This is a genomic window from Streptomyces sp. NPDC016851 (assembly GCF_055562795.1).
This window is the reverse complement of the sequence record NZ_JBVHEP010000002.1, coordinates 170777-228035: the sequence shown is the minus strand read 5'-3', so window position 1 is coordinate 228035 and position 57259 is coordinate 170777. Positions and strand designations below refer to the sequence as shown.

General features: G+C 70.9%; 55 protein-coding genes (2 of these 55 cut by a window edge). 43 read left to right on the top strand and 12 right to left on the bottom strand.

From position 1 onward, the window contains the following. From rsmH to ACZ3I3_RS03675, 16 genes are all read left to right on the top strand, one after another. Positions 1-286: the 3' portion of a 16S rRNA (cytosine(1402)-N(4))-methyltransferase RsmH gene (gene rsmH, locus ACZ3I3_RS03750; protein WP_467362250.1), read on the top strand. The gene continues 671 nt to the left of window position 1, outside the view; 286 of the gene's 957 nt are visible here — the last part of the coding sequence; its start codon lies off the left edge, out of view; its stop codon occupies positions 284-286. Positions 287-317: 31 nt separating this feature from the next. Continuing rightward, positions 318-767: a cell division protein FtsL gene (gene ftsL / locus ACZ3I3_RS03745; RefSeq protein WP_467362248.1), complete on the top strand. Its 450-nt coding sequence runs from the start codon at positions 318-320 to the stop codon at positions 765-767. A gap of 5 nt (positions 768-772) precedes the next feature. Continuing rightward, complete coding sequence (locus ACZ3I3_RS03740; protein WP_467362246.1) at positions 773-2731, top strand: peptidoglycan D,D-transpeptidase FtsI family protein; 1959 nt, start codon at positions 773-775, stop codon at positions 2729-2731. Between the two features lie 244 nt (positions 2732-2975). Further along, on the top strand, positions 2976-4496 hold the full coding sequence (locus ACZ3I3_RS03735) for a UDP-N-acetylmuramoyl-L-alanyl-D-glutamate--2,6-diaminopimelate ligase (protein ID WP_467362244.1): 1521 nt from the start codon (positions 2976-2978) through the stop codon (positions 4494-4496). 28 nt (positions 4497-4524) lie between these two features. Further along, positions 4525-5940 (top strand): UDP-N-acetylmuramoyl-tripeptide--D-alanyl-D-alanine ligase, encoded by a 1416-nt coding sequence (locus ACZ3I3_RS03730; protein WP_467362243.1) that lies wholly within the window; start codon positions 4525-4527, stop codon positions 5938-5940. Next, complete coding sequence (gene mraY, locus ACZ3I3_RS03725) at positions 5940-7031, top strand: phospho-N-acetylmuramoyl-pentapeptide-transferase (RefSeq protein ID WP_399410576.1); 1092 nt, start codon at positions 5940-5942, stop codon at positions 7029-7031. The genes ACZ3I3_RS03730 and mraY overlap by 1 nt, the downstream gene beginning before the upstream one ends. Next, positions 7013-8455: a UDP-N-acetylmuramoyl-L-alanine--D-glutamate ligase gene (gene murD, locus ACZ3I3_RS03720; RefSeq protein WP_467362242.1), complete on the top strand. Its 1443-nt coding sequence runs from the start codon at positions 7013-7015 to the stop codon at positions 8453-8455. The genes mraY and murD overlap by 19 nt, the downstream gene beginning before the upstream one ends. Before the next feature lie 156 nt (positions 8456-8611). Beyond that, a complete protein-coding gene (gene ftsW, locus ACZ3I3_RS03715) occupies positions 8612-9976 on the top strand; it encodes a putative lipid II flippase FtsW (RefSeq protein WP_467362240.1) in 1365 nt (454 codons plus the stop codon). Positions 9977-9982: 6 nt separating this feature from the next. Then, positions 9983-11080 (top strand): undecaprenyldiphospho-muramoylpentapeptide beta-N-acetylglucosaminyltransferase, encoded by a 1098-nt coding sequence (gene murG, locus ACZ3I3_RS03710; protein WP_467362239.1) that lies wholly within the window; start codon positions 9983-9985, stop codon positions 11078-11080. Between the two features lie 26 nt (positions 11081-11106). After that, positions 11107-11901 (top strand): cell division protein FtsQ/DivIB, encoded by a 795-nt coding sequence (locus ACZ3I3_RS03705; RefSeq protein ID WP_467362237.1) that lies wholly within the window; start codon positions 11107-11109, stop codon positions 11899-11901. A 288-nt stretch (positions 11902-12189) separates the two neighbouring features. After that, a complete protein-coding gene (gene ftsZ / locus ACZ3I3_RS03700; protein ID WP_150480351.1) occupies positions 12190-13383 on the top strand; it encodes a cell division protein FtsZ in 1194 nt (397 codons plus the stop codon). 10 nt (positions 13384-13393) lie between these two features. Then, positions 13394-14125 (top strand): peptidoglycan editing factor PgeF, encoded by a 732-nt coding sequence (pgeF, locus tag ACZ3I3_RS03695; RefSeq protein WP_467362236.1) that lies wholly within the window; start codon positions 13394-13396, stop codon positions 14123-14125. Positions 14126-14131: 6 nt separating this feature from the next. Beyond that, positions 14132-14851 (top strand): YggS family pyridoxal phosphate-dependent enzyme, encoded by a 720-nt coding sequence (locus ACZ3I3_RS03690; RefSeq protein ID WP_397620054.1) that lies wholly within the window; start codon positions 14132-14134, stop codon positions 14849-14851. A 129-nt stretch (positions 14852-14980) separates the two neighbouring features. Then, on the top strand, positions 14981-15622 hold the full coding sequence (locus tag ACZ3I3_RS03685; RefSeq protein WP_059416514.1) for a cell division protein SepF: 642 nt from the start codon (positions 14981-14983) through the stop codon (positions 15620-15622). Between the two features lie 59 nt (positions 15623-15681). Beyond that, entirely contained in the window at positions 15682-15966 is a 285-nt protein-coding gene (locus ACZ3I3_RS03680; protein ID WP_037674328.1) for a YggT family protein, read from the top strand. Between the two features lie 53 nt (positions 15967-16019). Continuing rightward, on the top strand, positions 16020-17156 hold the full coding sequence (locus tag ACZ3I3_RS03675) for a DivIVA domain-containing protein (protein WP_086852445.1): 1137 nt from the start codon (positions 16020-16022) through the stop codon (positions 17154-17156). A gap of 216 nt (positions 17157-17372) precedes the next feature. Here ACZ3I3_RS03675 and ileS read toward each other — a convergent pair whose 3' ends face one another. Further along, the gene (gene ileS / locus ACZ3I3_RS03670; RefSeq protein ID WP_467362232.1) at positions 17373-20531 is read right to left on the bottom strand and encodes an isoleucine--tRNA ligase; all 3159 of its coding nucleotides are present in this window, start codon (positions 20529-20531) and stop codon (positions 17373-17375) included. A gap of 624 nt (positions 20532-21155) precedes the next feature. Here ileS and ACZ3I3_RS03665 point away from each other — a divergent pair. From ACZ3I3_RS03665 to ACZ3I3_RS03645, 5 genes are all read left to right on the top strand, one after another. Continuing rightward, complete coding sequence (locus ACZ3I3_RS03665) at positions 21156-22592, top strand: TraR/DksA family transcriptional regulator (protein WP_467362231.1); 1437 nt, start codon at positions 21156-21158, stop codon at positions 22590-22592. 87 nt (positions 22593-22679) lie between these two features. Beyond that, the gene (gene lspA, locus ACZ3I3_RS03660) at positions 22680-23300 is read left to right on the top strand and encodes a signal peptidase II (RefSeq protein ID WP_467362229.1); all 621 of its coding nucleotides are present in this window, start codon (positions 22680-22682) and stop codon (positions 23298-23300) included. A gap of 64 nt (positions 23301-23364) precedes the next feature. Then, positions 23365-24309: an RluA family pseudouridine synthase gene (locus ACZ3I3_RS03655; protein ID WP_467362227.1), complete on the top strand. Its 945-nt coding sequence runs from the start codon at positions 23365-23367 to the stop codon at positions 24307-24309. Continuing rightward, entirely contained in the window at positions 24306-24794 is a 489-nt protein-coding gene (locus ACZ3I3_RS03650) for a GNAT family N-acetyltransferase (RefSeq protein WP_467362225.1), read from the top strand. Before ACZ3I3_RS03655 ends, ACZ3I3_RS03650 begins: the two co-directional genes overlap by 4 nt. A gap of 118 nt (positions 24795-24912) precedes the next feature. Next, positions 24913-26499 carry a Na+/H+ antiporter gene (locus ACZ3I3_RS03645; RefSeq protein WP_467362223.1) on the top strand — a complete coding sequence of 529 codons (1587 nt, stop codon included), beginning with the start codon at positions 24913-24915 and terminating at the stop codon, positions 26497-26499. A 155-nt stretch (positions 26500-26654) separates the two neighbouring features. Here the strand turns inward: ACZ3I3_RS03645 and ACZ3I3_RS03640 are convergent, their stop codons facing one another. Next, positions 26655-27779: a mechanosensitive ion channel family protein gene (locus ACZ3I3_RS03640; protein WP_467362221.1), complete on the bottom strand. Its 1125-nt coding sequence runs from the start codon at positions 27777-27779 to the stop codon at positions 26655-26657. Between the two features lie 107 nt (positions 27780-27886). On the opposite strand from ACZ3I3_RS03640, the gene ACZ3I3_RS03635 reads away from it, so the two are divergent. Beyond that, positions 27887-28456: a dienelactone hydrolase family protein gene (locus tag ACZ3I3_RS03635; protein WP_356923019.1), complete on the top strand. Its 570-nt coding sequence runs from the start codon at positions 27887-27889 to the stop codon at positions 28454-28456. Between the two features lie 18 nt (positions 28457-28474). Here the strand turns inward: ACZ3I3_RS03635 and ACZ3I3_RS03630 are convergent, their stop codons facing one another. The 4 genes from ACZ3I3_RS03630 to ACZ3I3_RS03615 all read right to left on the bottom strand — a co-directional run bounded on the left by ACZ3I3_RS03630 (position 28475) and on the right by ACZ3I3_RS03615 (position 33263). Then, the gene (locus ACZ3I3_RS03630; RefSeq protein ID WP_467362220.1) at positions 28475-30145 is read right to left on the bottom strand and encodes an alkaline phosphatase D family protein; all 1671 of its coding nucleotides are present in this window, start codon (positions 30143-30145) and stop codon (positions 28475-28477) included. A 92-nt stretch (positions 30146-30237) separates the two neighbouring features. Further along, entirely contained in the window at positions 30238-31047 is an 810-nt protein-coding gene (locus ACZ3I3_RS03625) for a thioredoxin domain-containing protein (protein WP_467362218.1), read from the bottom strand. Positions 31048-31125: 78 nt separating this feature from the next. Further along, complete coding sequence (locus tag ACZ3I3_RS03620) at positions 31126-31821, bottom strand: hypothetical protein (protein ID WP_467362216.1); 696 nt, start codon at positions 31819-31821, stop codon at positions 31126-31128. Between the two features lie 92 nt (positions 31822-31913). Further along, entirely contained in the window at positions 31914-33263 is a 1350-nt protein-coding gene (locus ACZ3I3_RS03615) for a DUF2252 domain-containing protein (protein WP_467362214.1), read from the bottom strand. A 215-nt stretch (positions 33264-33478) separates the two neighbouring features. Here ACZ3I3_RS03615 and dnaE point away from each other — a divergent pair, with 215 nt between their 5' ends. Next, positions 33479-37018 (top strand): DNA polymerase III subunit alpha, encoded by a 3540-nt coding sequence (dnaE, locus tag ACZ3I3_RS03610; protein ID WP_467362211.1) that lies wholly within the window; start codon positions 33479-33481, stop codon positions 37016-37018. A gap of 100 nt (positions 37019-37118) precedes the next feature. Here the strand turns inward: dnaE and ACZ3I3_RS03605 are convergent, their stop codons facing one another. Continuing rightward, complete coding sequence (locus ACZ3I3_RS03605) at positions 37119-37283, bottom strand: hypothetical protein (RefSeq protein WP_356020618.1); 165 nt, start codon at positions 37281-37283, stop codon at positions 37119-37121. 221 nt (positions 37284-37504) lie between these two features. Here ACZ3I3_RS03605 and ACZ3I3_RS03600 point away from each other — a divergent pair, with 221 nt between their 5' ends. The 4 genes from ACZ3I3_RS03600 (at position 37505) to ACZ3I3_RS03585 (ending at position 41524) form a co-directional block, all read left to right on the top strand. Next, a complete protein-coding gene (locus ACZ3I3_RS03600) occupies positions 37505-38716 on the top strand; it encodes an NYN domain-containing protein (RefSeq protein ID WP_467362209.1) in 1212 nt (403 codons plus the stop codon). Positions 38717-38839: 123 nt separating this feature from the next. After that, positions 38840-39814 carry an ABC transporter ATP-binding protein gene (locus tag ACZ3I3_RS03595; RefSeq protein ID WP_467362719.1) on the top strand — a complete coding sequence of 325 codons (975 nt, stop codon included), beginning with the start codon at positions 38840-38842 and terminating at the stop codon, positions 39812-39814. A 100-nt stretch (positions 39815-39914) separates the two neighbouring features. Next, entirely contained in the window at positions 39915-40736 is an 822-nt protein-coding gene (locus tag ACZ3I3_RS03590) for an ABC transporter permease (protein WP_467362207.1), read from the top strand. A gap of 56 nt (positions 40737-40792) precedes the next feature. Continuing rightward, on the top strand, positions 40793-41524 hold the full coding sequence (locus tag ACZ3I3_RS03585; RefSeq protein WP_467362206.1) for an AAA family ATPase: 732 nt from the start codon (positions 40793-40795) through the stop codon (positions 41522-41524). A 102-nt stretch (positions 41525-41626) separates the two neighbouring features. Here the strand turns inward: ACZ3I3_RS03585 and ybaK are convergent, their stop codons facing one another. From ybaK to ACZ3I3_RS03565, 4 genes are all read right to left on the bottom strand, one after another. After that, the gene (gene ybaK, locus ACZ3I3_RS03580; RefSeq protein WP_467362205.1) at positions 41627-42133 is read right to left on the bottom strand and encodes a Cys-tRNA(Pro) deacylase; all 507 of its coding nucleotides are present in this window, start codon (positions 42131-42133) and stop codon (positions 41627-41629) included. Positions 42134-42144: 11 nt separating this feature from the next. Further along, positions 42145-42885 (bottom strand): LON peptidase substrate-binding domain-containing protein, encoded by a 741-nt coding sequence (locus ACZ3I3_RS03575; RefSeq protein ID WP_467362203.1) that lies wholly within the window; start codon positions 42883-42885, stop codon positions 42145-42147. Between the two features lie 11 nt (positions 42886-42896). Next, a complete protein-coding gene (locus ACZ3I3_RS03570) occupies positions 42897-43928 on the bottom strand; it encodes a hypothetical protein (protein WP_467362717.1) in 1032 nt (343 codons plus the stop codon). 121 nt (positions 43929-44049) lie between these two features. Further along, positions 44050-45627, bottom strand: a complete 1578-nt coding sequence (locus ACZ3I3_RS03565) for an oxidoreductase (protein WP_467362202.1) — start codon at positions 45625-45627, stop codon at positions 44050-44052. A 178-nt stretch (positions 45628-45805) separates the two neighbouring features. Between ACZ3I3_RS03565 and hisD the strand changes: the two genes are divergently transcribed. The 8 genes from hisD to hisF are packed head-to-tail and all read left to right on the top strand — an operon-like array spanning position 45806 to position 51567. Beyond that, positions 45806-47173, top strand: a complete 1368-nt coding sequence (hisD, locus tag ACZ3I3_RS03560; RefSeq protein ID WP_467362201.1) for a histidinol dehydrogenase — start codon at positions 45806-45808, stop codon at positions 47171-47173. Continuing rightward, a complete protein-coding gene (locus ACZ3I3_RS03555) occupies positions 47170-48282 on the top strand; it encodes a histidinol-phosphate transaminase (protein WP_467362199.1) in 1113 nt (370 codons plus the stop codon). Before hisD ends, ACZ3I3_RS03555 begins: the two co-directional genes overlap by 4 nt. Continuing rightward, positions 48279-48872, top strand: coding sequence for an imidazoleglycerol-phosphate dehydratase HisB (hisB, locus tag ACZ3I3_RS03550; protein WP_003989586.1), 594 nt, complete (start codon positions 48279-48281; stop codon positions 48870-48872). The genes ACZ3I3_RS03555 and hisB overlap by 4 nt, the downstream gene beginning before the upstream one ends. Continuing rightward, positions 48869-49033, top strand: coding sequence for a hypothetical protein (locus ACZ3I3_RS03545; protein WP_010039417.1), 165 nt, complete (start codon positions 48869-48871; stop codon positions 49031-49033). Before hisB ends, ACZ3I3_RS03545 begins: the two co-directional genes overlap by 4 nt. Continuing rightward, complete coding sequence (gene hisH, locus ACZ3I3_RS03540; protein WP_467362198.1) at positions 49024-49695, top strand: imidazole glycerol phosphate synthase subunit HisH; 672 nt, start codon at positions 49024-49026, stop codon at positions 49693-49695. The genes ACZ3I3_RS03545 and hisH overlap by 10 nt, the downstream gene beginning before the upstream one ends. Further along, a complete protein-coding gene (priA, locus tag ACZ3I3_RS03535; protein ID WP_467362196.1) occupies positions 49692-50417 on the top strand; it encodes a bifunctional 1-(5-phosphoribosyl)-5-((5-phosphoribosylamino)methylideneamino)imidazole-4-carboxamide isomerase/phosphoribosylanthranilate isomerase PriA in 726 nt (241 codons plus the stop codon). The genes hisH and priA overlap by 4 nt, the downstream gene beginning before the upstream one ends. Further along, a complete protein-coding gene (locus ACZ3I3_RS03530) occupies positions 50414-50815 on the top strand; it encodes a RidA family protein (protein WP_307174630.1) in 402 nt (133 codons plus the stop codon). Before priA ends, ACZ3I3_RS03530 begins: the two co-directional genes overlap by 4 nt. Further along, complete coding sequence (gene hisF / locus ACZ3I3_RS03525) at positions 50812-51567, top strand: imidazole glycerol phosphate synthase subunit HisF (protein ID WP_467362194.1); 756 nt, start codon at positions 50812-50814, stop codon at positions 51565-51567. The genes ACZ3I3_RS03530 and hisF overlap by 4 nt, the downstream gene beginning before the upstream one ends. 65 nt (positions 51568-51632) lie before the next feature. On the opposite strand, the gene ACZ3I3_RS03520 is transcribed toward hisF, so the two are convergent. Then, positions 51633-52268: a TIGR03085 family metal-binding protein gene (locus ACZ3I3_RS03520; RefSeq protein ID WP_467362193.1), complete on the bottom strand. Its 636-nt coding sequence runs from the start codon at positions 52266-52268 to the stop codon at positions 51633-51635. 83 nt (positions 52269-52351) lie between these two features. Here ACZ3I3_RS03520 and hisI point away from each other — a divergent pair, with 83 nt between their 5' ends. The 8 genes from hisI to trpB form a co-directional block, all read left to right on the top strand. Next, positions 52352-52747, top strand: a complete 396-nt coding sequence (gene hisI / locus ACZ3I3_RS03515) for a phosphoribosyl-AMP cyclohydrolase (RefSeq protein WP_467362191.1) — start codon at positions 52352-52354, stop codon at positions 52745-52747. 11 nt (positions 52748-52758) lie between these two features. After that, complete coding sequence (locus tag ACZ3I3_RS03510) at positions 52759-54240, top strand: anthranilate synthase component I (RefSeq protein ID WP_467362189.1); 1482 nt, start codon at positions 52759-52761, stop codon at positions 54238-54240. Between the two features lie 41 nt (positions 54241-54281). Continuing rightward, positions 54282-54923 carry a TIGR02234 family membrane protein gene (locus ACZ3I3_RS03505; RefSeq protein WP_467362188.1) on the top strand — a complete coding sequence of 214 codons (642 nt, stop codon included), beginning with the start codon at positions 54282-54284 and terminating at the stop codon, positions 54921-54923. A gap of 108 nt (positions 54924-55031) precedes the next feature. After that, complete coding sequence (locus tag ACZ3I3_RS03500; RefSeq protein ID WP_467362187.1) at positions 55032-55283, top strand: HGxxPAAW family protein; 252 nt, start codon at positions 55032-55034, stop codon at positions 55281-55283. A gap of 83 nt (positions 55284-55366) precedes the next feature. After that, on the top strand, positions 55367-55801 hold the full coding sequence (locus ACZ3I3_RS03495) for a DUF2752 domain-containing protein (protein ID WP_467362185.1): 435 nt from the start codon (positions 55367-55369) through the stop codon (positions 55799-55801). Positions 55802-55940: 139 nt separating this feature from the next. Beyond that, positions 55941-56750 (top strand): indole-3-glycerol phosphate synthase TrpC, encoded by an 810-nt coding sequence (gene trpC, locus ACZ3I3_RS03490; protein ID WP_037668094.1) that lies wholly within the window; start codon positions 55941-55943, stop codon positions 56748-56750. Positions 56751-56772: 22 nt separating this feature from the next. After that, positions 56773-56967, top strand: coding sequence for a tryptophan biosynthesis modulator TrpM (trpM, locus tag ACZ3I3_RS03485; RefSeq protein ID WP_355850884.1), 195 nt, complete (start codon positions 56773-56775; stop codon positions 56965-56967). Positions 56968-57044: 77 nt separating this feature from the next. Then, on the top strand, positions 57045-57259 hold the start of the coding sequence (gene trpB / locus ACZ3I3_RS03480; protein WP_467362183.1) for a tryptophan synthase subunit beta. 1072 nt of this gene lie beyond the right edge of the window; only the first 215 of its 1287 coding nucleotides appear in the window; it begins with the start codon at positions 57045-57047; its stop codon lies beyond the right edge, outside the window.

Here is a 57259-nt window from a genome sequence, read left to right as displayed (position 1 = left end):
GGAGCGGGCGATCCCGGCGGCCGTGAAGACGCTGGACGTGGGCGGGCGGATCGCCGTGCTGTCGTACCACTCGCTGGAGGACCGGCTGGTCAAGCAGGTGTTCGCGGCGGGTGCCGCGAACACGGCGCCGCCGGGGCTGCCCGTCGTGCCCGAGCGCTACCAGCCGCGGCTCAAGCTGCTCACGCGTGGTGCCGAACTCCCCACCGAGGAGGAGATCGCCGAGAACCGGCGGGCGGCACCGGCGCGGCTGCGCGGCGCCCAGCGCATCAGGGAGGACATCGAGTGAGGCGTTTGCACGCTGGACCGAGGGAGCGTGAGTGAGCAGTAAACCGGAACTGAAGGGGAGGGCGGCCCGTCTCGCGCAACTCTTCCCGACCGGCCCCGGGCAGGCGGCCCGCACCCCCTTCGTCCTCCTCGTGGTCCTCCTCCTCGGCGGTGGTCTCATCGGCCTCCTGGTGCTGAACTCGGCCCTCAGCGAAGGCGCGTTCAAGCTCGACGATCTCCAGCGCGAGACCAAGAGCCTCACCGACGAGGAACAGGCCCTCCAGCGGGACATCGACGCCTACTCCGCTCCCGAGGCCCTCCAGCGCCGCGCCCGCGAGCTCGGCATGGTCCCCGGCGGCGACCCCGCCTTCCTCGCCCCCGACGGCACCGTCAAGGGCGTCCCCAGCCCCGCCCCGGGCGTCCGGCAGGGCTCCGCCCACATCCCCCTGGTCCTGGCCCCCGAGGCCATGCCCAACGGCTCCACCCCGACCCCCGGCAGGTGACGGAAGTGACCGACAGGGAACCCCCGCGCCGCCGTGTGCCCGGCCCCGCCAGGCCCGCTCGTCCCGACGCCCGGCGTCGTCCCGGGCCCGGTGCCCGTCCGGCCCGGCGTCCGGGCCCGGCCCGTCAGGCGGCGCCCAAGCCCCTCCGGCTGGGCAGCCCCCGGCCCCGGCTGCGTCTGGTCGGGCTCGCGCTGACGCTCGTCCTGATCGCGTTCGTCGTACGGCTGTTCCAGGTGCAGGCCGTCGACGCGAGCACGTACGCCGCCAAGGCCGAGCAGAACAGGTACGTCGGGCAGGTGCTGGCCGCCGACCGGGGCGAGATCACCGACCGGTCCGGTGTGGCCCTGGCGACCAGTGAGGACGCCTACGACATCACGGCCGACCCCACGATGTTCGCCCCCGACCAGCTGAAGATCGGGGACGGCCCCGAGCAGGCCGCCGCGCTGCTCGCGCCGATCCTGGGCCAGGAGCAGGAGACCCTGGTCCAGAAACTGCGGCCCAAGAACAAGGCGCTGCGGTACGTCAAGCTCGCCTCCCGCCAGACCCCGCAGGTCTGGAAGCAGATCAAGGACCTGAAGTCCGCGCTCGCCAAGAAGGAGCAGACCGACAAGTCCGCGCACAACGTCCTGGGCGGTGTCTTCTCCGTCGCCACCAGCAAGCGCGTGTACCCGGGCGGCGACCTCGCCGCCGGGATACTGGGCTGGGTCAACGGCGAGGGCAAGCCCGGCGGCGGCATCGAGCTCCAGCTGAACAAGCAACTGGCCGGCAAGGACGGCAAGATCCGCTACGCCCAGTCCGGCGGCCGGCTCGTCCCCACCGCGGGTTCCACCGAGACACCCGCGGTGCCCGGCAGCGACGTCGAGCTCACCATCGACCGCGACATCCAGTGGGCCGCCCAGAAGGCCATCAGCGACCAGGTGAAGGAGTCCGCGGCCGACCGCGGCTACGTCATCGTCCAGGACACCCGCACCGGCCAGATCCTGGCCATGGCCAATTCGCCCGGTTTTGATCCCAACGACTTGTCGGACGCGGATTCCGCAGCGCTCGGCAACGCGGCCCTCCAGGACGCCTTCGAGCCCGGCTCCACCGCCAAGGTCATGTCGATGGCGGCCGTCCTCCAGGAGGGCGCCGCCACGCCGATGACCCACGTCGTCGTGCCCAACCGGCTGCACCGCGGCGACCGGCTCTTCAAGGACGACATCGACCACCCCACCTGGTACCTGACGCTCAACGGCGTCCTCGCCAAGTCCAGCAACATCGGCACCATCCTCGCCACCGGGCAGCTCGGCAGGACCCAGGCCCAGTCCAACAAGGTCCTCTACGACTACCTGCGCAAGTTCGGCCTCGGCAGCTACACCGGCCTCGGCTTCCCCGGCGAGACCAAGGGCATCCTCGCCCCGCCCGACAAGTGGTCGACCTCGCAGCAGTACACGATCCCTTTCGGCCAGGGCGTCTCCATCAACGCCATGCAGGCGGCGTCGGTGTACTCGACCATCGCCAACGGCGGCGTCCGGGTCGAACCCACGCTCGTGCGCGGCACCAAGGGCCCCGACGGCCGCTTCACCCCGGCCCCCAAGCCCGAGAAGACCCGGGTCGTCAGCGCCAAGACGGCGAAGACCCTCGCCCAGATGCTGGAGTCGGTCGTGGACGACGAGGAGGGCACGGGCACCAAGGCGCGCATCCCCGGCTACCGCGTCGCGGGCAAGACGGGCACCGCCAACCGCGTGGATCCGGCCACCGGCAAGTACAAGGGCTATACGTCGTCGTTCGCCGGATTCGCGCCCGCCGACAAGCCGCGCATCACCGTCTACTGCGCCATCCAGAACGCCACCAAGGGCAACTACTTCGGCGGCCAGATCTGCGGCCCCGTGTACAAGCAGGTCATGGAGTTCGCACTGAAGTCCCTGCAGGTCCCGCCGACCGGGGCCAAGCCCGCGAGACTGCCCGTCACGTTCAAGAACTGAACCGGCCCCGAGAACCGAACCGACCGGCCCCGAGAACCGGACCGACCGACCCCGCACCGCCAAGCCCCTGATCAGCACCGAGTACCACCGAGCCACCAGGACCGCCCCCGTGACAACGATCACCCCCGATCCCGGGAACCAGAGCGCCCCCCGCCCCTCACTTCGCCCGGAGGCGGGTACGCCCGGTACGCTCACCGCCGTGCCACACGCTGATCAGTCCCAAACCACCCAGAAGGGCCATCCCGTGACATACCCCGGGCCGCCCAGGCCGGCGCAGGTCTCCGCCACACCCCTCGCGGAACTGGCCGACCAGCTGGGTGCCCCCGCGCCGGCGCGCGCCGCCGACGTCACGGGCATCACCCACGACTCACGCGCCGTGCGCCCCGGAGACCTGTACGCCGCCCTCCCGGGCGCCCGCGTGCACGGCGCCGACTTCGTCGAGCAGGCCGCGAGCCTCGGCGCGGCCGCCGTGCTGACCGACCCCACCGGCGCCGAGCGCGCCGCCGCTTCCGGGCTGCCGGTCCTGGTCGTCGACGAGCCCCGCGCGCGGATGGGCCAGCTGGCCGCCACGATCTACGGCCACCCCGGCCGGGACCTGCTCCAGATCGGCATCACCGGCACCTCCGGCAAGACCACCACCGCCTACCTCGTCGAGGGCGGCCTGAAGACGGTCAGGTCCACCGGCCTGATCGGCACGGTCGAGATGCGCATCGGCGACGAGCGCATCAAGTCCGAGCGCACCACGCCCGAAGCCACCGACCTCCAGGCCCTGTTCGCCGTCATGCGCGAACGCGGTGTCGAGGCGGTCGCCATGGAGGTCTCCAGCCACGCCCTGGTCCTCGGCCGCGTCGACGGCTGCGTCTTCGACATCGGCGTCTTCACCAACCTCAGCCCGGAACACATGGAGTTCCACTCCGGCATGGAGGACTACTTCCAGGCGAAGGCGCAGCTGTTCACGCCGGAGCGCGGCAAACTCGGCGTGGTCAACGTCGACGACGAGTACGGCCGCAGGCTGGCGAACGAGGCCACCGTCCCGGTCGTCACCTACTCCGCCGAGGGCCACCCCGATGCCGACTGGCGCGCCGAGGACGTCGAGGTGGGCCGTCTCGACTCGACGTTCACCGTCGTCGGGCCCAAGGGCGAGCGGATCAACGCCAAGTCGCCGCTGCCCGGTCCCTTCAACGTGGCCAACACCCTCGCCGCGATCGTCGCCCTCGCCGTCGCCGGCCTCGACCCGCAGGCCGCCGCCGACGGCGTCGCCGCCGTCCCCGGCGTACCGGGCCGCCTGGAGCGCGTGGACGCCGGACAGCCCTACCTCGCGGTCGTCGACTACGCCCACAAGACCGACGCCGTCGAGTCCGTGCTGCGCGCCCTGCGCAAGGTCACCGAGGGCAAGCTGCACATCGTCCTCGGCTGCGGCGGCGACCGGGACAGGACCAAGCGCGAGCCGATGGGCGCCGCCGCGGCCCGGCTCGCCGACACCGCCGTACTGACCTCAGACAACCCCCGTGGTGAGGACCCCCTCGCGATCCTCGCCACGATGCTCCAGGGCGCGGCTTCCGTGCCGGCGCACGAGCGCGGCGAGGTGCAGGTCTTCGAGGACCGGGCCGCCGCGATCGCCGCCGCCGTCGCCCGCGCCGAGCCGGGTGACACCGTGCTGGTCGCGGGCAAGGGCCACGAGCAGGGCCAGGACATCGCCGGGGTGGTCCGTCCCTTCGACGACCGCCAGGTGCTTCGCGAAGCCATTCAGAAGACCCAGGGATGAATTCCCGCATGATCCAGGGGATGAACTTGTGATCGCCCTCTCCCTCGCCGAGATCGCAGAAGTCGTCGGCGGGCAGACGTACGACATACCGGATCCGGCCGTCCAGGTCACCGGCCCGGTCGTCCGGGACTCCCGTGAGGCGGGGCCGGGCAGCCTGTTCGTGGCCTTCGCCGGTGAGCGCGTGGACGGCCACGACTTCGCGGCGGCGGTCGTCGAGGCGGGAGCGGTGGCCGTGCTCGGCACCCGGCCCGTCGGCGTGCCCGCGATCGTCGTGGACGACGTCCAGACCGCCCTCGGCGCCCTCGCCCGGCACGTCGTACAGCGCCTCGGTGCCACGCTCGTCGCCCTCACCGGCTCGGCGGGCAAGACCAGCACCAAGGACCTCATCGCACAGGTGCTCCAGCGCAAGGCGCCGACGGTGTTCACGCCCGGCTCGCTCAACAACGAGATCGGACTGCCGCTGACGGCGCTCAGCGCCACCGAGGAGACCCGGTTCCTGGTCCTGGAGATGGGCGCCCGCGGCATCGGGCACATCTCCTACCTCGCGGATCTGACGCCCCCGAAGATCGGCCTCGTCCTGAACGTCGGCAGCGCCCACATCGGCGAGTTCGGCGGCCGGGAGCAGATCGCGCAGGCCAAGGGCGAACTCGTCGAGTCCCTCCCGTCCGAGGCCGATGGCGGCACGGCCGTCCTCAACGCGGACGACCCCTACGTACGGGCCATGGCCACCCGAACGAAGGCGAAGGTGCTCCTTTTCGGAGAGTCCGGCGAAGCGGACGTTCGCGCCGAGAACGTGCGACTCACGGACACCGGACAGCCCGCGTTCAGGCTTCACACACCCTCCGGTGCAAGCGATGTGACCATGCGCCTGTACGGTGAGCACCACGTGTCGAACGCGCTCGCCGCGGCCGCCGTCGCCCACGAGTTGGGCATGTCCGCAGACGAGATCGCCGTCGCGCTCTCCGAGGCGGGCTCCCTCTCCCGCTGGCGGATGGAGGTCACCGAGCGCCCGGACGGCGTGACGGTCGTCAACGACGCCTACAACGCGAACCCCGAGTCCATGAAGGCCGCGCTGCGTGCGCTCGTGGCCATCGGCAAGGGGCGTAGAACGTGGGCGGTGCTCGGCCAGATGGCCGAGCTCGGGGACGAGGCTCTCGCCGAGCACGACGCGGTCGGACGGCTCGCCGTCCGGCTCAACGTCAGCAAGCTCGTCGCGGTCGGTGGCAGGGAAGCCGCCTGGCTGCAACTGGGCGCATATAACGAGGGTTCGTGGGGTGAGGAGTCGGTGCACGTGTCCGACGCACAGGCGGCGATCGACCTGTTGCGCAGCGAGTTGCGCCCGGGGGACGTCGTACTCGTGAAGGCGTCCCGTTCGGTCGGGCTCGAGCGCGTTGCCCAGGCGCTGCTCGAGACCGGTGCCGAGGGTGAGGTTTCCGCCCGATGATGAAGCAGATCCTGTTCGCAGGAGTCATTGGCCTCTTCCTGACGCTGGTCGGCACCCCGCTGCTGATCAAGCTCCTCGCGCGCAAGGGCTACGGCCAGTACATCCGCGACGACGGCCCGCGCGAGCACGCCAGCAAGCGCGGAACGCCGACCATGGGCGGTATCGCCTTCATCCTGGCGACGGTCGCCGCGTACTTCCTGGCCAAGGTGATCACGGGCTATCTCGACCCGGACGTCGACGCGGCGCCGACCTTCTCCGGTCTGCTGGTGCTCGGCCTGATGGTCGGCATGGGCCTGGTCGGCTTCCTCGACGACTACATCAAGATCGTCAAGCGGCGTTCGCTGGGTCTGCGGGCCAAGGCGAAGATGGCCGGCCAGCTGATCGTCGGCATCGGCTTCGCGGTGCTCTCGCTGCAGTTCGCGGACAACCGCGGCAACACCCCCGCGTCCACGAGGCTGTCGTTCATCACGGACTTCGGCTGGACGATCGGACCCGTGCTGTTCGTGGTCTGGGCGCTGTTCATGATCCTTGCGATGTCGAACGGCGTGAACCTGACCGACGGTCTGGACGGTCTGGCCACCGGCGCCTCCGTGCTGGTCTTCGGCGCCTACACCTTCATCGGTGTCTGGCAGTTCCAGGAGTCCTGCGCCAACGCGCAGACGCTGACCAACCCGGGCGCGTGCTACGAGGTGCGCGACCCCCTCGACCTCGCGGTGGTCGCCTCCGCGCTGATGGGCGCCTGTCTGGGCTTCCTGTGGTGGAACACCTCGCCGGCCAAGATCTTCATGGGTGACACCGGTTCGCTCGCGCTCGGCGGTGTGCTCGCCGGCCTCGCGATCTGCTCGCGCACCGAGCTGCTGATGGCCATCCTCGGCGGCCTGTTCGTCCTGATCACCATGTCCGTGGTGATCCAGGTCGGCTCCTTCCGCCTCACCGGGAAGCGCGTCTTCCGGATGGCGCCACTCCAGCACCACTTCGAACTCAAGGGCTGGTCCGAAGTGCTCGTCGTGGTCCGCTTCTGGATCATTCAGGGTATTTGTGTGATCGTCGGACTGGGCCTCTTCTATGCAGGATGGGCAGCGGACAAGTGACCTCCCCGGAGCCCTTCGACTTCCAGGGCAAGCACGTCACCGTCGCCGGGCTCGGCGTCTCCGGCGTCCCGGCGGCCAAGGTGCTGCACGGCCTCGGCGCGATCGTCACGGCCGTCAACGACGGCGCCGACGAGCGCGCGCGGGCGCAGGCCGCCGAGCTGGAGGCGCTCGGCATCACCGTGCGCCTCGGTGACGGCGACACCCTGCCCGAGGGCACCGAGCTCATCGTCACCGCGCCCGGCTGGAAGCCCGACAAGCCGCTGTTCGCGGCGGCCGAGCGGGCGGGCGTCCCCGTCTGGGGCGACGTCGAGCTGGCCTGGCGCCTGCGCGGGCCCGACGCGGCCCCGTGGCTCGCCGTCACGGGCACCAACGGCAAGACCACCACCGTCCAGATGCTCGCCTCGATCCTGAAGGCGGCCGGCCTGCGCACGGCCGCCGTCGGCAACATCGGCGTCTCCCTGCTGGACGCGGTGCTCGGCGAGGAGCAGTACGACGTGCTGGCCGTGGAGCTGTCCAGCTACCAGCTCCACTGGGCGCCGTCGCTGCGCGCCCACTCGGCCGCCGTGCTCAATCTCGCCCCCGACCACCTCGACTGGCACGGCTCCATGGAGGCGTACGCCGCCGACAAGGGCCGTATCTACGAGGGCAATCGCGTCGCCTGCGTCTACAACGCGGCCGACAAGGCCACCGAGGACCTGGTCCGCGAGGCCGACGTCGAGGAGGGCTGCCGGGCCGTCGGCTTCACCCTCGGCACACCCGCGCCCTCCCAACTCGGCGTCGTCGAGGGCATCCTGGTCGACCGCGCCTTCGTCGAGAACCGGCAGAAGAACGCCCAGGAGCTCGCCGAGGTCGCCGACGTCAACCCGCCGGCCCCGCACAACATCGCCAACGCCCTCGCGGCGGCGGCCCTCGCACGGGCCTACGGCGTGCCCGCCAAGGCCGTACGGGACGGCCTGCGGGCCTTCACCCCGGACGCCCACCGCATCGCGCACGTGGCCGACGTGGACGGCGTCGCGTACGTCGACGACTCCAAGGCCACCAACACCCACGCGGCGGAAGCCTCGTTGGCGGCTTACGAGTCGATCGTGTGGATCGCGGGCGGACTCGCGAAGGGCGCCACCTTCGACGAGCTCGTCACCAAGTCCGCGCCCCGGCTGCGCGGGGCCGTGCTGATCGGCGCGGACCGCGCGCTGATCCGCGAAGCCCTGGCGCGACACGCCCCCGAAGTACCCGTCGTCGACCTCGACCGGACCGACACTGGGGCGATGCGCGCGGCGGTCCAGGAGGCGCGGCGGCTCGCCCGGGCCGGTGACACGGTGCTGCTGGCTCCGGCCTGCGCCTCCATGGACATGTTCGCCAACTACAACAAGCGCGGGGACGCTTTCGCGGACGCCGTTCGCGAACTCGGCTCCGCCGACGGCTGACCCGGGTCCGCCTCGCCCGGCGGCGGCGCCGGGCGTATCTGGGAGGGACACGTGACACGGATGCGGCTGGTGCACGAGTGGCCAGGGAGTGTTGGGTCCTTCAAAACGCCCCCTGGTCGCGGAACGTTCCCCTCCGGCAAGGCGGGGTGAGCGGCGATGCCCACCAGCCGCACCGGACGGCCTCCCGTCTCCCGCGCTCCCAAGCGCCCCGCCGCGCCCCGGCTCGCCCGTGAGAACCGCGTCCTGGCCTTCTACACGCGTGCCCGCCGGGGCTGGGACCGGCCGCTGACCGCCTACTACCTCATCTTCGGCGGCAGTCTGCTGATCACCGTGCTGGGCCTGGTGATGGTCTACTCGGCCTCCCAGATCACCGCGCTCCAGATGTCGCTGCCCGGCTCGTACTTCTTCCGCAAGCAGCTGCTGGCCGCCGTGATCGGCGCCGGACTGCTGTTCGCCGCCTCCCGGATGCCGGTGAAGCTGCACCGGGCTCTCGCCTACCCGATCCTCGCCGGTGCCGTCTTCCTCATGGCCCTGGTGCAGATCCCCGGGATAGGAGTGTCGGTCAACGGCAACCAGAACTGGATCGCGGTCGGCGGCTCCTTCCAGATCCAGCCCAGCGAGTTCGGCAAGCTCGCGCTTGTGCTGTGGGGCGCCGACCTGCTCGCCCGCAAGCAGGACAAGAGGCTGCTGACCCAGTGGAAGCACATGCTGGTGCCGCTGGTCCCGGCCGCCTTCATGCTGCTCGGACTGATCATGATCGGTGGCGACATGGGCACCGCGATCATCCTCACGGCCATCCTGTTCGGCCTGCTCTGGCTGGCCGGCGCGCCCACGCGCCTGTTCGCCGGAGTGCTGTCGATCGCCGCCGTACTCGGCCTGATCCTCATCAAGACCAGCGCGAACCGCATGGCGCGCCTGCAGTGCCTCGGCGCCACCGAACCACAGTCGGGACCGGTCGACTGCTGGCAGGCCGTGCACGGCATCTACGCCCTCGCCTCCGGCGGAATCTTCGGCTCCGGGCTGGGTGCGAGTGTGGAGAAATGGGGCCAACTCCCCGAAGCCCACACCGACTTCATCTTCGCCGTCACCGGTGAGGAACTGGGTCTGGCGGGGACGCTGTCGGTACTCGCCCTCTTCGCGGCTCTAGGCTATGCGGGTATCCGCGTGGCCGGACGCACGGAGGACCCCTTCGTGAGGTATGCCGCGGGAGGCGTGACCACCTGGATCACGGCCCAGGCCGTGATCAACATCGGTGCGGTGCTCGGTCTGCTGCCGATCGCCGGCGTCCCCCTCCCGCTGTTCTCCTACGGGGGTTCCGCCCTGCTGCCGACCATGTTCGCCATCGGGCTCCTGATCGCCTTCGCGCGCGACGAGCCCGCTGCGCGGGCGGCGCTTGCGATGCGGCAACCCCGCTTTGGTAGAAAGCGGGGGGCTGGGGGAACCGGTTCCGGCCGGAGTCCCCGGAGATGGAACACGATGCGACGGCGCGCCTCGGCGGCGCGTTCGTCCGGAGAGCGGTGAATTTCGGTGCATGTCGTACTCGCCGGCGGAGGAACCGCGGGCCACATCGAGCCCGCGCTCGCCCTCGCGGACGCCCTGCGCAGGCAGGACCCGTCCGTGGGCATCACGGCCCTGGGCACGGAGCGAGGCCTGGAGACCCGTCTCGTACCCGAGCGCGGGTACGAACTCGCGCTGATCCCCGCCGTGCCGCTGCCACGCAAGCCCACCCCCGAGCTGATCACCGTCCCGGGCCGGCTGCGCGGGACGATCAAGGCGACCGAGCAGATCCTGGAGCGCACCAAGGCGGACGCCGTGGTCGGCTTCGGCGGCTACGTCGCCCTGCCCGGCTACCTGGCGGCCAAGCGCCTGGGCGTGCCGATCGTCATCCACGAGGCCAACGCCCGCCCGGGCCTGGCCAACAAGATCGGTTCGCGGTACGCCAGCCAGGTCGCCGTCTCCACCCCGGACAGCAAGCTGCGCAACTCCCGCTACATCGGCATCCCGCTGCGCCGCTCCATCGCCACCCTGGACCGGGCCGCCGTACGCCCCGAGGCCCGCGCCGCGTTCGGCCTGGACCCGAACCTGCCCACGTTGCTGGTCACCGGAGGCTCCCAGGGCGCCCGGCGTCTCAACGAGGTCGTCCAGCAGGTCGCGCCCTGGCTCCAGCAGGCCGGAATCCAGATCCTGCACGCGGTCGGACCGAAGAACGAACTGCCGCACGTCCAGCAGATGCCGGGAATGCCCCCCTATGTCCCGGTAAGTTACCTGGACCGGATGGACCTCGCGTACGCCGCGGCCGACATGATGCTGTGCCGTGCGGGCGCGATGACCGTCGCCGAGCTCTCCGCCGTCGGGCTCCCCGCCGCCTACGTCCCGCTGCCCATCGGCAACGGCGAACAGCGGCTCAACGCCCAGCCGGTGGTCAAGGCAGGCGGCGGCCTGCTGGTCGACGACGCGGAGCTGACCCCCGAGTGGGTCCAGCAGAACGTCCTGCCCGTGCTCGCCGACCCGCACCGGCTGTACCAGATGTCCCGCGCCGCCGCCGAGTTCGGCCGCCGGGACGCCGACGACCTGCTCGTCGGCATGGTGTACGAGGCGATCGCCGCCAGTCGTGCACACCGCTAGGGCTGTATGACGGAAGGCAGGGGAGCGTGGCCGGATCGACCACCGCCGAGCGCGGTGAACGCCAGCAGGAGTCGTCCGGCCCGCCGCCCGTCAGGCGTCTGAGGCGACGTCACCTTCGTGTGATCGTCATCCTGGGCCTCGTCCTGGTCTTCCTCGGCATCCCGACGGTCTGGCTGTTCTACGGCTCCGACTGGCTGCGCGCCGAGCAGGTCTCCGTGTCGGGGACCCGGGTCCTGACTCCGGAGCAGGTCGAGGCGGCCGCCGACGTGCCCCTCGGGAAGCCGCTGATTTCCGTCGACACCGATGCGATCGAGACGCGACTGGGGCAAAAATTGCCCCGAATTGACTCGGTTGACGTGGTCCGTTCCTGGCCCCATGGAATCGACCTGAAAGTGGTTGAGCGGACTCCGGTTCTGATTGTCCAAAAGGCCGGAAAGTTCGTCGAAGTGGACGATGAAGGTGTCCGTTTCGCTACGGTTTCCGAGGCGCCGAAAGGCGTCCCCGCACTGGAATTGACGCTCTCCCGGTCCAGCTCCGCCGCCGCGAGCCTGCGCCGCTTCGGCGAGGCCCGGCTGGTGCGCGAGGCGGTGGGCGTCGCCCGTGCCGTTCCGGCCGCCGTCGCCCGCGACACACGGACCGTCAAGGTCCGTTCCTACGACGACATCTCGCTGGAGTTGAGGGACGGCCGCACGGTCGCCTGGGGGAGCAGCGAGAAGGGTGCCGCGAAGGCCCGTACGCTCACGGCTCTGATGAAAGCCTCCCCCGGTGCGCGGTACTTCGACGTGAGTGTTCCCACCGCGCCCGCGTCATCAGGGAGTTGACGCACATCTGCGCAGGCCAGCACCCTGGTTGGGCAGTGCTACGGCTGATCACATAGGGTGAAAAGAAAAACGGGAGGTTCGGCGTGTTCGTTGAAGGAGCGCCACTTGTCGACTTAGTGTCCTGTTCAGAAGACTCCAAGGAACAGACACACTGGTAACCCTAAACTTCAGGGTTAGGGTTCGGGTCGGCGATACGGACCGTCCCATTCGGCATCAGTCGTCGGGTCGCGGGGCGCAGCGCGCCACGGTGATTCGGCGACACGTAACTCGAGGCGAGAGGCCTTCGACGTGGCAGCACCGCAGAACTACCTCGCAGTCATCAAAGTCATCGGTGTCGGCGGCGGTGGTGTCAATGCCATCAACCGGATGATCGAGGTCGGTCTCAAGGGCGTCGAGTTCATCGCCATCAACACCGACGCGCAAGCTCTGTTGATGAGCGACGCCGACGTCAAGCTGGACGTCGGCCGTGAACTCACCCGCGGACTCGGCGCCGGAGCCAACCCGGCCGTCGGCCGCAAGGCCGCCGAGGACCACCGCGAGGAGATCGAGGAGGTCCTCAAGGGGGCCGACATGGTCTTCGTGACAGCCGGTGAAGGCGGCGGCACCGGCACCGGCGGCGCGCCCGTCGTGGCCAACATCGCCCGCTCGCTCGGTGCCCTCACCATCGGTGTGGTCACGCGCCCGTTCACCTTCGAGGGACGGCGCCGCGCGAACCAGGCCGAGGACGGCATCGCCGAGCTCCGCGAAGAGGTCGACACCCTCATCGTCATCCCGAACGACCGGCTGCTGTCCATCTCGGACCGCCAGGTCTCGGTGCTGGACGCCTTCAAGTCGGCCGACCAGGTCCTGCTCTCCGGTGTCCAGGGCATCACCGACCTGATCACCACCCCGGGCCTGATCAACCTCGACTTCGCCGACGTCAAGTCGGTCATGTCCGAGGCCGGCTCGGCCCTGATGGGCATCGGCTCCGCCCGAGGCGACGACCGCGCGGTGGCCGCCGCCGAGATGGCGATCTCCTCACCGCTGCTGGAGGCGTCCATCGACGGCGCCCGCGGTGTGCTGCTCTCCATCTCCGGTGGCTCGGACCTCGGTCTGTTCGAGATCAACGAGGCCGCCCAGCTGGTGAGCGAGGCCGCCCACCCCGAGGCCAACATCATCTTCGGCGCGGTGATCGACGACGCCCTGGGCGACGAGGTCCGGGTCACCGTGATCGCGGCCGGCTTCGACGGCGGCCAGCCGCCCTCCAAGCGGGACAACGTCCTCGGCTCGTCCTCGGTCAAGCGCGAGGAGCCGGCCCCGGCACGGCAGACCGAGAGCCGCCCGTCCTTCGGTTCGCTCGGCAGCGTGACGCCGAAGGAGGACCCGGAGCCCGCTCCGAAGCCGGTCGAGGACATCCCGGTCGCCCCGCCGGTCCCGCCGGCGCCGAGGACCTACTCGGACAGCGCGGCCGAGGAACTGGACGTACCGGACTTCCTCAAGTGATCCTTCTGACGTGATAGGACAGCGCGAAAGCGTGAGCGGCGCCCACTTCGCCTTCACCGACCGGTGGGGCGGGGTGAGCGCCGCTCCGTATGAGGAGCTCAATCTCGGCGGAGCGGTCGGTGACGACCCGGACGCCGTACGCACCAACCGTGAACTGGCCGCCAAGTCCCTGGGCGTCGAGCCGGACCGGGTGGTCTGGATGAACCAGGTGCACGGGGCCGACGTGGCGGTGGTGGACGGGCCGTGGGGATCTTCACCCGGGATCCCGTCGGTCGACGCGATCGTCACGACGCGGCGGGGGCTCCCCCTCGCCGTGCTCACCGCCGACTGCGTGCCGGTACTGCTCGCCGACCCCGTCGCCGGGATCGCCGCCGCGGCCCACGCGGGCCGGCCCGGCATGATCGCCGGAGTCGTCCCGGCCGCGCTACGCGCGATGACGGAGCTGGGTGCCGAGCCCTCCCGGATCGTCGCCCGCACCGGGCCCACCGTCTGCGGCCGGTGTTACGAAGTGCCCGAGGCGATGCGCGCCGAGGTGTCCGCCATCGAGCCGGCGGCGTACGCCGAGACGAGCTGGGGCACACCGGCGGTCGACGTGAGCGCCGGAGTGCACGCACAGCTGGAGCGGCTCGGAGTGCGCGACCGGGCGCAATCGCCGGTGTGCACGCTGGAGTCGGACGATCACTTCTCGTACCGCCGCGACCGCGTCACCGGTCGGCTCGCGGGCTATGTGTGGCTGGACTGATAGGGCATGACGGACCGTAAGGACGAACTCGCCGCGAATCTGGCGAAAGTGGAGCGACGCATCGCCGACGCCTGCGCGGCCGCGGGTCGGGGGCGCGACGAGGTGACCCTGATCGTGGTCACCAAGACCTACCCCGCGACCGATGTGCGGATCCTCTCGGAACTCGGCGTGCGGCACGTCGCCGAGAACCGCGACCAGGACGCGGCCCCGAAGGCCGCCGCGTGTATGGATCTGCCCCTTACTTGGCATTTTGTCGGTCAACTCCAGACCAACAAGGTGCGATCCGTGGTCGGGTACGCGGACTTCGTGCAGTCCGTTGATCGTTCCAAGCTCGTCACAGCTCTGTCGAAGGAGGCCGTCCGCGCCGGACGGGAGCTGGGGTGTCTCATCCAGGTCGCACTCGACGCCGGCGAGAGTGCGCGGGGCGAGCGGGGAGGCGTCGCGCCCGCCGGAATCGAAGAGTTGGCCGACCTCGTCGCGCGGTCGCCGGGACTGCGGCTCGGCGGACTGATGACCGTCGCACCGCTCACCGGGGAGTACGCGGGACGCGAACAGGCGGCGTTCGGGCGGTTGATGGATTTGTCGACTGACCTGCGCCGGAGTCATCCGGCTGCCACCATGGTCTCGGCAGGGATGAGTGCGGACCTCGAGCAGGCCGTGGCGGCCGGAGCGACACATGTGCGCGTCGGCAGCGCGGTACTCGGAGTCCGCCCCAGGCTCGGGTAACGTCGCCAAGAAGTCGGACCACAGCAGAAAATATGGTCATTGCCGCCGAAAGGCGGATTCAAGGACCACGTGGATCGCGGGCACTTGGCAGTCGTCAGCCGATCCACCACAGAGCGGAGGACTCAGAGAATGGCCGGCGCGATGCGCAAGATGGCGGTCTACCTCGGCCTCGTGGAGGACGATGGGTACGACGGCCGCGGATTTGACCCCGACGACGACTTCGAACCCGAACTGGACCCGGAGCCCGAACGGGACCATCGACGGCACGAGCCGTCCCACCAGCCGCACGGCTCACATCAGCCCCAAAGGGACGAAGAGGTACGAGTCGTACAACCGCCCGCACCTCGTGAGCCGGCTGCCCGTTCCGCTTCGCTACCCGCGGAATCCGGCCGCCCGGCGCGTATCGCGCCCGTGGCATCCATCACACAAGAACGCGCAAGTCTGGAGAAGAACGCACCGGTGATCATGCCCAAGGTCGTGTCCGAACGAGAGCCTTACCGGATCACCACGCTCCACCCACGGACCTACAACGAGGCCCGTACCATCGGGGAACACTTCCGTGAAGGCACCCCGGTGATCATGAATCTGACTGAGATGGATGACACAGACGCGAAGCGACTTGTCGACTTTGCGGCCGGTTTGGTGTTTGGTCTTCACGGCAGTATCGAGCGGGTGACGCAGAAGGTGTTCCTGTTGTCGCCTGCTAACGTCGATGTCACGGCGGAGGACAAGGCCCGCATCGCAGAGGGCGGGTTCTTCAACCAGAGCTGAGACGTAACACCGGAAGCAGCAGTAACAGCAGGGCACAGGGGAGAGGGAAGCAACAGGTCATGAGCGTGGTTCTGGATGTCGCCTACATCGCGCTGATGTGCTTCCTCATCGTGCTCATCTTCCGGTTGGTCATGGACTACGTCTTCCAGTTCGCCCGCTCATGGCAACCAGGCAAGGCGATGGTGGTCGTTCTTGAGGCCACCTACACTGTCACGGATCCACCGCTCAAGCTTCTGCGGCGGTTCATTCCGCCGCTGCGTCTCGGGGGCGTGGCGCTCGACCTGTCCTTCTTCGTGCTGATGATCATCGTCTACATCCTGATCTCGATCGTGAGCCGGCTGTGAGCGATGTGAACTACGGTCTTGCCGAATGCCGACGACTACGTTGAGGTGAAGAGATGCCGTTGACCCCCGAGGACGTGCGGAACAAGCAGTTCACGACCGTCCGCCTCCGAGAAGGCTATGACGAGGACGAGGTCGATGCCTTCCTCGACGAGGTCGAAGCCGAACTGACCCGCCTGCTCCGCGAGAACGAGGATCTGCGCGCCAAGCTGGCCGCGGCGACGCGTGCTGCTGCCCAGAATCAGCAGAACATGCGCAAGCCTCCGGAGCAGCAGCAGGATCAGCAGCAACAACAGCAGCAACAGCAGCAGGGCATGCGTGGTCCAGGTGGTCCCGTACCCGCCGGCATATCGGGCCCGCCGCAGCAGCAGATGGGTGGCCCCATGGGTGGTCCGCCCCAGCTGCCGAGCGGTGCCCCGCAGCTGCCCGCCGGTCCCGGCGGTCAGGGTGGCCCGCAGGGTCCCGGTCCGATGGGCCAGGGTCCGGGCGGTCACGGCCCGATGGGCCAGCCCCCCATGCAGCAGCAGATGGGTGGTCCGATGGGCGGCCCCATGGGCGGTCCGATGGGCGGCCCCGGTCAAGGAGGCCCCGGTGGCGACAGCGCCGCCCGTGTCCTCTCGCTGGCCCAGCAGACCGCCGACCAGGCGATCGCCGAGGCCCGTTCCGAAGCCAACAAGATCGTCGGCGAGGCGCGTTCGCGTGCCGAGGGTCTGGAGCGTGACGCCCGTGCCAAGGCCGATGCCCTGGAGCGGGATGCGCAGGAGAAGCACCGCGTCGCGATGGGCTCCCTGGAGTCCGCCCGCGCCACGCTGGAGCGCAAGGTCGAGGACCTGCGCGGCTTCGAGCGCGAGTACCGCACGCGCCTGAAGTCGTACCTGGAGTCGCAGCTGCGTCAGCTGGAGACCCAGGCCGACGACTCGCTGGCCCCGCCGCGTACTCCCGCGACCGCGTCCCTCCCGCCGTCCCCGGCGCCTTCCATGGCACCGGCCGGCGCGAGCGCCCCGTCGTACGGCGGTGGCAACCAGACGATGGGCGGCGGTCCCTCGCCGTCCGGTCCGTCCTACGGCGGTCAGCAGCAGATGTCTCCGGCGATGACCCAGCCGATGGCGCCGGTGCGTCCGCAGGGCCCGTCGCCGATGGGTCAGGCGCCCTCGCCCATGCGGGGCTTCCTGATCGACGAGGACGACAACTGACGGCCTGATGGCCAGTAGTACGGCATAGACGTCGGCAGCGTTCAGGGCGGGGCCCCGGGTTTGAACCCGGGGCCCCGCCCTTTTGCCGCACGCGTCTCTTCGCCGGACACGTCGCCCCTGTGCCACACGCGTTCGTGCGCACACAACGCCGAAGGCCCGGTCCCGCCAAGATCTTTGGCGGGACCGGGCCTTCGGCCGGCGCTTACCCCCTGTGGGTTACGCCTTGCGCAGGCGGAACGTCAGCGTCAGTCCCTCGTCCGTGAACGGGTTCCCGTAGCCGTCGTCCGCGTCGCCCTCGGCGCTGTTCTCGTTCAAGAAGGCCGTCGCCAGGACCTCGTCGGCGATCAGGCCGGCGTGGTCGGTGAGGGCCGCGACCGTCGCCGGGTCCGTGGCGGTCCAGCGCAGTGCGATGCGGTCGGCCACGTCGAGGCCGCTGTTCTTGCGGGCCTCCTGGATCAGGCGGATCGCGTCACGGGCCAGGCCCGCGCGGCGGAGCTCCTCCGTGATCTCCAGGTCCAGGGCGACCGTCGCGCCCGCGTCGGACGCCACGGACCAGCCCTCGCGGGGCGTCTCCGTGATGATCACCTCGTCGGGAGCCAGCGTGATGGTCTCGCCGTCGACCTCCACCGTCGCCGTGCCCTCGCGCAGGGCCAGGGACAGCGCGGCCGCGTCCGCGTTCGCGACGGCCTTGGCCACGTCCTGGACGCGCTTGCCGAACCGCTTGCCCAGCGCGCGGAAGTTGGCCTTCGCCGTGGTGTCCACCAGGGAGCCGCCGACCTCGCTGAGCGTCGCCAGGGACTCGACGTTCAGCTCCTCCGTGATCTGCGTGCGCAGTTCGGAGTCCAGCGTCTCGAAGCCCGTCGCCGCGATCAGGGCGCGGGACAGCGGCTGCCGGGTCTTGACGCCCGACTCCGCGCGCGTGGCGCGGCCCAGCTCCACGAGCCGGCGCACCAGCACCATCTGCTTCGACAGCTCCGGGTCGATGGCGGTGAGGTCCGCCTCGGGCCAGGACGACAGGTGGACCGACTCCGGGGCACCCGGGGTGACCGGAACGATCAGGTCCTGCCACACCCGCTCGGTGATGAACGGGGTCAGCGGGGCCATCAGCTGCGTCACCGTCTCGACGACCTCGTGCAGCGTGCGCAGCGCGGCCTTGTCGCCCTGCCAGAAGCGGCGGCGGGAGCGGCGCACGTACCAGTTCGACAGGTCGTCGACGAACGCGGACAGCAGCCTGCCGGCGCGCTGGGTGTCGTAGGTGTCGAGGGCCTGGGTGACCTGGTCGGTGAGCGCGTGCAGTTCGGACAGCAGCCAGCGGTCCAGGACCGGGCGGTCCGCCGGGGCCGGGTCGGCCTCGGACGGGGCCCAGCCCGACGTGCGGGCGTACAGGGCCTGGAAGGCGACCGTGTTCCAGTACGTGAGGAGCGTCTTGCGGACGACCTCCTGGATCGTGCCGTGGCCCACGCGGCGGGCCGCCCACGGGGAGCCGCCGGCCGCCATGAACCAGCGGACCGCGTCCGCGCCGTGCCGGTCCATGAGCGGGATCGGCTCCAGGGTGTTGCCCAGGTGCTTGGACATCTTGCGGCCGTCCTCGGCGAGGATGTGGCCGAGGCAGACCACGTTCTCGTACGACGACTTGTCGAAGACGAGCGTGCCGACCGCCATCAGCGTGTAGAACCAGCCGCGGGTCTGGTCGATGGCCTCGCAGATGAACTGGGCCGGGTAACGGGCCTCGAACAGCTCCTTGTTCTTGTACGGGTAGCCCCACTGCGCGAACGGCATCGAACCCGAGTCGTACCAGGCGTCGATGACCTCGGGTACGCGCGTGGCCGTCTTGCCGCAGCCGCCCTGCGGGCAGGCGAAGGTGACCTCGTCGATGAACGGGCGGTGCGGGTCCAGGCCCGACTGGTCGGTGCCGGTCAGCTCGGTCAGCTCGGTGAGGGAGCCGACGCAGGTGAGGTGGTCGTCCTCGCAGCGCCAGATCGGCAGCGGGGTGCCCCAGTAGCGGTTGCGGGACAGGGCCCAGTCGATGTTGTTGTTCAGCCAGTCGCCGTACCGGCCGTTCTTGACCGTGTCCGGGAACCAGTTGGTGTTCTCGTTCTCCGCGAGGAGGCGGTCCTTGACCTCCGTGGTGCGGATGTACCAGGAGGGCTGCGCGTAGTAGAGCAGCGCGGTGTGGCAGCGCCAGCAGTGCGGGTAGCTGTGCTCGTACGGGATGTGCTTGAAGAGCAGGCCGCGCTGCTGGAGGTCCTCGGTGAGCTTTTCGTCCGCCTTCTTGAAGAAGACGCCGCCGACGAGGGGGACGTCCTCCTCGAAGGTGCCGTCCGGGCGGACCGGGTTCACGACCGGCAGGCCGTACGCGCGGCAGACCTTGAGGTCGTCCTCACCGAACGCGGGGGACTGGTGGACCAGACCCGTACCGTCCTCGGTGGTGACGTACTCGGCGTTGACCACGAAGTGCGCCGGCTCCGGGAACTCGACGAGCTCGAACGGGCGCTGGTAGGTCCAGCGCTCCATCTCGGCGCCCGTGAAGGTCCGGCCGGTGGTCTCCCAGCCCTCGCCGAGGGCCTTGGCGAGGAGCGGCTCGGCGACGACCAGCTTCTCCTCGCCGTTCGTCGCGACGACGTAGGTGACCTCGGGGTGCGCGGCGACCGCGGTGTTGGAGACCAGCGTCCAGGGCGTGGTCGTCCACACCAGGAGCGCGGCCTCGCCGGCCAGCGGGCCGGAGGTGAGCGGGAAGCGGACGAAGACCGACGGGTCGACGACCGTCTCGTAGCCCTGCGCCAGCTCGTGGTCCGACAGGCCCGTGCCGCAGCGGGGGCACCAGGGGGCGACGCGGTGGTCCTGGGCCAGCAGGCCCTTGTTGAAGATCTCCTTGAGCGACCACCAGACCGACTCGATGTACTCGGGGTCCATCGTGCGGTAGGGCTCGGTGAGGTCGGTCCAGTAGCCCATGCGGGTCGTGAGCTCTTCGAAGGCGTCCGTGTGCCGGGTCACCGACTCGCGGCACTTCGCGTTGAACTCGGCGATGCCGTACGCCTCGATGTCCTGCTTGCCGGAGAAGCCGAGCTCCTTCTCCACGGCGAGCTCCACCGGGAGGCCGTGGCAGTCCCAGCCGGCCTTGCGGGCCACGTGGTAGCCGCGCATGGTGCGGAAGCGGGGGAAGACGTCCTTGAAGACGCGGGCCTCGATGTGGTGGGCACCGGGCATGCCGTTGGCGGTGGGCGGGCCCTCGTAGAACACCCATTCGGGGCGGCCCTCGGACTGCTCCAGGCTCTTGGCGAAGATCTTCTGCTCGCGCCAGAAGTCGAGCACGGCGTGCTCGAGGGCGGGCAGGTCGACCTGGGCGGGCACCTGGCGGTACGTCGGCGATGTCATCAGCGGGCTTCCTCCGGCGGACTTGCTGCCTTCCGTCCGGAGGGACGAGAGCTACGTCTGCCTGCGCCGCCTTCGGCGCGCTCCCGCGGTACCACCCTCCTTGGCCCTCCGGCGCGGGGTGTGCGTCGGTGAGCCCCCTCATTGGGGTCGCGATGCCGGTTCTACTGGCCGCCGCGCTCGGCGGCGGTTTTCTTCCGGCGGCTCCGGGGTGATCTTCGCGTCGCGCTCGCCCCCGGGCTTCCACCGTCCCCGGGTCGCTCTGGGCTGCGTACGCCGCTACTCGTCCCCATCCACGCTTTTCGCTCCGCCCAGTGTACGGCGCCGCGCGGACAGCGGCCGACCGCTTTTCGGGGCGGTCGGGGGCGGAGGGCCGTGAGGGGCGCCGTTGTGGGTGACGTATGGGTTTGATGACCTGAATGGAGTGGTATGGGTGTTCGGATCCTGGGACGTCCGGCTCGGCGGATTACCCGGCGGGGAGCTGGGCACAACGGATGCAGGTTCGCCGCGCGGCGTGCGCGAGGCGGGCGAATCGGGCGGTGTGCCCCGTTGCCGCGGGACTGAAGTCGATTTATCGTCCCAGAACGATTCGCGTGCAAGATCACAATATGTGAAGGGGCCGCGGCCATGGTGGCGAAGAAGACCGCCGTACAGCAGCCGGCGTCCGGCAGGTCCGCGGAGGCCTCCGGCGGTGCGGCCAAGGACGTGGACGGGAAGAAGACCACGCAGGGGGGCCCGGCGGGGCGGGCGGCGAAGGGGGCGGCAGGGAAGGCGGCCGAGGGGACGAAGTCGGCGGTCGGGAAGACGAAGTCGGCCGTCAAGAAGGTGACGGCCAAAAAGGCCGTTGCCGAGGAAGCGGTGGCCAAGGCCGGGAAGGCCGTGACCAGGAAGTCCGCGGCGAGGCCTCCGGCTGAGAAGGCGACGGCTGGGAAGGCTCCGGCAAGGAAAGCGGCTGCCAAGGAGGCGGCGGCCCGGAAGACGGCAGGCAAGACGGCGGCAGGCGAGAAGGCGGCAGGCAAGGTCGCGGCCGGGACAAGCTCGGCCAAGGATGAGGCTGCCAAGGAGACGGCTGCCAAGGAGACGGTGGCTGAGAAGACGGCAGGCAAGGCTGCGGCCGGGAAGGCCCCGGCCAGGAAAGCGGCGGTCAAGCAGACTGCCCCCAAGGGGGCGGCCGGGAAGGCCCCGGCCAAGGCGGCGGCCGAGGAGACGGTGGCCAAGAAGGCCCCGGCCAAGAAGGCGGCGGCCGAGAAGGCGGTGGCCGCGGAGGCGGTGGGGAAGAAAGCCGTGGGCAAGAAGGCCGTGGGCAAGAAGACTGAGGTCGAGGAGGCCCCGGCCAAGAAGGCGGCGGGGGAGGAGGCGGCGGTGAAGAAGGCCGCTGTCAAGAGGGCGAAGGCCGCCAAGGCCGGTGCCGCGAAGAAGGGCGTCGAGGCCGAGGGCGTTCGCGCCGGAGGCGAGAGCACCACCACGAAGGGCGCTGTCGGGAAGGGCTCTGCCCGGACCGGCGCGGTCACACAGGACACGGCCGGGAGCAGCACGGCCAAGAAGGCGGGTGCGGCCGAGGCCGCGCAGCAGACGGGAGCGACGACCGTGGGTGCGAAGAAGACTCCTGGCACGGCGACGGCGGCCAAGACCGCTGTCCCGAAGGCACGGGCGGCAGCGGCGGAGCCCGGTGAGCTCGCGGTTCGCCCGGGCGAGGACCCCTGGACGGAGGCGGAGGTCGAGGAGGCGCGTGCCGAGCTGACGTCCGAGGAGACCCGGCTGCGTGAGGAGCTCGAGTCGTCGGAGCGGTCGCTCGCCGGTCTGATGCGGGACTCCGGGGACGGCGCCGGGCACGACGAGGCGGACACCGGCAGCAAGAACATCACGCGCGAGCACGAGCTGGCGCTGGCCGCCAACGCGCGCGAGATGCTCGTCCAGACCGAGCGCGCCCTGGAGCGCCTCGACGCCGGTACCTACGGCCTGTGCGAGAACTGCGGCAACGCCATCGGCAAGGCCCGCATGCAGGCCTTCCCGCGGGCCACCCTGTGCGTGGAGTGCAAGCAGAAGCAGGAGCGCCGATACTGACCGCCGCCGAATGCCTCCTGAGCACGTGGGACGCCCGGGGTTGACGTACCCTCGTCCTCAGTCAGGCACCTAGGTTGAGGGACTCACGTGGCAGAGGCGGAGCGCATCATCGGTACGCCGGACACACCGGACGCGGCCGGTAACGGGGGGGAGCGGCCCGACGAGGCGGCGGCCGCCGGGGCGTCCGGTGCGGATGAGCCGGCGGCGGCCGGGCGGCCCCGGGGCAAGCGCAGGATCGCGGTCCTGTTCGCGGTCGCCACGTTCGCCTACGCCCTCGACCTGATCAGCAAGATGATCGTGGTGGCCAAGCTGGAGCACCACCCGCCCATCGAGATCATCGGGGACTGGCTGAGGTTCGAGGCGATCCGCAACGCGGGCGCGGCCTTCGGCTTCGGCGAGGCCTTCACGGTGATCTTCACCATGATCGCGGCGGCGGTGATCGTGGTGATCGCCCGGCTCGCCCGCAAGCTCTACAGCCTGCCCTGGGCGATCGCGCTCGGCCTGCTGCTCGGCGGCGCGCTGGGCAACCTCACCGACCGGATCTTCCGGGCGCCGGGCGTCTTCGAGGGCGCGGTCGTGGACTTCATCGCGCCCAAGCACTTCGCCGTCTTCAACCTGGCCGACTCGGCGATCGTGTGCGGCGGCATCCTGATCGTGCTGCTGTCGTTCAAGGGGCTCGACCCCGACGGGACCGTCCACAAGGACTGAGTCCGCGAGGGGTTGTCCACAGGCTCGGTACGGGGCTGTCGGACCCGTCCGGCATACTCGACGGGTGAGCACGATTCCCGAGATCCGTACCCTGCCCGTGCCCGACGGCCTGGAGGGCGAGCGCGTCGACGCCGCCATCTCCCGCATGTTCGGCTTCTCCCGGACCAAGGCGGCCGAGCTCGCCGCCGCGGGGAAGGTCACGGTCGACGGATCGGTGGTCGGCAAGTCGGAGCGCGTGCACGGCGGCGCCTGGCTGGAGGTCGAGATGCCACAGGCGCCCGCGCCGGTGCAGGTGGTGGCCGAGCCGGTCGAGGGCATGGAGATCGTGCATGACGACGATGACGTGGTCGTGATCGTCAAGCCGGTGGGCGTGGCCGCGCACCCGTCGCCGGGCTGGACCGGCCCGACCGTCATCGGGGGCCTCGCCGCCGCCGGGTACCGCATCTCGACCTCGGGGGCCGCCGAGCGCCAGGGCATCGTGCACCGGCTCGACGTCGGCACGTCCGGGCTGATGGTGGTCGCCAAGTCGGAGTACGCGTACACCTCGCTCAAGCGCCAGTTCAAGGAGCGCACGGTCGACAAGCGGTACCACACGCTCGTCCAGGGCCACCCCGACCCGACCAGCGGCACCATCGACGCGCCCATCGGCCGCCACCCGCAGCACGACTACAAGTGGGCGGTCACCGCCGAGGGCAAGCCGTCCGTCACGCACTACGACCTGATCGAGGCCTTCCGCGCGGCGTCCCTGCTCGACGTGAAGCTGGAGACCGGCCGCACGCACCAGATCCGCGTCCACATGGCCGCCCACCGGCACCCCTGCGTGGGCGACCTGACGTACGGGGCCGACCCGACGCTCGCCAAGCGGCTCCATCTGACCCGCCAGTGGCTGCACGCGGTCCGGCTCGGCTTCGAGCACCCCGGGGACGGGCAGTGGGTGGAGTTCGCCTGCGACTACCCCGAGGACCTGCAGAACGCCCTGGACCAGGTCCGGGAGGAGACGTACGCATGAGCGGGAGGCCGGCGCCGTCGTACGTGGTGCGGGTCGCCGAGGACCCGGCCGACCGCGAGGCGTGCTTCGCGGTGCGCAAGGAGGTGTTCGTCGGCGAACAGGGCGTGCCGGAGGACATCGAGTACGACGCGTACGACGCGTACGACGCGGAGGCCGTCCATGTGCTGGCGGTCCGGGAGGACGGCGTGCCGCTCGGGACGGGGCGGCTCCTGCTCGGGGAGGCGGCCGTGGCGAAGACCGGAGCCGACCCGTCCGTGGGCTCCCTCGGCCGGCTCGCCGTGTCCGCCCACGCGCGCGGACTCGGTGTCGGCGTCGCCCTCGTACGGGCCATCGAGGACGCGGCACGCGCGCGGGGTCTCACGGCCGTGGACCTGCACGCGCAGACGCACGCGCTGGGCTTCTACGAGCGGCTCGGCTACGAGCCGTACGGGCCGGAGTACTTGGAGGCGGGCATTCCGCACCAGGCGATGCGGCGTTCGGTCTAGCGCGGATACGGCGTTCGCTTCGGCCCGCCATGAAGGGTGCCGAAACGGTTTGTCCCGGGAGTTGCGTGGCAGGCTTGAGGTCAGTCGTGTGAACGTTTGACCTTCCGGAGCGCTGACCGTGGATCAGTTGGCCCTGCTGTTCGTGCTGCTGCTCGGGGCCGTGATCAGCGTCCCGGTCGGGGACCGGTTCAGCGTGCCCGCGCCGGTGCTGATGACGTTGCTGGGCATAGTCCTCGCACTGCTCGACTTCGTGCCGAACGTCGAGATCCCGCCGGACCTGATCCTGCCGCTGCTGTTGCCGCCGCTGCTCTACGCCGCGGTGCGGCGCACGTCCTGGCGGCAGTTCGCGGCGAACAAGAGGCCGATCTTCCTGCTGGCCGTGGCGCTGGTGTTCGTCACCATGGCCTGTGTGGCCGCCGCGGCCAACGCGATCGTGCCGGGCCTGCCGCTGGCGGCGGCGTTCGCGCTCGGCGCGCTGGTCGCGCCGCCGGACCCGGTCGCCGCGACCGCCGTCGCCGGGCAACTGGGACTGCCGCGCCGGCTCGTGTCGATCCTGGAGGGCGAGGGGCTGTTCAACGATGTGACGGCCATCGTCCTCTACCACGTGGCGATCGCCGCCGCCGTCAGCGGGACGTTCTCGCCCTGGAAGGCCGGACTCGATCTCGTGGTGTCGGCCGTGGTGGCGGTGGCCGTGGGCCTCGGGCTGGGCTGGGGCGCGAACAAGCTGATGGAACTGCTCGGGGACGCGACCCTCCAGATCGGGCTGACCCTGCTGGTGCCGTACGCCTCGTACGTCCTGGCCGAGGAGATGCACGGGTCCGGAGTGCTCGCCGTGCTCACCACCGCGCTGTTCCTCGCGGAGTACGGCTCCGACGCCGACGACGTCATGACGCGGCTGGCCGGGCACACGTTCTGGAACATCGTCGACACGCTCGTCACCGGTGTGGCGTTCGGGCTGGTCGGGCTGGAGCTGCACAACGCGATCCACACGGCGTCCGGCCGGTGGGGCGAGCTGCTCGGCTGGGCGGCGGTGGTCGTCTGTGTGGTCGTGTTCGTGCGGCTGTTGTGGCTGCTGCCGGCGACCTGGCTGACGAAGCGGCTGCACGCGCGGCGGGACTACGACGAGGACATCCCGGTGAGCTGGCGCGAGACCGTGGTGATGTGGTGGTCGGGGATGCGGGGGGTGGCCTCGGTCGCGCTGGTGCTGGCCATTCCGCTGGAGACCGACGCGGGAGCCCCTTTCCCCAGCCGGGACGAGATCATCTTCATCGCGTTCGGGGTGATCGTGGTGACGCTGGTGGTGCAGGGGCTGACCTTGCCGTGGCTGGTGCGGCGGCTGGGGGTACGGGCCGACACGGACGTCGAGAAGGAGTTCGCGAAGACGCTGGCGATCCGGGCGTCCAAGGCGGCCAAGCGCAGGCTCCAGGAGATCGAGGAAGTCGAGGAGCTGCCGGAGGAGCTGTCCGAGCAGATGGTGCGGCGGGCGTTCGACATCGCGGTGCGGATCAGTCCCGCGGTGGCCGAGGACGAGCGGCGGGAGGCCTATCGGGAGCGGGCCCGGAGGCTGAAGCGGGTGCGGCGGATCCAGCAGGAGATGCTGAGCGCTGCGCGGCATGAGGTGCTGGCGGCGCGGAGTGAGCCGGGGGCGGATCCCGAGGTGGTGGACCGGGTGCTGCGGCATCTTGATGTGCGGTCCATGCGGTGACTTTTCGGCTTTCGCTGGGTGGGGGTTGCTGTGTGGGGTGTTCCCCGCCCGCGCGCCGCCCGTAGCTGTCGGGCGAGGGGCCCTGGTTTCCCGTGGGGGGATTTCGCCGTTGGCGGCTGACGGGCTTTCAGGACCCCCTCTGCCTCAACTCACTCTCAGCGCTCCGGCCTCGGAGAGCCGTGGTAGCGGCGTTGCTGGTGCGGGACGCCGTCGTGGGACGGGCGGTGGCCGTTGCGGGACGGGGGCGGGAACGCGTCCGCCGTGTTGACCCGGGGCAGGGCGTAGGGGTGCTCCTCGGTCAGCCAGCGGACCATCTGCTCGCGGACCGTGACCCGCGCCGTCCAGATGTCGTCCGCGTCCTTGGCGGTCACCAGGGCCCGCACCTGCAGGGTGTTCGGGGTGGTGTCCGTGACGGACAGGTCGTAGGCGCGGCCGTCCCAGGCCGGGCACTCGCGCAGGATGTCGCGGAGCTTCTCGCGCATCGCCTCCACGGGGGCCGTGTGGTCGACGTGCCAGAACACGGTGCCGGTCATCTGCGGCGTGCCGCGCGACCAGTTCTCGAACGGCTTGGACGTGAAGTACGACACCGGCATGGTGATCCGGCGCTCGTCCCAGGTGCGCACGGTCAGGAACGTCAGGGTGATCTCCTCGACCGTGCCCCACTCGCCGTCCACGACGACGGTGTCCCCGATGCGCACCATGTCGCCGAAGGCGATCTGGAACCCCGCGAACATGTTGCTCAGCGTGGACTGCGCGGCGACACCGGCGACGATGCCGAGGATGCCGGCCGAGGCCAGCAGCGAGGCACCCGCCGCGCGGAACGCCGGGAACGTCAGCAGCATGCTGGCCGTGGCGACCACACCGACGATCGCCGACACCACCCGCATGATCAGCGTCACCTGGGTGCGCACCCGGCGGACCCTGGCCGGGTCCCGCTGGGCCCGGGAATGGGCGTACCGGCTGTACGACGTCTCGACGATCGCCGACGCGATACGGATCACCAGCCAGGCGGTCGACCCGATCAGCACCAGGGTCAGCGCCTGGCCGATGCCCTCCCTGCGGCTCTCCAGCAGCTGTGCCTCGTCGTACAACCCTCTCAGCAGGGCCGCGAGGAGCACGAGCTGGTAGGGGATGCGGCCGCGGCGGAGCAGCCCCCACAGCGGGGTCTCGTGGTGCCGTTCGTCGGCCTTGCGCAGCAGGAAGTCGGTGGCCCAGCCGATCACCAGCGTGAGCACGACCGAGCCACCGACCACGAGCAGCGGTCGCAGCAGGTTTTCCATGCCCCCGAACCTAACCGGCTCACGGGGCTCATGAACATGTGACTTCGGCGGCGTCCTGGGTAGTGCCGTGATCCTTGCCTGTCACACCCGGCTGGCACCATGGCCTCATGAACATCATGCTCTTTCACTCGACCCATGGGCTGCGGCCCGCGGTGCTCCAGGCCGCCGACCGGCTGCGCGCGGCCGGACACGAGGTGTGGACGCCCGACCTCTTCGAGGGACGCACGTTCGACTCGGTCGAGGAGGGCATGGAGCACAAGGAGAAGATCGGCAAGGACGAGCTGCTGAAGCGGGCCGTGCTGGCCGCCGCGCCCTACTCGGAGCGCGGGCTGGTGTACGCCGGGTTCTCGCTCGGCGCCTCCATCGCCCAGACCCTCGCCCTCGGCGACGACAAGGCGCGCGGGCTGCTGCTCCTGCACGGCACGTCGGACATCGCGCCGGGCGTCACGGTGGACGAGCTGCCGGTCCAGCTGCACGTGGCGGAGCCCGACCCGTTCGAGACGGACGACTGGCTCAGCGCCTGGTACCTCCAGATGGGCCGGACGGGCGCGGACGTCGAGGTGTACCGGTACGCGGGCGCGGGTCACCTCTACACCGACCCCGACCTGCCGGACTACGACGAGGAGGCCGCCGAGGCCACCTGGCGGGTGGCGCTCGGCTTCCTCGACAGCCTGTAGCCGGCGGCTACCCGCGGCTCACACGGCGTCGTAGACGCGCTCGATCTTCTGCGTGCCGCTGCGCGTGCGGTACGAGCGGGACCACGTGGCGCTCGCGTCGCGCCGCGCGCGGTCGGAGATCACGTAGTAGTCCATCTGCGCGCGCTCGGCCGTGATGTCCAGGACGCCGAAGCCGTGGCGGTCGGTGTCGACCCAGTGGACGTGCCGGTTGGCGGCGCGGATGACGGGTGCGGCGACCGCGGAGACCGTGCCCTGAGGGACCTTGACGAGGTCGTCGAGATTGTCGGACGTGACCGAGGTGACGACGAACTCCGTGGCGGCCGACGGGGACAGCGGGTACGTACCGGCGTCCACGGGCACGTCGTTGGCCCAGGCCATGTGGATGTCACCGGTGAGGAAGACGGTGTTGCGGATGGCGTTGGACCGCAGGTGCGCCAGGATCTCGCGCCGGTCGTCGGTGTAGCCGTCCCACTGGTCGGTGTTGAGGGCGAGGCCCTCCTGCGGCAGGCCCAGCAGCTTGGCCAGCGGCTTCAGCAGGTCGGCGGAGAGCGAGCCGATGGCGAACGGCGAGACCATCACCGAGTTGCCGACCAGCCGCCAGGTGGTGTCGGACGCCTTCAGGCCCGCCTTGAGCCAGTCGAGCTGGGCGCGGCCGGTGAGCGTGCGGTCCGGGTCGTCGACCTCGCCGTTGCCGACCTTGGCCTGCTGCGAGCGGAAGGAGCGCAGGTCCAGCAGCGAGAGGTCGGCCAGCCTGCCGAAGCGCAAGCGGCGGTAGGTGGTGCCCGCGATCGCCGGGCGCACCGGCATCCACTCGAAGTAGGCCTGCTTGGCGGCGGCCTGGCGGGCGGACCAGGCGCCCTCGGCGCCCTCCGTGTGGTTCTCGGCGCCGCCCGACCAGGCGTCGTTGGCGAACTCGTGGTCGTCCCAGATCGCCACGACCGGGGCCGCCGCGTGCAGGGCCTGGAGGTCGGGGTCCGTCTTGTAACGGCCGTGCCGGACGCGGTAGTCGGCGAGGGTGACGATCTCGTGGGCCGGGGCGTGCGGGCGGACGACCGTGCCGCGGGTGCCGTACTCGCCGGTGCCGTACTCGTAGATGTAGTCGCCGAGGTGCAGCCAGGCGTCCAGGTCGCCGCGGGCGGCGAGGTGGCGGTACGGGGAGAAGTAGCCGGCTTCCCAGTTGGCGCAGGAGACCACGCCGAAGCGCAGGTTGGTGACGGCCGCGTCGGGCGCCGGGGCGGTGCGGGTGCGGGCGGCGGGGGAGTCGGTGCCCCCGGCGGAGAAGCGGAACCAGTAGTCCGAGCCCGGTTCCAGGCCGCGGATGTCGGCCTTCACGGTGTGGTCGGAGGCGGCGGTCGCGGTGGTGGAGCCCTTGGCGACGACGGTGCTGAACGCCTTGTCCCTGGCGACGACCCAGCTCACCTCGGTGTCCGGGCCGAGCCCGGAGCCGGGTATCGCCTCCGGGACCGGCGTCACGCGGGTCCACAGCAGGATGCCGTCCGGCAGGGGGTCACCGGAGGCGACGCCGTGCAGGAAGGCGGGGGCCTGCTCGACGGCGCGCGCGGGCAGGGTCCCTGCCAGCGGCCCGGCCAGGACAGCGGTCGCCGCCGCGGCCTTGACGACCGTACGGCGGCGCGGGGTGAGGGAGTTGAGGCCCTCGGACGTGTTCGATGATCTGTATCGACTGGTCACGAGCGATCAGGTTACTGGTCGGTATGCACCGGAGCGGGCGAACTCCCGAAGTTCGCCCGCTCTTCACATGCCGGCCGGTCCCCGACCTGCCGTCACTTCTTGAGGGCCTCGCCCACGACCCGGTTGAAGTCGTCCACCGTCATCAGCGGCTTGCCGTCGTTCAGCTGCTTACCGTCCATGACGAAGGCCGGGGTGCCCTGCACGCCTTCCTTGTTGTCGTCGAAGGTCTTGGACATGGCCATCGCCCAGGCGTCGAAAGTGCCCTTCTCGACCGCGTCCTGGAACTTCTTGTTGCCCTTCAGCTCCGGGACGGTGTTCGCGACCTTGATGAGGTAGCTGTCGTCCTTGAACTCGTCGGTCGTCTCCTCCGGGTGGTACTTCGCCGAGTACAGCGCGGCCTTGTAGTCGAGGAACGCCTGGTCGCTGACGTTCAGCGCGGCACCCATCGCGCTCAGCGCGTTCTTGGAGCCCTCGCCGTTGTCCTTGTTGTCGATGAACGTGGCGCCGACGAACTGCATCTTGTACTTGCCGTCGTCGATGTCCTTCTTCACGGTCGGACCGACGGTCTGCTCGAACTGGGCGCAGATGGGGCAGCGCGGGTCCTCGTAGATCTTCAGGGTCTTCTTGGCCGAGTCCTTGCCGATGACGACCGTGGTGCCCTTGGCTCCCGTGGTGTTGGCCGGGGCGACGACCTTGGCGTCCTTCTGGGCCTCCCAGTGGCTGGGCTTGTTGGCCTGGACGACCGCGTAGCCGATGCCGCCGGCTATCGCGAGGACGCCGACTATGGAGGCGGCGACGATGATCTGCCGCTTCGCCTTCGCCCGCTTGGCCTCGCGCTCGCGCTCGATGCGCAGCCGCTCACGGGCCGCCGTCTTCGCCGCCTGGCTGTTCCGCTTGCTCATGGTGATGTTCTCCGTCGGGGACGCGCACAGTTCGTGTGCGCAATACGTAAGGGGGACTGGCGGTGCTCGAAAGGTGCCTCACGCGAAGGCGGGCGAGCACGGCGGTCCACGTCGTCCCAGACAGCGGGCGAGGATCCGGTCGCGGGCGGTGGGCGTGCGGTCGGCGGACCGCGACGGCAGCCGGGGCCCGGCCGGGGCCCGGGTCACCGTCACCGCGGCGACCGCCAGCAGCAGCGGCCGGAAGGTGGTCGCCCCCACGGCGCGCAGCAGCTGGGCCAGGGCCCGCTCGCCCCGGCGCAGCCAGACGGCGGCGGCGAGCCCCACGCCGAGGTGCGCGCCGAGCAGCAGCCAGGCGGTGGCCGGGTCGGCGTGCGCCACCGCGGCGGCGAGGCGTTCGGTACCCGTGGCCCCGGCCATCCGGGCCAGCGGTGTGCCGATCTCACCGCCCCCGCACAGCACGTCCAGGCCGACCGACCGCAGCGGTCCGGCGACCGGGCCGCCCGACCGGCCGTAACAGGCGTGCTGTCCCGTGGTGAACACCGTGTCGGCGGCCAGTTCCAGCGGGATCAGCAGGGCCGCGATCCGTCCGAAGGAGCGCTCGCGGCCCGCGAGGGCGTACGCGAGCACGAACACGGTGGCGGCGACCGCGGCCACCGTGCCCATCGGCAGCGGGACCCGGGACAGCAGCACGTGCGACGCGGTGCTGAGCGTCACGACCACTGCCGTGAACAGCGCCGCGCGTACGGCTCTGAGCGGGATCCCGGATATGTCCATAGCGAGAGGAGAGTCTGTCACGGGGGCCGGTAAGGGACCCCTAAAGGATGCCTGTGAGAGAGCGGACGGCCAAAGCCCCGGCTCAGAGCTTCTTACAGACCGGGGATCCGGCCGTTGCGGAACAGGTCCACGAAGGTCTGGTGGTCGGCACGCGCGCGTGCGCCGTAGCTGTGCGCGAAGTCGGTCAGCAGCGGGACGAAGCCCTCCTCGTCGCCCGCGATCGCCGCGTCGATGGCCCGCTCCGTGGAGAACGGCACCAGGGACTCACCGGACTGGTCGTCCGCCGCCGAGTGCATCGTGGCCGTGGCCCGGCCGAGGTCGGCCACGACCTGGGCGATCTCCTCCGCGTCGTCGATGTCGCCCCAGTCGAGATCCACCGCGTACGGCGAGACCTCGGCGACCAGCTGGCCCGCGCCGTCCAGCTCCGTCCAGCCCAGCCACGGGTCGGCGTGCGCCTGGAGGGCGCGCTGGGAGATGACCGTGCGGTGCCCCTCGTGCTGGAAGTAGTCGCGGATCGCCGGGTCCGTGACGTGCCGGGAGACGGCCGGGGTCTGGGCCTGCTTGATGTAGATCACCACATCGTTCTCCAGGGCGTCGCTGTGGCCCTCCAGCAGGATGTTGTACGACGGCAGCCCCGCCGAGCCGATGCCGATGCCGCGCCGGCCGACGACGTCCTTCACGCGGTAGGAGTCCGGGCGGGCCAGCGAACTGTCCGGGAGCGTCTCCAGGTAGCCGTCGAAGGCGGCGAGAACCTTGTAGCGCGTGGCCGCGTCCAGCTCGACGGAGCCGCCCCCGGGCGCGAAGCGCCGCTCGAAGTCGCGGATCTCGGTCATCGACTCCAGCAGCCCGAACCGGGTCAGCGACCGGGCGTCGCGCAGCGCGTCCAGCAGCGGGCCCTGTGCCGTGTCCAGCGTGAACGGGGGCACCTCGTCGCTCTTGGCGCCGGTGGCCAGGGCGTGGATCCGCTCGCGGTAGGAGACCGCGTAGATCGTCACCAGCTCGGAGATCTGCTCGTCGCTGAGCGCCTTGGCGTACCCGATGAGGGCGATGGAGGCGGCGAAGCGCTTCAGGTCCCAGGTGAAGGGGCCGACGTAGGCCTCGTCGAAGTCGTTGACGTTGAAGATCAGGCGGCCGTTGGCGTCCATGTACGTGCCGAAGTTCTCCGCGTGCAGGTCGCCGTGGATCCACACGCGCGAGGTGCGCTCGTCCAGGAACGGGCCGCTGAGTACTTTCCCGCCACCCCGCCCGGCGTTCTCCTCGTCCAGGTCGTGGTAGAAGAGCGCTGCCGTGCCCCGGTAGAACGCGAAGGCCGAGGCCGCCATCTTCCGGAACTTCACGCGGAACGCAGCCGGGTCGGCGGCCAGGAGCTCGCCGAAGGCGGTGTCGAAGACGGCGAGAATTTCCTCACCGCGGTGCTCGTCGTCGAGCTGCGGGAACGACATCGCTGGGTGCCTCCTGGTGGTGCGTCTGGGGACGGCAGGTCCGCCCTCTGCGTAACGTGCGGCGGTCCGCGGGAGTGCCCGCGAGCCCCGCACGAAGGTACGCGGGTCAGGCCCCCGAGTGTCAGTGGCGAGGCATAGACTTCGACGCTGTCCCCCAGACTGTCCGCAGCCTGTCGGGCCCCATTCGACATACGTTTTCCCTGGAGGCCGCAGCCGTGTCAAAGCCGCCGTTCACGCACCTGCACGTCCACACCCAGTACTCGCTGCTGGACGGTGCCGCGCGGCTGAAGGACATGTTCAACGCGTGCAACGAGATGGGCATGTCGCACATCGCCATGTCCGACCACGGCAACCTCCACGGGGCGTACGACTTCTTCCACTCCGCGCAGAAGGCCGGGGTCACCCCGATCATCGGCATCGAGGCGTACGTCGCGCCCGAGTCGCGCCGCAACAAGCGCAAGATCCAGTGGGGCCAGCCGCACCAGAAGCGGGACGACGTCTCCGGTTCCGGTGGTTACACCCACAAGACGATGTGGGCGGTGAACAGGACCGGCCTGCACAACCTCTTCCGGCTCTCCTCGGACGCCTACGCCGAGGGCTGGCTCCAGAAGTGGCCCCGGATGGACAAGGAGACCATCGCCCAGTGGTCCGAGGGCATCGTCGCCTCCACCGGCTGCCCCTCCGGCGAGGTCCAGACCCGGCTGCGTCTCGGCCACTTCGACGAGGCCCTCAAGGCCGCCGCCGACTACCAGGACATCTTCGGCAAGGACCGCTACTTCCTGGAGCTGATGGACCACGGCATCGAGATCGAGCGCCGGGTCCGCGACGGCCTGCTGGAGATCGCCAAGAAGCTCGGCATCCCCCCGCTGGTCACCAACGACTCGCACTACACCTACTCGCACGAGGCGAGCGCCCACGACGCCCTGCTGTGCATCCAGACCGGCAAGAACCTCTCCGACCCCGACCGCTTCAGGTTCGACGGCACCGGCTACTACCTGAAGTCCACGGACGAGATGTACGCCATCGACTCCTCGGACGCCTGGCAGGAGGGCTGCGCCAACACCCGGCTGATCGCCGAGATGGTCGACACCACGGGCATGTTCGAGAAGCGCGACCTGATGCCCAAGTTCGACATCCCGGAGGGGTACACGGAGGTCAGCTGGTTCCGCGAGGAGACCCTGCGCGGCATGCACCGCCGCTTCCCGGACGGCATCCCGGACGACCGCATGAAGCAGGTCGAGTACGAGATGGACACCATCATCTCGATGGGCTTCCCGGGCTACTTCCTCGTGGTCGCCGACTTCATCATGTGGGCCAAGAAGCAGGGCATCGCGGTCGGCCCCGGCCGAGGCTCCGCGGCCGGCTCGATCGTCGCCTACGCCCTCGGCATCACCGACCTCGACCCCATCCCGCACGGCCTGATCTTCGAGCGGTTCCTCAACCCCGAGCGCATCTCCATGCCCGATGTCGACATCGACTTCGACGAGCGCCGGCGCGTCGAGGTGATCCGCTACGTGACGGAGAAGTACGGCGCCGACAAGGTCGCCATGATCGGCACGTACGGCACCATCAAGGCCAAGAACGCGATCAAGGACTCCGCGCGCGTGCTGGGCTACCCGTACGCGATGGGCGACCGCCTCACCAAGGCCATGCCCGCCGACGTCCTCGGCAAGGGCATCAACCTCGACGGCATCACCAACCCCGAGCACCCCCGCTACTCGGAGGCGGGCGAGATCCGGGCGATGTACGAGAACGAGCCGGACGTGAAGAAGGTCATCGACACCGCCAAGGGCGTCGAGGGCCTGGTCCGGCAGATGGGCGTGCACGCCGCCGGCGTGATCATGTCCAGCGAGACCATCACCGACCACGTCCCGGTCTGGGTCAGGCACACCGACGGCGTGACCATCACGCAGTGGGACTACCCGAGCTGTGAGTCGCTCGGCCTGCTGAAGATGGACTTCCTCGGCCTGCGCAACCTGACGATCATGGACGACGCCGTCAAGATGGTGAAGTCCAACAAGGGGATCGACATCGATCTCCTGAGCCTCCCGCTCGACGACCCCACGACCTTCGAACTGCTCCAGCGCGGCGACACCCTCGGCGTCTTCCAGTTCGACGGCGGCCCCATGCGCTCCCTGCTCCGGCTGATGAAGCCGGACAACTTCGAAGACATCTCCGCCGTGTCGGCCCTGTACCGCCCGGGCCCGATGGGCATGAACTCCCACACGAACTACGCGCTGCGCAAGAACGGGCAGCAGGAGATCACGCCGATCCACCCCGAGCTGGAGGAGCCGCTCAGGGAGGTCCTGGACGTCACCCACGGCCTGATCGTCTACCAGGAGCAGGTGCAGAAGGCCGCCCAGATCATCGCCGGCTACTCGCTCGGCGAGGCCGACATCCTCCGCCGCGTGATGGGCAAGAAGAAGCCCGAGGAACTGGCGAAGAACTTCGTGCTGTTCAAGGAGGGCGCCCGTAAGAAGGGCTACAGCGACGAGGCCATCCAGGCGCTCTGGGACGTGCTGGTCCCCTTCGCCGGCTACGCGTTCAACAAGGCGCACTCCGCCGCGTACGGACTCGTCTCGTACTGGACGGCGTACCTCAAGGCGAACCACCCCGCCGAGTACATGGCCGCGCTCCTGACGTCCGTGAAGGACGACAAGGACAAGTCGGCCGTCTACCTCAACGAGTGCCGCCGCATGGGCATCAAGGTGCTCCCGCCGGACGTCAACGAGTCGGTGTCCAACTTCGCCGCCCAGGGCGACGACGTGATCCTCTTCGGCCTCTCCGCCGTGCGCAACGTCGGTACGAACGTCGTCGAGTCGATCATCAGGTGCCGCAAGGCCAAGGGGAAGTACACCTCGTTCCCGGACTACCTCGACAAGGTGGAGGCGGTGGTCTGCAACAAGCGCACCACCGAATCGCTGATCAAGGCCGGCGCCTTCGACGCCATGGGCCACACCCGCAAGGGCCTGACCGCGCAGTACGAACCGATGATCGACAACGTGGTCGCGGTCAAGCGCAAGGAGGCCGAGGGGCAGTTCGACCTCTTCGGCGGCATGGGGGAGGAGCAGAGCGACGAGCCGGGCTTCGGGCTCGACGTGGAGTTCACCACCGAGGAGTGGGACAAGACCTATCTGCTCGCCCAGGAGCGGGAGATGCTCGGTCTGTACGTCTCCGACCACCCGCTGTTCGGTCTGGAGCACATCCTGTCCGACAAGGCCGACGCGGGCATCTCCCAGCTGACCGGCGGTGAGCACGCGGACGGCGCGGTCGTCACCATCGGCGGCATCATCTCGGGCCTCCAGCGCAAGATGACCAAGCAGGGCAACGCCTGGGCCATCGCCACCGTCGAGGACCTCGCCGGCTCGATCGAGTGCATGTTCTTCCCGGCGACGTACCAGCTCGTCTCGACCCAACTCGTCGAGGACGCCGTGGTGTTCGTCAAGGGCCGCCTCGACAAGCGTGAGGACGTGCCGCGGCTGGTCGCGATGGAGCTGCAGGTCCCCGACCTGTCGAACGCGGGCACCAACGCGCCCGTCGTACTGACCATCCCGGCCACGCGGGTCACCCCGCCGCTGGTCAGCCGCCTCGGCGAGGTCCTCAGTCACCACAAGGGCGACAGCGAGGTCCGGATCAGGCTCCAGGGGCCGACCAAGACGACCGTGCTGCGCCTGGACCGGCACCGGGTGAAGCCGGACCCGGCGCTCTTCGGCGACCTGAAGGTGCTGCTCGGGCCGTCCTGCCTGGCGGGCTGACGCCGCGGGAGCGGGCTCTTGACGCGCGTGAGGGGCGTACCCGGTACCTGGTACGCCCCTCGCGCATGTGCGTGGGTCTCAACAACCCGTTACACAGATGTCAGTTGTGGCCGAAGCTGCGCTTCCGCTTGCGGGACGCCACGTCGCCGGGGGTCAGCTCGACCTCGGGCTGGGGCTCCGTCTCCGCCGCGGGGCTGCGGTCCGCCCGCTGCCCGCGTTCGGTCGGACGCTGCTGCTTACGGTCACGGTTCTTGTTCTTGGCCATGGTGATGCCTCCTGTGGGGGACTAGGGGCCAGGGCCGGGACCAGATTCACACAGGCCGACAACGATCGCATGTCGGACAATTACCCTGCGTGACAGGGGCAGTCGGAGCGGGCCGGAGCGAAACGCCACGCCGAAGATCGAGTTCCGGCCGTTAACCTCCGCGCCGTCGGGCAGACTCGAAGCAAGCCCGAAGCAAACCTCCCGGGAAGAGGGTGAGTCGTGTGGACCGCTGCATCGTCCTGGTGGACGCGGGGTATCTGCTGGGGGCGGCGGCGAGTCTCCTCGCCGGAGAACCCTCACGATCCCGGATCACCGTCGACCACACCGCCCTCATCCAGGGGCTGCGCGAACGCGCCGAGTCGGACACCCAGCAGCCGCTGCTGCGGATCTACTGGTTCGACGGCGCCCCCGACCGCGTCCCGCAGCCCGAGCACCGCAGGCTGCGCGTGATGCCCCGGGTCACCGTCCGGCTGGGCGCGCTGACCCGCAGCGACGGCCGCTGGGCGCAGAAGGGCGTGGACGCCGCGATGCACGCCGAGCTCACCGAGCTGGCCCGCAACCGCGCCTGCTCCGACGTCGTCCTGGTGACCGGGGACGGCGACCTGCTGCCGGGCATGATGGCCGCCAAGGAGCACGGTGTCGCCGTCCACCTGTGGGCCGTGCAGGCCGCCGACGGCGACTACAACCAGTCCGAGGACCTGGTCGCCGAGGCCGACGAGCGGCGCGTCCTGGACCGGGCGTGGATCACCAAGGCCGTCCGCGCCAAGGAGCACACCGGCGTGTGCGCCCCGCAGCCCGCGACCCGGCCCGAGATCGCCGCGATCCTCTCCGCCCCGCTGCCCGAGTCCGCGCTCGCCGCCGCGGCCGAGCGCCCCGCCCCGCAGCCGCAGCACCCCGCGACCGGCCCTGGGCAGAACGGCGCGGAGGAACGGGCGCCCGCCGCCAAAGTGGTCCCCACGCCCAAAGACCTGGCCGCCCTGCGCGCCCCCGGCCCCCAGTCCGCCCAGCAGCCCGCCTCCGCCACCCTCCGCTGGTCCTCCGACAAGGGCTGGGTCGACCGGCCCACGGCCGAGCCCCCCGAGGCCGCCTCGATGCCGACGCTCGCCCAGCTGACCACGGCCGAGCAGCGGTGGGCCGACCGCGAGGAGGACATCACCACCGTCGGCGGCGACCCCTACGAGGTGGGGCAGGTCTTCGCCCGGCGCTGGGTCGAGCGCCTCGGCGACCAGAGCCACCTGCAGAAACTGTCCGGGATGTACCCACGCATCCCGCACCGCGTCGACGGGGAGCTGCTGCGCTACGCCGCCCGCTTCGGCCTGCTCGCCCACAAGGACGACCAGATCGACGAGCGGGACCGCTACGCCATCCGGGCCGGTTTCTGGAAGGAGATCGGCGTGCGCACGGGAGTGGAGCACGCGCCCGTCGGCGAATGAGGACTTTGCCGACGGATTTCCCGCCCGGGACCGACCCGAGAGCGGGCCGGGGCAGTCGACCCCGTAGTCTCGTCCCTTGTGAGTAAGCGCGCGGCACAGGCATTTCGGCACGAGGGTGACGTCGTGTGCGCGGTGCGCGGGCTGACCAAGACCTACCCGGCCGTCCGCGGACGGCGCGGCGCTCCCGGAACACCCGAGGTCCGCGCCACGGACGACGTGACGCTGGACATCCGGCGCGGCGAGATCTTCGGCCTGCTCGGGCCGAACGGCGCCGGCAAGTCCACCCTCGTACGGCAGCTCACCGGGCTGATGCGGCCCGACCGCGGCAGCGTGGAGATCCTCGGGCACGACATCGTGCGCCACCCGGAGCGGGCCGCGCGGATCCTCGCCTATCTCGGGCAGGAGTCCACCGCCCTCGACGAGCTGACCGTGTCGCTCGCCGCCGAGACCACCGGGCGCCTGCGCGGCCTGGACATCCGGCGGGCGCGGGCCGAGCGGGACGACGTCCTCGACGAGCTGGGGCTCGCGCCGCTCGCCGGGCGGCCGCTGAAGAAGCTCTCCGGGGGCCAGCGGCGCCTGGCGTGCTTCGCCGCGGCGCTGGTGGGGGAGCGGCCGCTGCTCGTGCTCGACGAGCCGACCACCGGCATGGACCCGGTGGCGCGGCGGGCCGTGTGGTCCGCCGTCGACCGGCGGCGGGCCGACCGCGGGACGACCGTGCTGCTCGTCACCCACAACGTCATCGAGGCCGAGACCGTGCTGGACCGGGTGGCCGTCCTCGACCGAGGGCGGGTGATCGCCTGCGACACCCCGGCCGGGCTCAAGGAGCAGGTCGCCGGCGAGGTGCGCGTCGACCTGGTGTGGCGGGACGCCGCGCCGCTGCACGTCCCCGAGGTGGCCGCGCTGCGGGACCGGGCCGTGGAGTCGGGCCGCCTGTGGACGCTCCGGCTCGGGCCCGAGGAGGCCCGGGCGGTCGTCGCCACCGTCACCGGAGGAGCCGCCTTCGCCGCCCTGGACGACTTCACGCTGGCCACGCCGAGCCTGGAGGACGTGTACCTGGCGCTGGGCGGTGCCGCGCAGCAAGGGCTGGTGAAGGCGTGAGGAACGTGAGGAACACCGAGGCCTTGAGTGCGTGGGCCGCCGCGTACGTACCGAACAGGGCGACTGCCGCAGTGGACCCGACGAAGGGGAGCAGCGCGACGTGAGTGTCGTACCCGCCGATGTCCTGCCGGGCAGTGCCCTGGCCGTGGACGAGCCCGCCGTGTGCGCGGCCGAGCTCGGACCCCGGGCGCGGCTGTGGCCGTCGCTGGCGGCCGTGTACCGGGCGCAGCTGTCCCGGGCGCGGGTCGCGCGGATCCCGCTGCTGTTCGTGGCGACGTTCCAGTCGGTCGGGATCATGATCCTGATGCGCGGGGTCGTGGACGACGGGGCGGAGGCGCAGGCCGTCGTCGCCGGGTCGTCCGTCCTGGTGGTGGCCTTCGTCGCGCTGAACCTGCTCGCGCAGTACTTCGGGCAGCTGCGGGCCAGCGGCGGGCTCGACCACTACGCGACGCTGCCGGTGCCGCCGGCGGCGGTGGTGCTGGGCGCGGCGGGCGCGTACGCGTCGTTCACCGTGCCCGGGACCGTCGTGACGGCCGTGTTCGGCTGTGTGCTGTTCGGGCTGCCGCTGGCCCATCTGTGGGTCCTGGTGGCCGTGATCCCGCTGGCGGGCGCCGCGCTTGCCGGGCTGGGGGCGGCGCTCGGGCTGCTCGCGCCCCGGCCGGAGCTGGCCACGCTGCTCGGGCAGCTGGGCATGTCGGCGGCGCTGCTGCTGGGCGTGCTGCCGGCGGACCGGATGCCGGAGGTCGTGCGGTTCGCGCGGGATCTGCTGCCGTCGACGTACGGCGTGGAGGCCTTCGCGCGGACGTTCGGGCCGAACCCCGACTGGGCCTTCGTGCTCGGCGACCTCGCCGTGTGCGGGCTCGTGGGCGTGGTCTCGCTGGCCGTGGCGACCTGGGCGTACCGCCGGGCGGCCGTCCGGTGAGCGGGGAGGGATCGTCCGGTGACGCGGGGCACAGGCGGGCCTGGCACGATGGCAGGGTGACCGCACCACTGAATCCGCCACCGCCGCCGCATGAACGTTCCGCACAGGATGCGTGGCCGCCGCCGGGCGCCGGGTCCGGGGGGCACGGATCCCGGGCTCCCGGGTCTCAGCACGCCGAATACGCCGAACGCGCCGACTACGCCGCGTACTCCGGGCACGGCTGGTACGGGCAGGACGGGCCCGGCATGAAGACGGAAATGCGGGAGGCCGGCGTGGTCGCCCTCGCGGTGGCGCTCGGCGGGGTGCTGCTCGGAGTGCTGTGGTGGTGGCTCGCGCCGCACGTGCCGCTGATCGGGGACGTGGTCGAGGGGAAGTGGATCGTCTACCTGAAGGACACCGAGGGGGAGCAGGCCGTCGGGGTCGACGGCACGTTCTCCTTGCTCGGGCTGGCCTTCGGGGTCGTCAGCGCCCTGGTCGTGTTCCTGCTGCGGCGGCGTGGGGGTGTGCCGCTGGTGGTGGGGCTGGCCATCGGGGGGCTGCTCGGGTCGTTGCTGGCCTGGCGGGTCGGGGTGTGGCTCGGGCCTGCGGAGGACGTGGTCGCGCGTGCGCGGGAGCTGGGGCGGGGGGTGACGTTCTCCGCGCCGTTGAAGTTGGGGGCGAAGGGGGCGTTGCTGGCCTGGCCGCTTGCCGCGCTGCTGTTGCATCTCGGGCTCATGGCGTTGTTCGGGCCTCGGGATCCGGAGCCGGAGCTTGGGCATGGGCCTTATGAGGCACCGCCTGCCGCATAAGTGCCCGGCGTTTGGGCTGAGGCGGGGTGGGTGCGCAGCCCGGCGTAGCGGGGTGCCGCTGCGCCCACCCGTGCCGCCCTTAGCGGCACGATTGCCCGCAGCTCAAGTCAATCGCCCAACAGGGGCCAGTACCGCCCCCGTCAGCTTCTGCAAGTCCTCCGGGGACAGTTCCACCTCCAGCCCTCTCCGGCCCGCCGAGACGCAGATCGTCGGGTGGGAGGACGCCGATGCGTCGAGGACCGTCGGCAGCTTCTTGCGCTGGCCCAAGGGCGAGATACCGCCCCTGACGTAGCCCGTCGTGCGTTCCGCCAGGGTCGGGTCGGCCATCGTCGCGCGTTTGCCGCCCACCGCCGCCGCAAGGGCCTTCAGGTCGAGTTGGCCCGCCACAGGGACCACCGCGACCGTCAGGGCGCCGTCGATGTCGGCCACCAGCGTCTTGAAGACGCGGTCGGGGGAGACGCCCATCGCCTCGGCCGCCTCCTCGCCGTAGGAGGGGTGGGCGGGGTCGTGGTCGTAGGAGTGGACCGTGAACTCCACGCCCGCCGCCGTGAGGGCGACGGTCGCGGGGGTGCCGCCCGGCTGGTGCTGCTTCTTCGACTTCTTCGCCATCCCGGTCCGCTTCAGTTGAGACTCGTCGGGCCGCGCGTCAGGTCCGACGACGGCAACGACGGCAGATTACGGATGATGGCCGTCTCGGAGCGAAGGAGTTTCAGCTCGTCGCGCAGCCGGGAAGCCGTGTCGGGCGCCTGGAGCAGGCGTTGCTTGGTGGGGGTGTCCAGCATCATCGCCGCGGCCACCAGGTACGACACCACGCCCGGCTCGTCGGGCAGGTCGGCGCCGGTCGTCAGGGACCGTTCCCGCGCGCCCGCCAGCCGCTTCTGGTACTGGCGGAAGGACCGCAGCACCCCCTCGGCCAACGGCGCCGCCTCGTCGCCGGGTTCCTCCGGCAACGTCTCCAGCTCGGCCGTCAGGAACGGACCCGACGCCTCCACCGACAGCAGCCGTACCCGGGTCGTGCCGGTCGCCAGCACCTCGAAGGAGCCGTCGGTCCGCTCCCGGATCGTCGCCGCGTCCGCGATACAGCCCACCTTGTGGAACGCCTTGGCCGGGTCCGCGCCGAAGCCGGCGGCGGGCCCCCGCTCGGGCAGCGACGTGGGGTCGGGCATGCCGGGCGCGCTCGGGGCCACCTCGTGGCCGTCGCGGATCGCCACGACGGCGAACCGGCGCGGCTCGTCCTCCGGCGTCTTCAGCAGTTCGCGCATCATGGCGCGATACCGCTCCTCGAAGACGTTGAGCGGGAGCACGAGCCCCGGGAACAGCACCGAGTTCAGGGGGAAGAGGGGGAGCCGGACGGTGGTCACGACGCAAAAGCCTAATGGTCGCCGGAGCGGACTCGTCCGCCCCGTTCACTCCGTGGATGCCCGGCAGGCCGGACGGCTGCTCCGGACAGGATGTCGTCGCGTACCCGCAGGAAGTGGCCGAGCGGGTCGTCCGACACCTGGTCCCAGGGGAACGAGGTGGCGTACGGGCCGTTCAGGAGCAGCTGTTCCCGGGCGTCCGGCCAGCGCTCCAGGCGCACCAGGACGAAGACCAGCAGGTTCCGCATCCGGGCCGGCCAGGGGTCGGCGGCCGGCAGCCGCGGGGACAGAGCGATGGCCCGGTCGGCGGCGGCGTCCAGCCGTTCGCGCGGCAGCTCGGGTCCGCAGCCGTCGGTGAGGTAGCCGAAGGCCGCCCGCAGCGGGAGCGCCTGGACGAGGGCGTCGGCGGGCGCGTCCTGGGCGGCCCGGTCGGCGAAGTCGAAGCACTCCTGGTGCGAACCGTGCCAGGAGGCGGCCAGATAGCGCAGGGCCGATTCGTGGCAGCCGTAGTGGTGCGGGGCGCGGCGGACGGCCGCCGCCCACAGTTCCTCGAAGTAGCTGTGTCCGGCCTGGGCGCCGCGCGCGTGGTCCAGCGCGAGCCGCCAGGGGACGGGATCGCCGTGGTCGGCCCGCGCGGCGGCCGTGATCAGCGGGCTCACCTCGCGCAGCGCCTCGGCCCGGGCCGGTGACCGCCAGGCGCGGTCCACCGCCAGCTGGGCCCCGAGCAGCAGCGCGTCCGGGTCCTGCGGGGCCGTGGCGAGCCAGGCGTCCAGCCAGTCGGGGCGCGAGCGGGCGAAGGCGGCCAGCCGGGTCACGTACCGGTCGCGCCGCTCCCACTCGGCCGCCGCCCGGGTCGCGCGGAGCAGCCCGGAGGCCGGTCCGTGGTCGCCGCGGGCGGCCGCGACCAGTGCCGGACTGAGCCGGGCGTCGGGCGCGTCGAGCACCACCTCGTCGTCGGCGCGCGGCCTGCTGACGGGGCGGGGAGCGGTCCTTGTCATCCGGCCCGGGCGGATGAACGGAAGCTGCATGGCCATGGTGCCGACCATTGAAAGTCCGCTGGTCATGGCGGCGCCAGATCGTTCGGGGAACTCGCGGAAAGTTGTACGCCGCAAGGTCAAGAGAACGTAAAGCTGTGACAGTTCAACAACACTGGTCACAGCGACATCATCAGTTGCGCCGCAGCAACCGTGTCGCCCCCGCCGCCACCGTCGTCGCCAGGATCCAGCCCAGCAGGATCATGGCCGTCGCCAGCCACTGCCAGCCCCCGCGCAACTGCCAGAAACCCACCTGGCCGAGGTCGATCACCGGCAGCAGCAGATCGAGCGTGAACAGCGCGGGGTTCCACTCCGGATGCTCGCCCCGCTTCAGCGGCGGATGCCCGGCCTGGGCGAAGGCGAATGAGCCCGCCGCCCACAGCACCGCCATCCACACCGCGGCCCGGGCCGGCCGGTACCCGTAGGCGACCGTCCAGTCCTGCGCGTAACCCCACAGCTTGGCGGCCGGCGGCAGGCTCTCCCGGTGCCGGCGCTGCTTGGCGAGCAGCACCTCGCGGGCGTCCTCGTCCTCCCCGCCGGCCCGCAGCACGGCCGCGAGCCGCTCGTACGGCTCCGGGTTGTACTCGGCGGTCGCCGCCGCCACCCAGTCCAGCCGCTCGGCCAGCGGGAACGGCCCGCGCGGCACCAGGTTCTCGTAGGTGAAGCCGCCCATGTGCAGCCGCCCGGGGCCGGGCCACGCGTCCGCCCGGTCCATCAGGTTGACGATCTTCGCCCCCGACAGCACGACACGCCCGCGCGCGGGACCCTCGCCGAGGAACCGCAGCTCCGGCGTCTGCACGCGGCGCAGTGACAGCTCCTGGTCGTCCGTGAGGGTGAATCTGGCCTGCTCGAAGTCGACCGCGTCGCCGAACCGCCCGTCGTCCAGCCGGATCCCGCCCTCGCACGCGAACCGCTGGATCCGAGTCCCGCGCGCCGGGGTCATCCCGCTCATCGCCTGGGCGCCGACGCCCGCCGGGGTCAGGTACAGGCTGCGCTCGACGGTCAGCTGCGGAGCGTTGAAGGCGAGCCGCTCGTACGGGTTGGACAGGCGGGCGCCGCGCAGGCTCAGGGACACGCCGATGGTGGCGGCGCGCAGGCTCAGCTCGCCGTGCGACTCCAGCAGCTCGGCCTGTAAGTCCTGGCCGACGGTCAGGCCGTCCGCGGCGATCGACCGGCCGTGGCGGTCCCGGTGCACGATCGCCTGGTTGAGCATCAGGTCCGTGCCGATCTGGGCGTCCGTGAGCCGGATGCCGCGGTGGAAGCGGCAGCGCGGCAGATGCAGATCGCCCTCCGTCTGCACCCGGGCCGCCTCCAGCCGCGGCACCGAGCAGTCCACCATCCGCACGGTCGTGAAGCGGGCCTCCGGCAGCAGCACGTCCTGCTCGAACCGGCACTGGCGCATCTCGACGTACGGCACCACCGTGCCGCCCGCGAGGTCCAGCGAGCCGCTGATCAGCACGCCGGTCAGTTTCAGCGACGACACCCGGCCGGCCAGGGCGGGCGGGCCGTCCAGGAGCAGCCAGCAGACGATCCGGGCCCGCACGGTCCGCTCCTCGCCCCAGGGGTGGCCGCCGTGCGGGTCGTCCACCACCGGGTCACCGCTGCTCAGGTCGTACACACTGCCGTTGCGGAACGCCTGCCACATCCCGGCCTCGGCCGCCGTCAGGTCGTCGGGCAGCTCCCCGGCACGCACGCCGGCCCCCTCGGTCACGTCTCTTCCTTCCTCCCCGGATACTCGCGGGTCAGATGCTTCGTACACCTGTTCATGCCCGCTGAGTGACGCCCCGAACGCGAAACGTGAAGGGGATCTTCCGGGTTCCGGCGCCGGTCTGTATCAGCCATTGATACGAGCGGACGGCGCGGGAATCGGGTCTGAGAGAATTGAGCACGTGATCTCCCGAATCGATCTGCGCGGCGACGCCCTCCCCGAGGGCCCCGCCCTGCGTGACCTGCTGCCCCGAGCCGAGTTCGACGTTCAGGCCGCCCTGGAGAAGGTGCGTCCGATCTGCGAGGACGTGCATCATCGGGGCGACGCGGCGCTGATCGATTTCGCCGAGCGGTTCGACGGGGTCAGGCTCGACCAGGTGCGGGTGCCGGCCGCCGCGCTCACGCGCGCGCTGGAGGAGCTCGACCCGGCCGTGCGCGCGGCCCTGGAGGAGTCCATCCGGCGCGCCCGGACCGTCCACCGCGAGCAGCGCCGCAGCACGCACACCACCCAGGTGGTGCCCGGCGGCTCCGTGACCGAGAAGTGGGTTCCGGTCGACCGCGTCGGGCTGTACGCGCCCGGCGGCCGGTCCGTGTATCCGTCCTCCGTGGTCATGAACGTCGTGCCCGCCCAGGAGGCCGGCGTCGAGTCCATCGCGCTCGCCTCCCCGGCCCAGGCCCCCGCTTTTGAAAATGATCCAGCCGGCGGGCTGCCGCACCCGACGATCCTCGCCGCCTGCGCCCTGCTCGGCGTCGACGAGGTGTACGCGGCCGGCGGTGCCACGGCCGTCGCGATGTTCGCCTACGGCACCGAGTCCTGCCCGCCCGCCACCATGGTCACCGGCCCGGGCAACATCTGGGTCGCCGCCGCCAAGCGCTACTTCACCGGCAAGATCGGCATCGACGCCGAGGCCGGCCCGACCGAGATCGCGGTCCTCGCCGACGACACGGCCGACCCGGTGCACGTCGCCTCCGACCTGATCAGCCAGGCCGAGCACGACCCGCTGGCCGCCGCCGTCCTGGTCACCGACTCCGCCGAGCTCGCGGACGCGGTGGAGAAGGAGCTGGAGCCGCAGGTCGCGGCCACCAAGCACGTCGACGACCGGATCCTCCCGGCCCTGTCCGGCAAGCAGTCCGCCATCGTCCTGGTCGACGGCATCGACGAGGGCCTGAAGGTGGTCGACGCGTACGGCGCCGAGCACCTGGAGATCCAGACGGCCGACGCCGCCGCCGTGGCCGACCGCGTCCGGAACGCCGGCGCGATCTTCATCGGTCCCTGGGCGCCGGTCTCCCTCGGCGACTACGCGGCCGGCTCCAACCACGTCCTGCCCACCGGCGGCTGCGCCTGCCACTCCTCGGGCCTGTCCGTCCAGTCCTTCCTGCGCGGCATCCACATCGTCGACTACACGAAGGACGCGCTGGCCGAGGTCGCGCACCACGTGGTCACGCTGGCGGAGGCGGAGGACCTGCCCGCGCACGGCGCGGCGATCAAGGCGAGGTTTGTCGGAGACGAACAAATGTCGCGCGGGTGGAAGGTGCCGGAGAGCAAGTGAGCGACGTACGCATCGACGATCTGCCCGTACGGGACGAGCTGCGCGGCAAGTCCCCCTACGGCGCACCCCAGCTGGACGTCCCCGTCCGGCTGAACACCAACGAGAACCCCTACCCGCTGCCCGAGCCGCTGGTCGAGCGCATCGCCGAGCGGGTCCGTGAGGCGGCCCGCAACCTCAACCGCTACCCGGACCGGGACGCGGTCGAGCTGCGCACGAAACTCGCCGAGTACCTGACCGACACCTCCGGCCACGAGGTCGGCCTCGCCAACGTCTGGGCGGCCAACGGCTCCAACGAGGTCATCCAGCAGCTGCTGCAGACCTTCGGCGGGCCCGGCCGCACCGCGATCGGCTTCGAGCCGTCGTACTCGATGCACGGGCTGATCGCGCGCGGCACGGGCACCGGCTGGATCTCGGGGCCGCGGGGCGACGACTTCACGATCGACCTCGCAGCCGCCGAGAAGGCGATCGCCGAGCACCGGCCCGACGTCGTCTTCATCACCACCCCCAACAACCCCACGGGCAACGCGGTCCCGCCCGAGACGGTCCTCGCGCTCTACGAGGCCGCGCAGGCGGCGAAGCCGTCGATGGTCGTCGTCGACGAGGCCTACATCGAGTTCAGCCACGGCGACTCGCTGCTGCCGCTGCTCGACGGGCGCCCCCGCCTCGTCGTCTCCCGCACGATGTCGAAGGCGTTCGGCGCCGCCGGCCTGCGCCTCGGCTACCTCGCCGCGCACCCGGCCGTCGTCGACGCCGTCCAGCTCGTCCGGCTGCCCTACCACCTGTCGGCCGTCACCCAGGCGACCGCCTTGGCCGCCCTGGAGCACACCGACACGCTGCTGGGCTACGTCGAACAGCTCAAGGCCGAGCGGGACCGCCTGGTCACCGAACTGCGCGCCACCGGCTACGAGGTCGTCGAGTCCGACGCCAACTTCGTGCAGTTCGGCCGGTTCGAGGACGCGCACACGGTCTGGCAGAAGATCCTCGACCGGGGCGTCCTGGTCCGGGACAACGGCATCCCCGGGTGGCTGCGGGTCTCGGCCGGCACCCCCGAAGAGAACGACGCGTTCCTCGACGCGGTACGTGCACTGAAGAAGGAGCAGAGTTCATGAGCCGCACCGGACGCGTGGAGCGGACGACCAAGGAGACCTCGGTCCTCGTCGAGATCGACCTCGACGGCACCGGCAAGACGGAGATCTCCACCGGCGTCGGCTTCTACGACCACATGCTCGACCAGCTCGGCCGGCACGGTCTGTTCGACCTGACCGTGAAGACCGAGGGCGACCTGCACATCGACTCGCACCACACCATCGAGGACACCGCCCTCGCCCTCGGCGCCGCCTTCAAGCAGGCCCTCGGCGACAAGGTCGGCATCTACCGCTTCGGCAACTGCACGGTCCCGCTGGACGAGTCCCTCGCCCAGGTCACCGTCGACCTGTCCGGCCGCCCCTACCTCGTGCACACCGAGCCCGAGAAGATGGCGCCGATGATCGGCGAGTACGACACCACGATGACCCGGCACATCCTGGAGTCATTCGTCGCCCAGGCCCAGATCGCGCTGCACGTGCACGTGCCCTACGGGCGCAACGCGCACCACATCGTGGAGTGCCAGTTCAAGGCGCTGGCCCGGGCCCTGCGCTACGCCTCCGAGCGTGATCCGCGCGCGGCCGGCATCCTCCCCTCCACGAAGGGCGCCCTGTGAACGGCATCTCGACCCTGCTGATCGTCGTCGGCCTGTTCCTCGTCGGCGGGATCTACTCCTTCGTCAAGCAGAAGATGCCCAAGGGCCTGATCGTGCTGCTCTCCATCGGCGCCGCGATGTGCCTGGCGGCCGGTGTCGTGAGGCTGGAGGTGTGGAATTGAGCGCCCCGTCGAGCTCCCCCTCGAAGAAGCAGAAGAAGGTCGTCGTCTTCGACTACGGCTTCGGCAACGTCCGCTCCGCCGAGCGTGCCCTCGCGCGTGCGGGAGCCGACGTCGAGATCACGCGTGACTACGACAAGGCCATGAACGCCGACGGGCTGCTCGTGCCGGGCGTCGGCGCCTTCGCCTCCTGCATGAAGGGCCTGCGCGAGGCGCGCGGTGACTGGATCGTCGACCGCAGGCTGTCCGGCGGCCGCCCCGTCATGGGCATCTGCGTCGGCATGCAGATCCTCTTCGCCCGCGGCATCGAGCACGGCGTGGAGAGCGAGGGCCTCGACGAGTGGCCCGGCTCGGTGGAACCGCTCCAGGCCGAGATCGTGCCGCACATGGGCTGGAACACCGTCGAAGCAGCGGCCGGCTCGCAGCTGTTCGCCGGCCTGGACCCGGACGCGCGCTTCTACTTCGTGCACTCCTACGCCGTCCACGACTGGTCGCTGGAAATCCACAACCCGGCTATGGAGGCCCCCAAGGTCACCTGGTCCACGCACGGCAAGCCGTTCGTCGCCGCCGTCGAGAACGGCGCCCTGTGGGCCACGCAGTTCCACCCCGAGAAGTCCGGCGACGCCGGAGCCCAGCTCCTCACCAACTGGATCGGAACACTGTGAGCAAGCTCGAACTCCTCCCCGCCGTCGACGTCCGTGACGGCCAGGCGGTGCGCCTGGTGCACGGCGAGTCCGGTACGGAGACCTCCTACGGCTCGCCCCTGGAGGCCGCCCTCGCCTGGCAGCGGTCCGGCGCCGAGTGGCTGCACCTGGTCGACCTGGACGCCGCGTTCGGCACCGGCGACAACCGCGCGCTGATCGCCGAGGTCACCAAGGCCATGGACATCAAGGTGGAGCTGTCCGGCGGCATCCGCGACGACGACACCCTCGCCGCCGCCCTGGCCACCGGCTGCACCCGCGTGAACCTGGGCACGGCCGCCCTGGAGGCCCCCGAGTGGGTCGCCGAGGTCATCGCCGAGCACGGAGACAAGATCGCGGTCGGTCTCGACGTCCGCGGCACGACCCTGCGCGGCCGCGGCTGGACCCGCGACGGCGGCGACCTCTACGAGACGCTGGAGCGCCTGAACAAGGAGGGCTGCGCGCGGTACGTCGTCACGGACATCGCCAAGGACGGCACCCTCCAGGGCCCGAACCTGGAGCTGCTGAAGAACGTCTGCGCGGCGACGGACCGCCCGGTGGTGGCCTCCGGCGGCGTCTCCTCGCTCGACGACCTCCGTGCGATCGCCGAGCTCGTCCCGCTCGGCGTAGAGGGCGCGATCGTAGGGAAGGCGCTGTACGCGAAGGCGTTCACCCTGGAAGAGGCATTGGAGACTGTGTCGTCATGAGCGATGCCGTACGGCGCGTGCAGAGCGGAAGTCCCTGGGAAGAGAGTTTCGGTTTCGCGCGCGCCGTGGCGGCGGGCGATCGGGTGCTGGTGGCGGGCACGACACCCTTCAAGGGCGATGTGCTGTACGGGGAGGGCGACCCGTACGAGCAGGCCAAAGCGGCCTTCACCAGTGCCCTCGAGGCGATCGGCGAGTTCGGGCTCGGTATCGAGTCCGTGGTCCGGACGCGGATGTATCTGGCACACACGCGCGACCTCGACGAAGTGGGCCGGGCCCACAAGGAGCTGTTCGACTCCGTGCGCCCGGTCGCGAGCTTCCTCGTGGTGGACGGCTTCGTCGACCCGCGCGTCCTGGTGTCGGTGGAACTAGAGGCATTCAGAGGAACGGTGGATTCATGACCCTGGCGGTCCGAGTCATCCCCTGCCTGGACGTGGACAACGGCCGGGTCGTCAAGGGCGTCAACTTCCAGAACCTGCGCGACGCGGGCGACCCCGTCGAGATGGCCAAGGTGTACGACGCCGAGGGCGCCGACGAGCTGACGTTCCTGGACATCACCGCCTCGTCGGGCAACCGCGAGACGACGTACGACGTGGTGCGCCGCACGGCCGAGCAGGTGTTCATCCCGCTCACGGTCGGCGGCGGGGTGCGCACCACCGAGGACGTGGACAAGCTGCTGCGGGCCGGCGCGGACAAGGTCGGCGTCAACACGGCCGCGATCGCCCGCCCGGAGCTGATCCGGGAGATCGCCGAGCGCTTCGGTCGCCAGGTCCTGGTCCTGTCGGTGGACGCGCGCCGCACCGAGTCCGGCTCCTTCGAGGTGACCACCCACGGTGGCCGCCGCGGCACCGGCATCGACGCCGTCGAGTGGGCGCACCGGGCCGCCGAGCTGGGCGCCGGCGAGATCCTGCTCAACTCCATGGACGCGGACGGCACCAAGGACGGCTACGACCTGGAGATGATCGCGGCCGTGCGAAAGCACGTGACCGTGCCGGTCATCGCCTCGGGCGGCGCGGGCAAGCTGGCGGACTTCCCGCCGGCCGTCGCGGCGGGCGCGGACGCGGTGCTGGCCGCGTCGGTGTTCCACTTCGGGGACCTGCGCATCGGCGAGGTCAAGCAGACGCTGCGGGAGGCGGGCCACCCGGTGCGGTGACCCGCCTGTCGGGAGCCCCGGTCGCGTGCCGCGGCCGGGGCTCCCCATGCTCTCTCGGGGGGGCCTCAGATCCCCAGCTGCTTCGTCTCGTGCAGCTTCGCGATCGCGTCCTCGTCGCCGTCCAGGTCGACCTTGGCCGAGCTCTGGCGGCCGTAGGAGAACAGCACCAGTTCGGAGGGTTCGCCGGTCACCGTGACCACCGGGGTGCCGCGCTGGGCGACCGCCGTCTGGCCGTCGGGGCGGCGCAGCACCAAGCCTGTCGGGACGTTTCGCCCCATCAGCCGGGCGGTGCGCTCCAGCCGGGACCACAGGGCGTCCTGGAAGACCGTGTCGAGCTCACGCGGCGACCAGTCGGGCTGGGCGCGCCGGACGTCCTCCGTGTGGACGTAGAACTCGATGATGTTGGACATCTCGTCGACCGGCTTGAGCGAGAAGGGCGAGAAGCGGGGCGGCCCCGTACGGATCAGCTGGATCAGCTCCTCGTACGGCTTGTCGGTGTACTCCGCCATCACCCGGTCCAGGCGCGGCGCGAGCTGCTTGATCAGTATCCCGCCGGCGGCGTCCGGGCGGCGCTCGCGCACCACCACGTGCGCCGCGAGGTCCCGGGTGGTCCAGCCCTCGCACAGGGTGGGCGCGTCCGGGCCCGCGGTCTCCAACAGATCGGCGAGGAGAAGTCGTTCACGCTTGGCATGGGTCGACATGGAGTCAGCCTACGACCGGCTCGAAGGTCCGCACAGTGGACACTCCACCTGGCCTGTCAGTGGCGCGCGGCACAATGGTCGGCATGACCAGCACGTCCCCCCGGCCCAGCCGCCTCGACCCGGAGATCGCCGCCCGCCTCAAGCGCAGCGCCGACGGCCTCCTGCCCGCCATCGCCCAGCAGTACGACACCGGAGAGGTGCTGATGCTCGGCTGGATGGACGACGAGGCGCTGCACCGCACCCTGACCACCGGCCGGTGCACGTACTGGTCCCGCAGCCGCCGGGAGTACTGGGTCAAGGGCGACACCTCCGGCCACTTCCAGTGGGTGAAGTCCGTCGCCCTCGACTGCGACGCCGACACCGTCCTGGTGAAGGTCGACCAGGTCGGCGCGGCCTGCCACACCGGCGCGCGCACCTGCTTCGACGAGGACGTGCTCCTCAAGGACTGCGGCTCCGACGCCCCCGCCCCGGATCAGTAAGGTCAGCGGACATGGACCTCGAGACGTTCCGCAAGCTCGCCACCGACCGGCGGGTCATCCCCGTCACCCGCAAACTCCTCGCCGACGGCGACACCCCGGTAGCGCTCTACCGCAAGCTCGCCGCCGAGCGCCCGGGCACCTTCCTGCTGGAGTCCGCGGAGAACGGCCGCTCGTGGTCCCGATACTCCTTCGTGGGCGTGCGGTCGGCGGCGACGCTGACCGAGCGCGACGGACAGGCCCACTGGCACGGCGCCCCGCCCGTCGGCGTCCCCACAGGCGGCGACCCCCTCGCCGCGCTGCGCGCCACCATCGAGGCCCTGCACACGCCCCACCAGGGCGGCATGCCGCCCTTCACCGGCGGCATGGTCGGCTACCTCGGTTACGACATCGTCCGCCGCCTGGAGAAGATCGGCCCCGGCGAGCGCGACGACCTGAAGCTGCCCGAGCTGACCATGCTCCTCACCAGCGACCTGGCCGTCATGGACCACTGGGAGGGCTCGGTCCTGCTGATCGCCAACGCGATCAATCACAACGACCTGGAGACCGGCGTCGACGAGGCCTACGTGGACGCCGTGGCCCGGCTCGACGCCATGGAGGCCGACCTCTCCCGCGCGGTCGCACAGCCCCCGGCCGCGCTCCCGCCCTCCGAGGTCCCCGAGTACACGGCCCTGTGGGGCGGCCCGGACTTCCAGGAGGCCGTCGAGGACATCAAGGAGCGCATCCGGGCCGGTGAGGCCTTCCAGGTGGTCCCCTCCCAGCGCTTCGAGACGCCGTGCACGGCGAGCGCGCTGGACGTCTACCGGGTCCTGCGGGCCACCAACCCGTCCCCGTACATGTACCTGTTCCGCTTCGACGGCTTCGACGTCGTCGGCTCGTCCCCCGAGGCCCTGGTCAAGGTCGAGGACGGCCGGGCCATGGTGCACCCCATCGCCGGCACCCGCTGGCGCGGCGCCACCCCGCAGGAGGACCAGGCCCTCGCCGACGAGCTGCTCGCCGACCCCAAGGAGCGCGCCGAGCACCTCATGCTCGTCGACCTGGGCCGCAACGACCTGGGGCGGGTTTGCGAGCCCGGCTCCGTCGAGGTCGTCGACTTCATGTCCGTCGAGCGGTACTCGCACGTGATGCACATCGTCTCGACGGTGACGGGCCGCGTCGCCCCGGGCCGCACGGCCTTCGACGTCCTCACGGCCTGCTTCCCGGCCGGCACCCTCTCCGGCGCCCCGAAGCCGCGCGCCATGCAGATCATCGACGAACTCGAACCGTCCCGGCGCGGGCTGTACGGCGGCTGCGTCGGCTACCTCGACTTCGCGGGCGACTCCGACACGGCCATCGCCATCCGCACGGCCCTCCTGAGGGACGGCACCGCGTACGTGCAGGCCGGCGCGGGCATCGTCGCCGACTCCGACCCGGTCGCCGAGGACACCGAGTGCCGCAACAAGGCGGCGGCGGTCCTCAGGGCCGTGCACACGGCGAATCGGCTGGGAAAGGCCTGAGATGAACCCCGGGTGACGGTTCGCCCGGGGTTCAAGCGATAGTGGGGTACGTGACTGCTGAACCCCACCCCCGTTCCCAGGCCGCCGGACCCACCCGGGCCGGCCGCCGGAGCCTCGCCGTCGCGCTGCTGTGCGGCGCGCTCGGCGCGGCCGTGGCGCTGCTCGCGACCCGGCAGCGCTGGGCGGAGGGCACCGCGACGGTGGCCGGCGGCGCCTTCCCCCTGACCGCCAAGGGCAGTGACGTCACGGGCGTACCCGCGGCGCTCGCCATAGTGGCCCTCGCGGCGCTCGTCGCCGTCTTCGCGGTCCGCCGGGCCGGCCGCTTCGTCGTGGCCGGGCTGCTGGCGCTCTCCGGCGCGGGCATCGTCGCCGCCGCCCTGCTCGGCGCCTCCGACGGCGCCGCGCTCGACGAGCAGGCCGCCCAGGCCTCCGGTGACACCTCCGCCTCCGTGGACACCCTCAGCCACACCGCCTGGCCCTATGTCGCGGCCGTCGGTGGCGTCCTGATCCTCCTGGCCGGGCTGCTCGCCCTGCGCTACGGCCGGCTGTGGCCCGCGATGTCCGGCCGTTACGAGCGGAGCGGCACGCCCCAGCCGCGCCGCAAGGTCCCCGCCGTCGACCCCGACCGGCCCGAGGACCTGTGGAAGGCACTCGACCGCGGCGAGGACCCCACCGGAGCGTGAGCCCACCCGGGGGAGCGGGGACACCCCCGCTCACAGCGGGGGCACGCGTGCGGGACAATGGGCCCGAGCGTCCTGCTCAGACACGCACACAGCAACGAGGAGCAAGCAATGGCGGGCAGCAGCCACGGTCACACCCCGGCCGCCTGGACCGGTGTCATCATCGCCTTCATCGGTTTCTGCGTCGCGGGCGCGTTCATGGTGATGGACCAGCCCCTGGGCTTCTGGGCGGGCATGGTCGTCGTGCTCCTCGGCGGTGTCGTCGGCGCCATCATGCGGATGATGGGCCTCGGCCAGCCCAAGGAGCTGCACAAGCCGCACGCGATGACGGGCGACCGCGAGCCCGCGCGCGCCGAGGGCTGATCCCCGCGGAGCGCAGCGTCGTCGTGTGAGGGGCGGCCGGCACTGGGGTGCCGGGACCGCCCCTCACGCGTGTGCGGGGCACAATGGCTGCCGTGAACGCCGACAGCCGAAGGGCGACGCACAGCGTCCCGGCCCGCCTGGCCGTCCCCGCCGGGGTGCTCGCGGCCGCCGCCGCCGCGTTCGCCTACGTGGGCGCGGTCGACCCCAACGAACCCGGCCACTACCCCGTCTGCCCGCTGCTGCACTACACCGGCCTGTACTGCCCCGGCTGCGGCGGACTGCGCAGCGCGCACGCCTTCGTCCACGGCGATCTCCCCGCGGCACTGCACGCGAACGCGCTCGCCGTCCTCGGCTATCTGGCCTTCGCCGTGCTGTGGACCGTATGGGTGGTCCACGCGGTGCGCGGGCGCCCGCTGCGGATCGACCCCCGCCCGGGCCTGGTGTGGAGCCTCGGCGCGTTGCTGCTGGTCTTCACGGTTGTCCGGAACCTGCCCTTCGGAGGCTGGCTCCATCCTTGATCAACTGGCGGATGTCCAGGTAGTGGGACCGGCGTCAACCGGATGCGAGGCCTACGCCCCGCTGCGGATACCATCGCAGTGACCATCGGTTTTCGATCGGTCGCTGGAACTGTCAAGAGTCTGGAAGGGGGCCGCTCGCGTGAGTGTGCTCGACGAGATCATCGACGGAGTCCGTGCCGACCTCGCGGAGCGGCAGGCGCGCGTCAGCCTCGACGAGCTCAAGGAGCGCGCGGCGAAGGCTCCCGCGGCCAAGGACGGCGCGGCCGCACTGCGCGGCGACGGCGTCAAGGTCATCTGCGAGGTCAAGCGCTCCAGCCCCTCCAAGGGCGCGCTGGCCGCGATCGCCGACCCGGCCGGACTCGCCGCGGACTACGAGGCGGGCGGCGCGGCCGTCATCTCCGTCCTCACCGAACAGCGACGCTTCGGCGGCTCGCTCGCCGACCTCGAGGCGGTCCGCGCCCGCGTGGACATCCCGGTCCTGCGCAAGGACTTCATCGTCACGTCGTACCAGCTGTGGGAGGCCCGCGCCTACGGCGCCGACGTCGTCCTGCTGATCGTCGCCGCCCTCGACCAGCCCGCCCTGGAGTCCCTCATCGAGCGCGCCGAGTCCATCGGGCTCACGCCGCTCGTCGAGGTGCACGACGAGGACGAGGTCGAGCGCGCGGTCGACGCCGGCGCCCGCGTGATCGGCGTCAACGCGCGCAACCTCAAGACCCTCGAGGTCGACCGCGGCACGTTCGAGCGCGTGGCACCGGAGATCCCCGACCACATCATCAAGATCGCCGAGTCCGGCGTCCGCGGCCCGCACGACCTCATCGCCTACGCCAACGCCGGGGCCGACGCGGTCCTGGTGGGCGAGTCCCTCGTCACCGGCAAGGACCCCAAGACGGCGGTCTCCGACCTGGTGGCGGCGGGCGAACATCCCGCACTCCGGCACGGCCGGGGCTGATCTCCCGCTAGGCTTGGCCCCGATGACTCTCACCATGACGACCGTGGACCGGTACGCCCGCCTCGCGCGCGGCTGCCGCCCCCGCGGCTGCCGTGCGCCCGCGCGCCGCGTCCACGGCCGCCGCGTCCGGTACGTCATCGGTGACGAGCCCGGGCAGGTCAACGGCATGCGATGGCCTACCTTCAGGGGCGCGGGGAACTGCGCGACCAGCCACTGACGTCCCGCGGCCGCCAGTCATAGCCCCGCCTCCCACGGCGACTAGTGCATTTCCACACTCACCGTGAAGGTTTCCGCATGCCCAGTCAGTTCTTCATCCCCGACCCCGAGGGTCAAACGCCCAACCCCGATGGCTACTTCGGGACATTCGGCGGCAAGTTCATCCCGGAGGCCCTCGTCGCGGCAGTCGACGAAGTGGCCGTCGAGTACGACAAGGCCAAGCACGACCCCGAGTTCGCCAAGGAACTCGACGACCTCCTGGTCAACTACACCGGCCGCCCCTCCGCACTCAC

Bases quoted from the DNA above. Each gene is read 5' to 3' on its own strand.
- ACZ3I3_RS03615 (WP_467362214.1), bottom strand. From the start codon at position 33,263: ATGTCGTTCCCGCAGCTCGACGACGAGCACCGCGGTGAGGAAATTCTC.
- ACZ3I3_RS03665 (WP_467362231.1), top strand. From the start codon at position 21,156: ATGGTGGCGAAGAAGACCGCCGTACAGCAGCCGGCGTCCGGCAGGTCC.
- ACZ3I3_RS03640 (WP_467362221.1), bottom strand. From the start codon at position 27,779: ATGGAAAACCTGCTGCGACCGCTGCTCGTGGTCGGTGGCTCGGTCGTG.
- ACZ3I3_RS03685 (WP_059416514.1), top strand. From the start codon at position 14,981: ATGGCCGGCGCGATGCGCAAGATGGCGGTCTACCTCGGCCTCGTGGAG.
- murD (WP_467362242.1), top strand. From the start codon at position 7,013: ATGGGCAGCGGACAAGTGACCTCCCCGGAGCCCTTCGACTTCCAGGGC.
- ACZ3I3_RS03500 (WP_467362187.1), top strand. From the start codon at position 55,032: ATGGCGGGCAGCAGCCACGGTCACACCCCGGCCGCCTGGACCGGTGTC.
- trpM (WP_355850884.1), top strand. From the start codon at position 56,773: ATGACTCTCACCATGACGACCGTGGACCGGTACGCCCGCCTCGCGCGC.
- ACZ3I3_RS03605 (WP_356020618.1), bottom strand. From the start codon at position 37,283: ATGGCCAAGAACAAGAACCGTGACCGTAAGCAGCAGCGTCCGACCGAA.
- ACZ3I3_RS03510 (WP_467362189.1), top strand. From the start codon at position 52,759: ATGGACCTCGAGACGTTCCGCAAGCTCGCCACCGACCGGCGGGTCATC.
- ybaK (WP_467362205.1), bottom strand. From the start codon at position 42,133: ATGGCGAAGAAGTCGAAGAAGCAGCACCAGCCGGGCGGCACCCCCGCG.
- hisB (WP_003989586.1), top strand. From the start codon at position 48,279: ATGAGCCGCACCGGACGCGTGGAGCGGACGACCAAGGAGACCTCGGTC.
- ACZ3I3_RS03625 (WP_467362218.1), bottom strand. From the start codon at position 31,047: ATGAGCAAGCGGAACAGCCAGGCGGCGAAGACGGCGGCCCGTGAGCGG.
- ACZ3I3_RS03650 (WP_467362225.1), top strand. From the start codon at position 24,306: ATGAGCGGGAGGCCGGCGCCGTCGTACGTGGTGCGGGTCGCCGAGGAC.
- ACZ3I3_RS03620 (WP_467362216.1), bottom strand. From the start codon at position 31,821: ATGGACATATCCGGGATCCCGCTCAGAGCCGTACGCGCGGCGCTGTTC.
- ACZ3I3_RS03690 (WP_397620054.1), top strand. From the start codon at position 14,132: ATGACGGACCGTAAGGACGAACTCGCCGCGAATCTGGCGAAAGTGGAG.
- ACZ3I3_RS03520 (WP_467362193.1), bottom strand. From the start codon at position 52,268: ATGTCGACCCATGCCAAGCGTGAACGACTTCTCCTCGCCGATCTGTTG.
- mraY (WP_399410576.1), top strand. From the start codon at position 5,940: ATGAAGCAGATCCTGTTCGCAGGAGTCATTGGCCTCTTCCTGACGCTG.
- hisI (WP_467362191.1), top strand. From the start codon at position 52,352: ATGACCAGCACGTCCCCCCGGCCCAGCCGCCTCGACCCGGAGATCGCC.
- hisF (WP_467362194.1), top strand. From the start codon at position 50,812: ATGACCCTGGCGGTCCGAGTCATCCCCTGCCTGGACGTGGACAACGGC.
- ACZ3I3_RS03675 (WP_086852445.1), top strand. From the start codon at position 16,020: ATGCCGTTGACCCCCGAGGACGTGCGGAACAAGCAGTTCACGACCGTC.
- ileS (WP_467362232.1), bottom strand. From the start codon at position 20,531: ATGACATCGCCGACGTACCGCCAGGTGCCCGCCCAGGTCGACCTGCCC.
- ACZ3I3_RS03570 (WP_467362717.1), bottom strand. From the start codon at position 43,928: ATGGTCGGCACCATGGCCATGCAGCTTCCGTTCATCCGCCCGGGCCGG.
- ACZ3I3_RS03680 (WP_037674328.1), top strand. From the start codon at position 15,682: ATGAGCGTGGTTCTGGATGTCGCCTACATCGCGCTGATGTGCTTCCTC.
- ACZ3I3_RS03495 (WP_467362185.1), top strand. From the start codon at position 55,367: ATGGCTGCCGTGAACGCCGACAGCCGAAGGGCGACGCACAGCGTCCCG.
- ACZ3I3_RS03635 (WP_356923019.1), top strand. From the start codon at position 27,887: ATGAACATCATGCTCTTTCACTCGACCCATGGGCTGCGGCCCGCGGTG.
- ftsW (WP_467362240.1), top strand. From the start codon at position 8,612: ATGCCCACCAGCCGCACCGGACGGCCTCCCGTCTCCCGCGCTCCCAAG.
- ACZ3I3_RS03530 (WP_307174630.1), top strand. From the start codon at position 50,414: ATGAGCGATGCCGTACGGCGCGTGCAGAGCGGAAGTCCCTGGGAAGAG.